52 protein-coding genes and 1 tRNA gene (1 of these 53 only partly in view) are annotated in these 54972 nt (G+C 68.1%); 26 read left to right on the plus strand and 27 right to left on the minus strand.

What is annotated here, in order from left to right; translation table 11 throughout:
* Window positions 1-82 precede the first annotated feature (82 nt).
* From Q8N10_RS21110 to Q8N10_RS19965, 4 genes are all read right to left on the minus strand, one after another.
* A complete protein-coding gene (locus tag Q8N10_RS21110; RefSeq protein ID WP_370690151.1) occupies window positions 83-475 on the minus strand; it encodes a carboxylesterase family protein in 393 nt (130 codons plus the stop codon).
* Between the two features lie 194 nt (window positions 476-669).
* On the minus strand, window positions 670-3978 hold the full coding sequence (locus tag Q8N10_RS19955; RefSeq protein WP_304774303.1) for a TonB-dependent receptor: 3309 nt from the start codon (window positions 3976-3978) through the stop codon (window positions 670-672).
* Window positions 3979-4104: 126 nt separating this feature from the next.
* On the minus strand, window positions 4105-5067 hold the full coding sequence (locus tag Q8N10_RS19960) for a FecR family protein (RefSeq protein ID WP_304774305.1): 963 nt from the start codon (window positions 5065-5067) through the stop codon (window positions 4105-4107).
* Window positions 5036-5410, minus strand: a complete 375-nt coding sequence (locus tag Q8N10_RS19965; protein ID WP_304774307.1) for an RNA polymerase sigma factor — start codon at window positions 5408-5410, stop codon at window positions 5036-5038. Before Q8N10_RS19965 ends, Q8N10_RS19960 begins: the two co-directional genes overlap by 32 nt.
* A 782-nt stretch (window positions 5411-6192) precedes the next feature.
* Between Q8N10_RS19965 and Q8N10_RS19970 the strand changes: the two genes are divergently transcribed.
* The 3 genes from Q8N10_RS19970 to gatA all read left to right on the plus strand — a co-directional run bounded on the left by Q8N10_RS19970 (window position 6193) and on the right by gatA (window position 10298).
* Window positions 6193-8454 carry an ATP-binding protein gene (locus Q8N10_RS19970; protein WP_304774308.1) on the plus strand — a complete coding sequence of 754 codons (2262 nt, stop codon included), beginning with the start codon at window positions 6193-6195 and terminating at the stop codon, window positions 8452-8454.
* A 79-nt stretch (window positions 8455-8533) separates the two neighbouring features.
* Window positions 8534-8821, plus strand: coding sequence for an Asp-tRNA(Asn)/Glu-tRNA(Gln) amidotransferase subunit GatC (gene gatC, locus Q8N10_RS19975; RefSeq protein ID WP_304774309.1), 288 nt, complete (start codon window positions 8534-8536; stop codon window positions 8819-8821).
* A gap of 4 nt (window positions 8822-8825) precedes the next feature.
* Window positions 8826-10298 carry an Asp-tRNA(Asn)/Glu-tRNA(Gln) amidotransferase subunit GatA gene (gene gatA / locus Q8N10_RS19980; RefSeq protein ID WP_304774311.1) on the plus strand — a complete coding sequence of 491 codons (1473 nt, stop codon included), beginning with the start codon at window positions 8826-8828 and terminating at the stop codon, window positions 10296-10298.
* 56 nt (window positions 10299-10354) lie between these two features.
* Here gatA and Q8N10_RS19985 read toward each other — a convergent pair whose 3' ends face one another.
* Complete coding sequence (locus Q8N10_RS19985) at window positions 10355-10660, minus strand: hypothetical protein (protein WP_304774313.1); 306 nt, start codon at window positions 10658-10660, stop codon at window positions 10355-10357.
* 109 nt (window positions 10661-10769) lie between these two features.
* Here Q8N10_RS19985 and gatB point away from each other — a divergent pair, with 109 nt between their 5' ends.
* A complete protein-coding gene (gatB, locus tag Q8N10_RS19990) occupies window positions 10770-12266 on the plus strand; it encodes an Asp-tRNA(Asn)/Glu-tRNA(Gln) amidotransferase subunit GatB (RefSeq protein WP_304774315.1) in 1497 nt (498 codons plus the stop codon).
* A 67-nt stretch (window positions 12267-12333) separates the two neighbouring features.
* On the opposite strand, the gene Q8N10_RS19995 is transcribed toward gatB, so the two are convergent.
* Both Q8N10_RS19995 and Q8N10_RS20000 read right to left on the minus strand, forming a co-directional pair.
* Window positions 12334-12765 (minus strand): RcnB family protein, encoded by a 432-nt coding sequence (locus Q8N10_RS19995; protein ID WP_304774317.1) that lies wholly within the window; start codon window positions 12763-12765, stop codon window positions 12334-12336.
* A gap of 120 nt (window positions 12766-12885) precedes the next feature.
* Window positions 12886-13380 carry a hypothetical protein gene (locus tag Q8N10_RS20000; protein ID WP_304774319.1) on the minus strand — a complete coding sequence of 165 codons (495 nt, stop codon included), beginning with the start codon at window positions 13378-13380 and terminating at the stop codon, window positions 12886-12888.
* Window positions 13381-13720: 340 nt separating this feature from the next.
* Between Q8N10_RS20000 and Q8N10_RS20005 the strand changes: the two genes are divergently transcribed.
* Window positions 13721-13990 carry a sel1 repeat family protein gene (locus Q8N10_RS20005; protein WP_304774321.1) on the plus strand — a complete coding sequence of 90 codons (270 nt, stop codon included), beginning with the start codon at window positions 13721-13723 and terminating at the stop codon, window positions 13988-13990.
* Between the two features lie 51 nt (window positions 13991-14041).
* On the opposite strand, the gene Q8N10_RS20010 is transcribed toward Q8N10_RS20005, so the two are convergent.
* Window positions 14042-14749, minus strand: coding sequence for a polysaccharide biosynthesis/export family protein (locus tag Q8N10_RS20010; RefSeq protein ID WP_304774323.1), 708 nt, complete (start codon window positions 14747-14749; stop codon window positions 14042-14044).
* A gap of 294 nt (window positions 14750-15043) precedes the next feature.
* Between Q8N10_RS20010 and Q8N10_RS20015 the strand changes: the two genes are divergently transcribed.
* The 3 genes from Q8N10_RS20015 to Q8N10_RS20025 all read left to right on the plus strand — a co-directional run bounded on the left by Q8N10_RS20015 (window position 15044) and on the right by Q8N10_RS20025 (window position 18466).
* Window positions 15044-16423, plus strand: a complete 1380-nt coding sequence (locus Q8N10_RS20015; RefSeq protein WP_304774325.1) for a lipopolysaccharide biosynthesis protein — start codon at window positions 15044-15046, stop codon at window positions 16421-16423.
* A 79-nt stretch (window positions 16424-16502) separates the two neighbouring features.
* Window positions 16503-17204, plus strand: coding sequence for a sugar kinase (locus Q8N10_RS20020; protein ID WP_304774327.1), 702 nt, complete (start codon window positions 16503-16505; stop codon window positions 17202-17204).
* Window positions 17201-18466: an O-antigen ligase gene (locus Q8N10_RS20025; RefSeq protein WP_304774328.1), complete on the plus strand. Its 1266-nt coding sequence runs from the start codon at window positions 17201-17203 to the stop codon at window positions 18464-18466. The genes Q8N10_RS20020 and Q8N10_RS20025 overlap by 4 nt, the downstream gene beginning before the upstream one ends.
* Here Q8N10_RS20025 and Q8N10_RS20030 read toward each other — a convergent pair.
* From Q8N10_RS20030 to Q8N10_RS20045, 4 genes are all read right to left on the minus strand, one after another.
* Window positions 18463-19227: a polysaccharide deacetylase family protein gene (locus tag Q8N10_RS20030; RefSeq protein WP_304774330.1), complete on the minus strand. Its 765-nt coding sequence runs from the start codon at window positions 19225-19227 to the stop codon at window positions 18463-18465. The two genes, Q8N10_RS20025 and Q8N10_RS20030, sit on opposite strands and share 4 nt — an antisense overlap.
* The gene (locus Q8N10_RS20035) at window positions 19227-20144 is read right to left on the minus strand and encodes a glycosyltransferase family 2 protein (RefSeq protein WP_304774332.1); all 918 of its coding nucleotides are present in this window, start codon (window positions 20142-20144) and stop codon (window positions 19227-19229) included. The genes Q8N10_RS20030 and Q8N10_RS20035 overlap by 1 nt, the downstream gene beginning before the upstream one ends.
* Window positions 20141-21586 (minus strand): lipopolysaccharide biosynthesis protein, encoded by a 1446-nt coding sequence (locus tag Q8N10_RS20040; RefSeq protein ID WP_304774334.1) that lies wholly within the window; start codon window positions 21584-21586, stop codon window positions 20141-20143. The genes Q8N10_RS20035 and Q8N10_RS20040 overlap by 4 nt, the downstream gene beginning before the upstream one ends.
* A gap of 72 nt (window positions 21587-21658) precedes the next feature.
* On the minus strand, window positions 21659-23212 hold the full coding sequence (locus Q8N10_RS20045) for an exopolysaccharide biosynthesis polyprenyl glycosylphosphotransferase (protein WP_304774336.1): 1554 nt from the start codon (window positions 23210-23212) through the stop codon (window positions 21659-21661).
* A 176-nt stretch (window positions 23213-23388) separates the two neighbouring features.
* On the opposite strand from Q8N10_RS20045, the gene Q8N10_RS20050 reads away from it, so the two are divergent.
* Window positions 23389-23478: transfer RNA gene (locus Q8N10_RS20050), tRNA-Ser, on the plus strand.
* A gap of 11 nt (window positions 23479-23489) precedes the next feature.
* Here Q8N10_RS20050 and Q8N10_RS20055 read toward each other — a convergent pair.
* Complete coding sequence (locus tag Q8N10_RS20055; protein ID WP_304774338.1) at window positions 23490-25109, minus strand: peptide ABC transporter substrate-binding protein; 1620 nt, start codon at window positions 25107-25109, stop codon at window positions 23490-23492.
* A 128-nt stretch (window positions 25110-25237) separates the two neighbouring features.
* On the opposite strand from Q8N10_RS20055, the gene Q8N10_RS20060 reads away from it, so the two are divergent.
* Window positions 25238-26101 (plus strand): alpha/beta fold hydrolase, encoded by an 864-nt coding sequence (locus Q8N10_RS20060; RefSeq protein ID WP_304774340.1) that lies wholly within the window; start codon window positions 25238-25240, stop codon window positions 26099-26101.
* Between the two features lies 1 nt (window position 26102).
* On the opposite strand, the gene Q8N10_RS20065 is transcribed toward Q8N10_RS20060, so the two are convergent.
* A complete protein-coding gene (locus Q8N10_RS20065) occupies window positions 26103-26642 on the minus strand; it encodes a sigma-70 family RNA polymerase sigma factor (RefSeq protein WP_304774342.1) in 540 nt (179 codons plus the stop codon).
* Window positions 26643-26861: 219 nt separating this feature from the next.
* Between Q8N10_RS20065 and egtB the strand changes: the two genes are divergently transcribed.
* Window positions 26862-29084 carry an ergothioneine biosynthesis protein EgtB gene (gene egtB / locus Q8N10_RS20070; protein ID WP_304774343.1) on the plus strand — a complete coding sequence of 741 codons (2223 nt, stop codon included), beginning with the start codon at window positions 26862-26864 and terminating at the stop codon, window positions 29082-29084.
* A 66-nt stretch (window positions 29085-29150) separates the two neighbouring features.
* Here egtB and Q8N10_RS20075 read toward each other — a convergent pair whose 3' ends face one another.
* The 5 genes from Q8N10_RS20075 to Q8N10_RS20095 all read right to left on the minus strand — a co-directional run bounded on the left by Q8N10_RS20075 (window position 29151) and on the right by Q8N10_RS20095 (window position 33994).
* Window positions 29151-29366, minus strand: a complete 216-nt coding sequence (locus Q8N10_RS20075) for a general stress protein (RefSeq protein ID WP_304774345.1) — start codon at window positions 29364-29366, stop codon at window positions 29151-29153.
* Between the two features lie 206 nt (window positions 29367-29572).
* Window positions 29573-30934 carry a cell wall metabolism sensor histidine kinase WalK gene (locus tag Q8N10_RS20080; RefSeq protein WP_304774347.1) on the minus strand — a complete coding sequence of 454 codons (1362 nt, stop codon included), beginning with the start codon at window positions 30932-30934 and terminating at the stop codon, window positions 29573-29575.
* Complete coding sequence (locus tag Q8N10_RS20085) at window positions 30931-31662, minus strand: response regulator (protein ID WP_304774349.1); 732 nt, start codon at window positions 31660-31662, stop codon at window positions 30931-30933. Before Q8N10_RS20085 ends, Q8N10_RS20080 begins: the two co-directional genes overlap by 4 nt.
* A 64-nt stretch (window positions 31663-31726) precedes the next feature.
* Window positions 31727-32398 (minus strand): MBL fold metallo-hydrolase, encoded by a 672-nt coding sequence (locus tag Q8N10_RS20090; RefSeq protein WP_304774351.1) that lies wholly within the window; start codon window positions 32396-32398, stop codon window positions 31727-31729.
* Between the two features lie 69 nt (window positions 32399-32467).
* Window positions 32468-33994: an amino acid permease gene (locus tag Q8N10_RS20095; RefSeq protein ID WP_304774353.1), complete on the minus strand. Its 1527-nt coding sequence runs from the start codon at window positions 33992-33994 to the stop codon at window positions 32468-32470.
* A gap of 126 nt (window positions 33995-34120) precedes the next feature.
* Here Q8N10_RS20095 and hrpB point away from each other — a divergent pair, with 126 nt between their 5' ends.
* The gene (gene hrpB, locus Q8N10_RS20100) at window positions 34121-36556 is read left to right on the plus strand and encodes an ATP-dependent helicase HrpB (RefSeq protein ID WP_304774355.1); all 2436 of its coding nucleotides are present in this window, start codon (window positions 34121-34123) and stop codon (window positions 36554-36556) included.
* A gap of 6 nt (window positions 36557-36562) precedes the next feature.
* On the opposite strand, the gene Q8N10_RS20105 is transcribed toward hrpB, so the two are convergent.
* Window positions 36563-37354 (minus strand): RNA methyltransferase, encoded by a 792-nt coding sequence (locus tag Q8N10_RS20105; RefSeq protein WP_304774357.1) that lies wholly within the window; start codon window positions 37352-37354, stop codon window positions 36563-36565.
* Window positions 37351-38253, minus strand: coding sequence for a class I SAM-dependent methyltransferase (locus Q8N10_RS20110; protein ID WP_304774359.1), 903 nt, complete (start codon window positions 38251-38253; stop codon window positions 37351-37353). Before Q8N10_RS20110 ends, Q8N10_RS20105 begins: the two co-directional genes overlap by 4 nt.
* Window positions 38254-38434: 181 nt before the next feature.
* On the opposite strand from Q8N10_RS20110, the gene Q8N10_RS20115 reads away from it, so the two are divergent.
* Genes Q8N10_RS20115 through Q8N10_RS20135 form a run of 5 tightly spaced genes read left to right on the plus strand, consistent with a single transcriptional unit; the run spans window position 38435 to window position 42096 of the window.
* Window positions 38435-39064, plus strand: coding sequence for a TetR/AcrR family transcriptional regulator (locus tag Q8N10_RS20115; RefSeq protein WP_304774360.1), 630 nt, complete (start codon window positions 38435-38437; stop codon window positions 39062-39064).
* Window positions 39065-39090: 26 nt separating this feature from the next.
* Window positions 39091-39852 carry an ABC transporter substrate-binding protein gene (locus Q8N10_RS20120; protein ID WP_304774362.1) on the plus strand — a complete coding sequence of 254 codons (762 nt, stop codon included), beginning with the start codon at window positions 39091-39093 and terminating at the stop codon, window positions 39850-39852.
* A complete protein-coding gene (locus tag Q8N10_RS20125) occupies window positions 39849-40826 on the plus strand; it encodes an iron ABC transporter permease (protein ID WP_304774364.1) in 978 nt (325 codons plus the stop codon). Before Q8N10_RS20120 ends, Q8N10_RS20125 begins: the two co-directional genes overlap by 4 nt.
* A complete protein-coding gene (locus Q8N10_RS20130) occupies window positions 40823-41584 on the plus strand; it encodes an ABC transporter ATP-binding protein (RefSeq protein ID WP_304774366.1) in 762 nt (253 codons plus the stop codon). Before Q8N10_RS20125 ends, Q8N10_RS20130 begins: the two co-directional genes overlap by 4 nt.
* Window positions 41581-42096: a hypothetical protein gene (locus Q8N10_RS20135; RefSeq protein ID WP_304774367.1), complete on the plus strand. Its 516-nt coding sequence runs from the start codon at window positions 41581-41583 to the stop codon at window positions 42094-42096. The genes Q8N10_RS20130 and Q8N10_RS20135 overlap by 4 nt, the downstream gene beginning before the upstream one ends.
* On the opposite strand, the gene Q8N10_RS20140 is transcribed toward Q8N10_RS20135, so the two are convergent.
* Window positions 42093-44240, minus strand: a complete 2148-nt coding sequence (locus Q8N10_RS20140; protein WP_304774369.1) for a lytic transglycosylase domain-containing protein — start codon at window positions 44238-44240, stop codon at window positions 42093-42095. The two genes, Q8N10_RS20135 and Q8N10_RS20140, sit on opposite strands and share 4 nt — an antisense overlap.
* 129 nt (window positions 44241-44369) lie before the next feature.
* On the opposite strand from Q8N10_RS20140, the gene dapA reads away from it, so the two are divergent.
* Genes dapA through Q8N10_RS20155 form a run of 3 tightly spaced genes read left to right on the plus strand, consistent with a single transcriptional unit; the run spans window position 44370 to window position 46458 of the window.
* Entirely contained in the window at window positions 44370-45254 is an 885-nt protein-coding gene (gene dapA, locus Q8N10_RS20145) for a 4-hydroxy-tetrahydrodipicolinate synthase (RefSeq protein ID WP_304774371.1), read from the plus strand.
* Window positions 45254-45709, plus strand: coding sequence for an SsrA-binding protein SmpB (smpB, locus tag Q8N10_RS20150; protein WP_304774373.1), 456 nt, complete (start codon window positions 45254-45256; stop codon window positions 45707-45709). The genes dapA and smpB overlap by 1 nt, the downstream gene beginning before the upstream one ends.
* Complete coding sequence (locus Q8N10_RS20155) at window positions 45709-46458, plus strand: GNAT family N-acetyltransferase (RefSeq protein ID WP_304774374.1); 750 nt, start codon at window positions 45709-45711, stop codon at window positions 46456-46458. Before smpB ends, Q8N10_RS20155 begins: the two co-directional genes overlap by 1 nt.
* Here the strand turns inward: Q8N10_RS20155 and Q8N10_RS20160 are convergent.
* Together Q8N10_RS20160 and Q8N10_RS20165 are read right to left on the minus strand one after the other, a co-directional pair.
* A complete protein-coding gene (locus Q8N10_RS20160; RefSeq protein ID WP_304774376.1) occupies window positions 46455-47102 on the minus strand; it encodes a uracil-DNA glycosylase in 648 nt (215 codons plus the stop codon). The two genes, Q8N10_RS20155 and Q8N10_RS20160, sit on opposite strands and share 4 nt — an antisense overlap.
* Entirely contained in the window at window positions 47102-47695 is a 594-nt protein-coding gene (locus Q8N10_RS20165) for an NYN domain-containing protein (protein ID WP_304774378.1), read from the minus strand. The genes Q8N10_RS20160 and Q8N10_RS20165 overlap by 1 nt, the downstream gene beginning before the upstream one ends.
* Window positions 47696-47730: 35 nt before the next feature.
* On the opposite strand from Q8N10_RS20165, the gene folK reads away from it, so the two are divergent.
* From folK to Q8N10_RS20180, 3 genes are all read left to right on the plus strand, one after another.
* Window positions 47731-48243, plus strand: coding sequence for a 2-amino-4-hydroxy-6-hydroxymethyldihydropteridine diphosphokinase (gene folK, locus Q8N10_RS20170; protein ID WP_304774380.1), 513 nt, complete (start codon window positions 47731-47733; stop codon window positions 48241-48243).
* 88 nt (window positions 48244-48331) lie between these two features.
* Window positions 48332-48691, plus strand: coding sequence for a DNA-directed RNA polymerase subunit omega (gene rpoZ, locus Q8N10_RS20175; RefSeq protein WP_215340105.1), 360 nt, complete (start codon window positions 48332-48334; stop codon window positions 48689-48691).
* Between the two features lie 95 nt (window positions 48692-48786).
* Complete coding sequence (locus Q8N10_RS20180) at window positions 48787-50955, plus strand: bifunctional (p)ppGpp synthetase/guanosine-3',5'-bis(diphosphate) 3'-pyrophosphohydrolase (RefSeq protein WP_304774382.1); 2169 nt, start codon at window positions 48787-48789, stop codon at window positions 50953-50955.
* Between the two features lie 110 nt (window positions 50956-51065).
* Here Q8N10_RS20180 and Q8N10_RS20185 read toward each other — a convergent pair whose 3' ends face one another.
* Both Q8N10_RS20185 and Q8N10_RS20190 read right to left on the minus strand, forming a co-directional pair.
* Window positions 51066-51767 (minus strand): glutathione S-transferase family protein, encoded by a 702-nt coding sequence (locus Q8N10_RS20185; protein ID WP_304774384.1) that lies wholly within the window; start codon window positions 51765-51767, stop codon window positions 51066-51068.
* On the minus strand, window positions 51764-52636 hold the full coding sequence (locus tag Q8N10_RS20190; protein WP_304774386.1) for a TauD/TfdA family dioxygenase: 873 nt from the start codon (window positions 52634-52636) through the stop codon (window positions 51764-51766). Before Q8N10_RS20190 ends, Q8N10_RS20185 begins: the two co-directional genes overlap by 4 nt.
* A 179-nt stretch (window positions 52637-52815) precedes the next feature.
* Here Q8N10_RS20190 and Q8N10_RS20195 point away from each other — a divergent pair, with 179 nt between their 5' ends.
* Window positions 52816-53712 (plus strand): EamA family transporter, encoded by an 897-nt coding sequence (locus tag Q8N10_RS20195; RefSeq protein ID WP_304774387.1) that lies wholly within the window; start codon window positions 52816-52818, stop codon window positions 53710-53712.
* Here the strand turns inward: Q8N10_RS20195 and Q8N10_RS20200 are convergent.
* Window positions 53700-54224 (minus strand): GNAT family N-acetyltransferase, encoded by a 525-nt coding sequence (locus Q8N10_RS20200; RefSeq protein ID WP_304774389.1) that lies wholly within the window; start codon window positions 54222-54224, stop codon window positions 53700-53702. The two genes, Q8N10_RS20195 and Q8N10_RS20200, sit on opposite strands and share 13 nt — an antisense overlap.
* 77 nt (window positions 54225-54301) lie before the next feature.
* On the opposite strand from Q8N10_RS20200, the gene pyrE reads away from it, so the two are divergent.
* Entirely contained in the window at window positions 54302-54886 is a 585-nt protein-coding gene (pyrE, locus tag Q8N10_RS20205; RefSeq protein WP_304774391.1) for an orotate phosphoribosyltransferase, read from the plus strand.
* On the plus strand, window positions 54883-54972 hold the beginning of the coding sequence (locus Q8N10_RS20210; RefSeq protein WP_304774392.1) for a pyridoxine 5'-phosphate synthase. It continues 669 nt past the right edge of the window; only the first 90 of its 759 coding nucleotides appear in the window; the start codon lies at window positions 54883-54885; its stop codon lies off the right edge, out of view. The genes pyrE and Q8N10_RS20210 overlap by 4 nt, the downstream gene beginning before the upstream one ends.

The raw sequence follows: 54972 nt of genomic DNA on the forward strand, positions 1-54972 counted from the left end.
GCGCCGATCACACGCTCACGAAGATCAACTGACAGCGCCTTGCTCATAGGTGCCAGCCTCCGTCACCAGCACAGAGCTTGAATCAGAATCCGCGGTCCCTGGGAATCCCCAACGATTCAATCAGGTCGCAGAATGCTCTAGCTGCCAAGCTGGGCGGCCCGTTCTGGGAGGCGGCCGGGCCGAAAGCGAAGGCGCTGCGCACACCGCGCCAAGGCGGAGCTGGACGAGGCGGACGGAAGCGCCCGCCGTTGGCGGTCGAGGCTCCATAGGGCACGCCCTTGAACGTCGCCACGCCCTGGTCGATCTGACCTTGCAGTCGTCCCCCCTGAGTTTCGACGATGGGTCCTGGCGCATCGGACTGTGCATGCGCGACACCGCTCCACGAAGCCGATGCTACGCCTAGCAGACCGGAGGCGACCGTCCTTCGATCCCAAAGGGCTGGCAGGGTCCCATTCTCGATTAATCTCCGTGTCACGCTGGTCCTCCAGAAATTCCATCGCGCTCAGCGCCATCGTGGCAGGTGAGGGTCGCTTGCGGTCCGCCAGAAGGGGCCGCCCCGGGCTCATCTGCGGCCTCAAAAGCGAACAGGAGCGGCGGTCGAAGTAACGTCATTCAAAACCCGCCAACGACAAGGAACGGGGGCGCCGCCTCACGCACGCCCCCTCCTCGTCAAAACCCCTTGCTGATGTGCACCGACCAGTAGCGAGGGACCGGATTGTACAGCGACCCAACGAAGGCCCCTGGGGAAACAAAGGGAGGGGCGGAGAATGGGGGGTCCTTGTCGAAGACGTTGCGGACCCCGAGCCTCACCGTTGTGTTCGCCTCAAGGCCAGCGCCCGGGAAGCGGTATTGCAAGTAGACATTGCTTACGTAGTGATTATCGACGCGGAATGGAGCACCTTGAGCGCTGAGAACCGAGGGTTGGTAGGTCTCTCCCGTGTACTGAGTGAACCAGCCAAACGCCCAATTCCCGCGATCCAATGTCGCCGAAATTGAATATTTCCACTCGGGACGACCATCTTTCGCTACCAAGTCTAAGGCGTTTGCAACAGGCACTCCACTATTGATGACTCCAGCAGCCTTGGCCTCAACTAGGCGCTGTTGATCATCCGATGGAGCCTGAAAATACTTTCGGAGATTGGAGGCGTTTGCGGTGACCGAAAGCACGCCCCCGCTGAAAGCTTTGCGATAGGTTGCGGTATAGTCGATGCCGCCGACCTCAAGAGGGAGCAAGTTCTGGAAGCGCGAATCGACGGACGTCACGTCCCCGACCGGCGTCAGGCCAGTGCCTGCGAAGTTACTGACTTGCTGTGCGGTCGGCGCCGCCCGGGTGACCAACGGGTTCGACCCGCCCCCCAGACGGGCGAGATAGTCGAGGTTGATCGCCACGTCCTCAGTGAGCGTACCGACGATGCCTTCCTGCTGGATGTTCCATTTATCGACCGTGAAGGTGATCTCTCCCAGCTCCTCCGGCAGGAACCGCGGCGAGAACACAAGACCATAGGAATAGCTCTCGGACTCCTCCGGCTTTAGGTCGCGGTTCCCCTGGACAAGCCCGGTCACGAAGTAAGCGCGTGTGCACTGGGCGAAATTGGCGATCCGCCCTGCCCGCAGGTCCGCTTCGCACTGGATGAAGTCTCTACGACTGTTGGAACGCTCAAGAACCGCCGTGTTCAGCACCTCAAGGTTTGGCGCCTTGAATCCCTGCGACCAGGACCCGCGTAGCCTTAGGCCGTCGAAGACATCCCACGAGCCCGCAATCTTTGGCTTCGCAACGGACCCGACGTCGCTGTAGTTCTCAAACCGACCCGCAAACTGCAGATTGACGCTTCGCATGAGCGGGATGTTCCAGTCAGGCGAGATAATCGGCAGAGCGAACTCAACGAAGGCTGAGGCTACCTCCCGGCTACCCTTTACGTCTGGCGAGGGGCTGGCGAGCATCAGGTCGCTGCCGTAAAGAATTCCGGTTACACTGTCCCGATAGGTAATTGCACCATCTTGCCGGGGGTCGCGATCATCTTCATAAGTATCGCGTCGGTATTCTACGCCTGCGGCGACTCCAACATCTCCCGACCAAATCGTCAGAAGGTCAGGCCGCGAAACATTAAAATCAATCAGTGCTAGCGTCGTCGTGTTCTTACGCTTCGATTTGACCAGGAAAGTGTCGAGCGTCGAACGAGCATTTGGCGTGCCGTCACCGATTGAAAGATTGGTCGGATTGCCGCCGTTGAACGGATTGTAGGCTGTCGCGTCAGTCCGGTTCAGCGCCTGCTGGAAAAGTGTGTTGCTGACCGCGTCCGAAATATCCGTGACGCTGGCTTCCGTGTAGAGCGCCGCGCTCTCCCATTTCCAGCCCGATGTGCGCCCCCGAAGGCCGACTAGAAAGCGAAGTTGGTCGTTATCGACGTCGACCTTGCGTGGCCCTGTGTCGATCAGGGCGTAGGTCGTCATGCGAATTGGCAGGCCAGCCGCGGGTGTGTTGAGGCCCGGCAGCCGGTTGGGAGAACTGATGGGCCCGAACGGATTCCAAAAGGCGTTCGCCGCGATGGTCATCGGCGCTGAACTCAACGGCGCCGGGGGCGTGATCCTCGAATGGGTTGAGGCTGCGTAGTAGCCAAGTTCAGAGAAAGCCGTGACGTTCTCTGTCAGGTCAAAATTGAGGTAGGCGAACGCATTGATGCGATCAACGCTGGGAAGGATCGTGAGATCCTTAAACGACATCGGCGAGTCGAGCCGCAGCTGAGAGAACTGCGGCGAAGTGATCGCTCCGGGACCGAGGCACACCGGGCCGCCCGTCTGCAGGCAGCCCGCGAACGCGGGCGGCTGGACCAGGAAAGCCCCCGAAGCGTCGGTCACACTGACGCCATTGCTGGTAATGGTTCCCGGGCCGCCCAGCACGGAGAAGGATCCCCAAGCGGTGGCGTTGGAGCGTATGTCAAATGCCGCCGTCGATGCCCACGCAGTGCCGGCGACTAGTGGGCGGAAGTCGCCCGTGCGCGTGAAGCTCTGAGCGTCAGCGTTGACCGCAGTGCGCGTGGCGCCGCTCAGAAACACGGAGAGGTTTCCGCGGTCGCCGGCGAAGTTCGTCCCGAAGGAAATATCTCCAGTCCACTCTTTGAGGTCGGCGCCCGGCGCATAGCCGTACTGGATGCCCATCTCGAGCCCGGTGACGTCCCGCCGCAGGATATTGTTTACGACGCCCGCGACTGCGTCCGACCCGTAAATCGCCGAGGCGCCGTCCTTGAGCACCTCGACCCTGGCGAGACCAGGCACCGGCACCGTGTTGACGTTGTAACCGAAGACTGGTGTCGAGAGGTCCGTCTGCGAAGTCGGATGGACGACCGTACGCCGTCCGTTGATCAAGAGAAGGGTATTGCCTTGGGGCAATCCGCGAAGGCTCACGGTTGAAACGTCGCCACGCGCCAAATTCTGGCTGCCCGCGCCGCCGAACTGGGGTGTAAAGCTGATATCCCCGGCTTCTGGCATCGCCCGGAACAATTCGTCGGCGGACACGGCGCCCGTCGCGAGTATCTTGTCCTGATCCAGGATAGCGACCGGCAGCGCACCTGTAATCTTGGCGCCCGCGATCTGCGAACCGGTTACGACGACTTCCTCCACCTCGGTGGGTTTCGAAGTGCTGGAGATTGGCGCGTCGCTTTGGACATAAGCGGCATTCACGAGTTGAGCGCCCGGTGCAGAGGCTCGAACAAGCGTCCAGGTTTGCGATCCAGTCGGTTGCGCGGTGAGCCCAGTACCAGAGAGCAAGAGCCGAAGGGCCTCAGTCACCGAGAACGCGCCGCGGACATCGTTGGTCCGTCGGCCTTGCGCGTCGGCAGCGGAAATCAAAAGCTGGACATCGGCCTGACGCGCGAAGGCAGCTACGCCTGTGGCTGCGGGTTGCGCCGGAACGTCGAACGACTTTGTCTGAGCCCAAGCGGCGTCTGCGCTAGCGAAAGCAACCATCGCGACCGAGGCCATCAACCCGCCGCGAAAATACGAAACTCCACCACCCATCGTCGCCCCCTAGGTATCTATTGAGCGCTCACCGGCGCTTCATTCAATAGATGGTTGGCAGGGCAGTTTCCTTTTGCGCCGGCGACAGTTTTATCCTGGAGTTGATCCGATGATGATCTGCCCAGGCTCGTCGATACCTACCTGTGCTCCCAGGCTATGTCGTACGGCAATCGCAAACCCAAGCGGATCGTCAGTCCTGAAGAGTCCATAGAAGCGTTGGTTTGCCAGCGCGCGATTCGCGATGACCAATTTCCGTACGTTGTAGCGGTTGAACTCGGCAGCAGCTTCGGCGAGCGTCTCGCCAGCCAAGTCAATCTTGCCAGACCGCCAGGCAAGCTGCCGATCAATCTCCGAGGGGCCTGCAACACGCTCGGCGATCGCCGCGTTTTCAGCGACGAAAACGGACTGGCCGGCAGAGAGCCTGACGCGGTGGCCCTCAGCGCCTTTGACCCAGGTCTCGACCACCCCCTCGCTGACAAGGATCTCAGCGCCATCTTCACGGCGTTTTACCGCAAATGCGGTCCCGACCGCCTGAACGCGTACCGCGCCGGCCTCTACCAGGAAGGGGCGCTCCGGGTTCTTGGCCACCTGAAACCAGGCTTCACCCCGAGCCAGTTTCACAAGTCGGACGTTCGGCTTGAGGTCGACCTCGACCGAGCTCTGGGTGTTGATGGCGGCCGTTGAGCCGTCCTTCAGCGGAATACGCCGAATCTCGCCGACCGCCGTCCGATACTGTTCACGCGGCAATGCGACATAGCCAGCGCCTGCGAGGCACGCAGCAAGCGCCGCGCCCCCTCCAGCCACTAGAGAGCGCCGTGCAACTCCACGCCTCTGAATATGTTCCAGAGGCAGGTCGCCAGCCATTTGGCTGCCACGGTCGAGCATCGCCCAACTTGCTTCTGCAAGCAGGAGCGCGCCCTGCCGACGAGTGTCGCCGGAGAGCCATTCCGCGAGCGCCGCCTCTATCGCCGGCGTGCGCTCCTCACGATCAAGGCGCCACACCCAACGGGCGGCTTCCTCCTCAATCTCGTCTGCGGTTTCGCGCCGGTTCATCACTCACTTTCCTCCGCCCGACAGCCGGGCCTTCGTCCTCCCTCAGCGCCTTCATGATGAGGCGCATGCCTTTCACCCCCTCGTTCTCCACCGTCGCTTCCGTTACTCCCAACATCCGCGCGATCTCGCGCTGCGGGACGCCATGGATCTTCCGAAGCTCGAATATACGTCGGCACCGGTCGGGCAAATTTTCGATCAGTCGTTGGACCTTCGCCAGCTCGCGCCGGGCCGCGGTGATCCGCTCCGGCGACGGCTCTTCCGAATAGACGGACAGCACGTCAATCTCTGCAACTGTCTCGATCCGTACGATGCGAGAGCGGCGGATTTGCGCCGCGAGCAGCATTCGGACCGTCTGGAAGAATTAGGCGCCGGGATTTAAGATGTGATCCACGGATTCTAAGGCCGACAGCTTGCAGTAAGCTTCCTGGATAAGGTCGTCGATATCTTCTTGAGAGACAAAGGAACGTCGGAGCCAGGCTCGAGCACCAGGCTCGGAGGGCATTACATGCGTCCCCACCCAAGCCACGATCCTGCTGCGGTTCTCACTCATCGCTCAGCTGGCGCCACAATGCCCTCCAATAGACGTAAGATGCACGAGGCCGAACGTTCCTTAGGTCGACTGCCTTGGTAAGGCCAACAAGCTTGCGGCTAAGGAACAGCTCAACGGCGATCCCGACGTCGGGACCCGCCAGTAGGCGGACGAGTGGGGCAACAATCTCCGTATAAAGCTCTCCCCATGATGGAGTTCAACCGAGCGTCTCGAATGCCGATATATGCTGCGCGCGAACGCGCTCGCCCATGCGGCGGTAGCCATTCTCAAGTTCGGCTATGGGTCCATTCTGCCCGTTGGCGTCCGGGTCAACAAGCGGACGTTGGCATCCGGTCCCGGGGAGCAGACATTCGGAACGGGCGAGATGAGCCCAACTCAGCCCTTGAGTGGGCCTCGGTCTCGGCTGACTGCCCGTCTCGCTCAGTGTTCCCGTTCGCGCCATCGCCCCCACCCACCCCCACCGCGACGTCCTGCCGCACCCTGTTCGAACAGTGTTCACCCGACCTTAGAACCTCTCGGCTAGTCATCGCTCCACTTCAGGTGGCGTCGGCCACCTCCGGGGATGACCGACGGGAATGCCGAAGCTTCCGAACCTGGCCGGGATGCTCCAGCGCGGCGCCAGCCTGCGCGCGCCCCGGTTCACCCGCCTGCGCACCAAGCTGACCGTGCTCTATGCCGGGCTGTTCGTCGCCATCCTCTTCGTCATCCTCTCGGCGGTCTACGCCGCCGTCGCCCGCAACGCCGAGCGCATCGTCCGCGACGAGCTGGCGGTCAGCGGCCTGGTCTTCGACCGCATCTGGGCCCTGCGCTCCCGCGAGCTGGAGAGCGGCGCCAATGTCCTGGCCCGCGACTTCGGCTTCCGCGCCGCCGTGGCCACCCAGGACGCGGCCACCATCCAGTCGGCCCTGGACAACCTGCGCACCCGGCTGGGCATCGACGCGGCCTTCGTCGTGGGACTGGATGGCCGGGTGCTCACCGCCTCCAGCACGTCGCGGGCCCGTCCCAGGGAAGCCGTGCTGCAAGCCATCGCCGCCCGGGACACCGCCTCGGGGGTCTTCGTCATGGCTGGCGTCCCCTATGAGGCGGTCTCCGCCCCCATCCTGACCCCCATGCTCAGCGGCTGGGTGGTGTTCGCCGTCCGCCTGGACCAGGCCGAGATGAAGGCCCTGGAGCAGCTCTCCGCCATCCCCCTGCAGCCGGTGGTCCTGGTGCGCGGCGTCGACGGCGGCTGGAAGGCCAACACCTGGGCGGTTTCCACCGCCGAGCTGGAGGCGGTGGGCGCCTTCCTCGACGCGCCGAAATCCGAGCGCCAGGCCGCTGTCACCCGCATCGGCCCAGCCGTGGCGGTGATCAAGCCCCTGACCGCCATCGCCCAGGACCGGGTGGTCCTGCTGCTACGCTATCCGCTGGCCCGCGCGCTGGAGCCCTACAACTGGCTGCTGGGCGCCATGCTGCTGTTGGCCTTGCTGGGGGTCGGCGTGATCGCCGCCGGCAGCTGGGCCCTGGCCCGCAACGTCACCCGGCCCCTGCTGGCCCTGCGCGACGCCGCCGAACGGCTGGAGCGCGGGCAGGACGTTCAGGTCGAGGCCGCCGGAACCGACGAGATCGGCTCCCTGGAGCGCAGCTTCAACGCCATGGCCCAGGGAATCCGCGAACGCGAACGCGCCTTGAAGGTCTCGACCGAGAGGGCGCAGGCCGCCAACCGCGCCAAGAGCGAATTCCTCTCCAACATAAGCCACGAGATCCGCACCCCCCTGAACGGCATCCTGGGCATGGCGCAGATCATGGCGCGCGAGCCCGCCGACGCCGCCCACGCCCAGCGCCTGACGGTGATCCGCGAGTCCGGCGAGGCCCTGCTGAAGATCCTCAACAGCGTTCTGGAGATCTCCAAGCCCGACAAGGCCGCCCTGGAGGTCGCCGACTTCGATCTCGCCGCCGTGGTTCGCAAGGCCTGCAAGGCCGAGAGCGCGGCGGCGGCGGCCAAGGGGCTCAGCTTCGACATCGCCGTGGCCGCCGAGAGCCAGGGCCGCTGGCGCGGCGACGCCGGGCGTCTGGCCCAGGTGCTGGCCAACCTGGTCTCCAACGCCGTGAAGTTCACCCCGGCCGGCGGGGTCACCGTCGCCGTGGACCACGCGGAGACGACCGTCCGGTTCCGGGTCGCTGACACCGGTGTCGGCATCCCGGCCAAGTGGATCGAGGAGGTCTTCGAGGCCTTCAGCCAGGTGGACGCCTCGGCCACGCGGGCCACCGGCGGCGCCGGCCTGGGTCTTTCCGTCGCCCGCGAGATGGCCGCCTTGATGGGGGGGCGGATCACCGCCGCCAGCCAGGAGGGCAGGGGCTCTGTCTTCACCCTGGAGGTTCCGCTGGAGAAGCGGGCCGCCGCCACGTCCGCTCGCGAGGCCGCCGCCGACCTGGAGCCCGACGCCGACGCCCCGCCGCTGCGCGTCCTGGCGGCCGAGGACAACAAGACCAACCAGCTGATCCTGACCTCCCTGCTGGAGCCCTTCGGCGTCGATCTCACCATCGCCGAGAACGGGCGCGAGGCCGCCGAGCTGTTCGCGGCCGGCGGTTTCGACCTGGTGCTGATGGATATCCAGATGCCCGAGATGGGCGGAGTCGAGGCCACCCGGGCCATCCGCCAGGGCGAGGCCGAGCGCGGCGTCGCCCCCACCCCGATCGTCGCGGTCACCGCCAACGTCATGGCCGAGCAGGTGGCCGAGTATCTCGCCGTCGGCATGAGCGGCGTCGTGGCCAAGCCCATCGAGGCCGAAAAGCTGTTCGCCGCCATCGAGGCCGCCCTCGACGGCGCCTCCGAGGCCGCGGCCCAGGCCGCCTGAGGCGACTTCCGCACAGGGATCGCTTGTCAAAGGCGGGGCCGCACGGCTAACCCCTGCGTCGAACAATCAGGAGGCCCCCATGGCCATCGACGCGGCGACCGTCCGAAAGGTCGCCAGACTGGCCCGCATCGCCGAGCCCGAAGACCGCATCGAACCGCTGGCCAAGGAGCTCAGCGGCATCCTGGCCTGGATCGAACAGCTGGCCGAGGTCGACACCGACGGCGTGGAGCCGATGACCTCGGCCGTGGCCGTGGCCGCGCCGATGCGCGACGACGTGGTCAGCGACGGCGGCGACTCCGCCCGGGTGCTCTCCAACGCCCCCAGGACCGTGGGCGGCTTCTTCGTCGTCCCCAAGGTGGTCGAGTAAGATCATGTCCAACCTGACCTCCCTGACGCTGAAGGCCGCGCTCGCGGGCCTCGCCGACAAGTCCTTCTCCTCGGTCGAACTGACCCAGGCCCACGTCGACGCCGTGGCCGCCGCCAGGCCGCTGAACGCCTACATCCTCGAGGCGCCCGAGAAGGCCCTCGACATGGCCGCCGCCTCCGACGCCCGCCGGGCCAAGGGGGAGGCCGGCGCCCTGGACGGCGCGCCGCTCGGTATCAAGGACCTGTTCTGCACGGAGGGCGTGCGCACCACGGCTTGCTCCAACATCCTGGGCAACTTCATCCCCACCTACGAATCCACCATCACCAGCCAGTTGTGGCGGGATGGGGCGGTGATGCTGGGCAAGCTCAACCTGGATGAGTTCGCCATGGGCTCCTCCAATGAAACCAGCGCCTTCGGGCCGGTGGTCAATCCCTGGCGCGCCGAGGGATCCAACGCCAAGCTGACCCCCGGCGGCTCGTCGGGCGGATCGGCCACGGCCGTCGCCGCCGACCTCTGCCTGGGGGCCACGGCCACTGACACCGGTGGCAGTATCCGCCAGCCCGCCGCCTTCACCGGCACGGTGGGGATCAAGCCGACCTATGGCCGCTGTTCGCGCTGGGGCGTGGTGGCCTTCGCCTCGTCCCTGGACCAGGCCGGCCCCATCGCCAAGACGGTGGAAGACGCCGCCATCCTGCTGAAGTCCATGTCCGGCCACGACGCCAAGGACTCGACCAGCCTGGACATCGAAGTCCCTGATTTCCCGAGCTTTGTCGGCAAGTCGGTGAAGGGGCTGCGGATCGGTATCCCCAAGGAATACCGGGTCGACGGCATGCCCGCCGAAATCGAAAAGCTCTGGGAACAGGGCATCGCCTGGCTGAAGGACGCCGGCTGCGAGATCGTCGAGGTCTCCTTGCCGCACACCAAATACGCCCTGCCGGCCTATTACATCGTGGCGCCCGCCGAGGCGTCCTCGAACCTCGCCCGCTATGACGGCATGCGCTACGGCCTGCGGGTCGATGGCGCCAACCTCACCGAGACCTATGAAAAGACCCGCGCCGCGGGCTTCGGGACCGAGGTCAAGCGCCGCATCATGATCGGCACCTATGTGCTCTCGGCCGGCTATTACGACGCCTATTACGTCAAGGCGCTCAAGGTGCGGCGCCGCATCGCCGACGACTTCGACCAGGCCTTCCAGAAGGTCGACGCCCTGCTGACGCCAACCGCGCCGTCCGCCGCCTTCGCGCTTGGCGAGAACGCCGACGATCCCGTCGCCATGTACCTCAACGACATCTTCACGGTGACAGTGAACCTGGCGGGCCTGCCCGGCATGAGCATCCCGGCCGGCCTCGACCACAAGGGCCTGCCCCTGGGCCTCCAGCTGATCGGCAAGGCGCTGGACGAGGGAACCCTGTTCTCCCTCGGCGGAGCCCTTGAAAAGGCTGCAGATTTCCGCGCCAAGCCCACCCGCTGGTGGTGACAAAAAAGGCCCCCGCCGTCGCCGGCGGGGGCCCCTGATCTAGTTCAGAAACCTGCCTACTTCGGCAGAGCGTCCAGGTCGGCCTGAACCTTCTTGATGATCTCGTCGGTCACGGCGCCCTGGCTCATCGGCGCGACCTGGGTCAGCGTCATGGCCTTGAACTGCTCATAGGCTTCATGGGTGCTGATGCCCGGGATGTTCTTTTCCAGCACCGCCTTGGCGGCCGGGTTGGCCACCAGGGTTTCGATCGGCGTGGAGTCGGTGGAAAGCGCGGCGGCGGCTTGCGCCATGGCCGGAGCGGCGGCCATCAGGCCGAACGAAAGCGACAGGCCGACGAGGCCGGCGGCGAGGGTCTTCTTCATGGTGGGTTCCCTTCCCCGAGGGGGTGTTTTTACGCTGTCAGCAAAGCTGCAAAATCGCCGCCCGCGCAAGGTGCTTTCGCTGGCGCGTCGCCCGGTTTAGGAAAGCGTCATGACTGACACCTCCAAGCTGATCGTAGGCCGCACAGGCTCGTGGGAAATGGTTCTCGGGCTGGAGATCCACGCCCAGGTGGCCTCCAAGGCCAAGCTGTTCTCCGGCGCGGCGGTCGGCTTCGGCGCCGGCCCCAACGAGCAGGTGAGCCTGGTGGACGCCGCCATGCCGGGCATGCTGCCGGTGATCAACCGCTTCTGCGTCGAGCAGGCGGTGAAGACCGGCCTTGGCCTGAAGGCCCAGATCAATCTGCGCTCCAGCTTCGACCGCAAGAACTACTTCTATCCCGACCTGCCGCAAGGCTATCAGATCAGCCAGTTCAAGGACCCCGTCGTGGGGGAGGGCGAGGTCATCGTCGAGCACGACGACGGCTCCACCTTCACGGTGCGCATCGAGCGCCTGCACCTCGAGCAGGACGCGGGCAAGTCGCTGCACGACCAGGACCCGAACGCCACCTATGTCGACCTGAACCGCGCCGGCACCGCCCTGATGGAGATCGTCTCCAAGCCCGACATGCGCTCGTCGGCCGAGGCCGCGGCCTATGTGAAGAAGGTCCGCACCATCCTGGTCTATCTCGGCACCTGCGACGGCGACATGGAGAAGGGCAACCTGCGCGCCGACGTCAACGTCTCGGTCTGCCGCCCCGGCGCCTACGAGAAGTTCCGCGAGACCGGCGACTTCAGCCACCTGGGCACGCGCTGCGAAATCAAGAACGTCAATTCCTATCGCTACATCCAGCAGGCTATCGAGTACGAGGCCCGCCGCCAGATCGAAATCATCGAGGATGGCGGCAAGGTGGTCCAGGAGACCCGGCTGTTTGATCCCAGCAAGATCGAGACCCGCTCGATGCGTTCGAAGGAAGAGGCGCACGACTATCGCTACTTCCCCGACCCCGATCTCCTTCCCCTGGTTCTCGACCCGGCCTGGGTCAAGCGGATCGAGGACTCCCTGCCGGAACTGCCGGACGCCAAGAAGGCGCGCCTGCAAAGCCAGTACGGCCTTTCGGCCTATGACGCCGGCGTGCTGATCACCGAGCAGGCGCGGGCTGACTTCTTCGAGGAGGCCGCCAAGGGCCGCGACGCCAAGCTGACCTCCAACTGGGTGACCAACGAGCTGGCCGCCCGGCTGACCGGGTCTGGTCAGGACATCGAGGACAGCCCGCTGAAGCCCGCAGACATCGCCGAGCTGGTGGCCCTGATCGAGGAGGGGGTCATCTCCTCCAAGATCGCCAAGGACGTCTTCGACCGTATGTGGGCTGGCGAGGGCGGCGCGCGCGCCATCGTCGAGAAGCAAGGCCTGCAGCAGGTCTCCGACACCGGCGCCCTGGAGAAGATCATCGAAGACCTAATCGCCGCCAATCCGGGCCAGGCGGCCGCGGTGGTCGAAAAGCCCCAGGCCGTTGGCTGGTTCGTGGGCCAGGTGATGAAGGCCACCGGTGGCAAGGCCAATCCGGGCACGGTCAACCAACTGCTGAAGGCGAAGCTCGGCCTCGAATAGCGCCGGCGCATGAGAAAGGCCCCGGAGCCTGAGCTCCGGGGCCTTCTGAGGCCAGGCCGAGGCCGGTCTAATTGTTGTTGATGATCTCGAAGATGATGCCGGTGGCGATGGCCGCCAGCACATAGTCATTGCCGGCGCGGTACCAGGCGTAGCCGCGCGGCGGCTGGCGCAGGCGATGGCGGCCGTAGTCGTACATCGGATAGCCGCGGTAGTAGGCCGGCAGCGGCGCCCCACGCCGCCACTGGCTATAGCCCGGGCGGTAGTAGGGGTTGCCGTAATAGGCCTGGGGCGGCGGACCGTAGTTCCAGCGGTCGCCATAATAGTAGCCGTTGTGACGGCCACGATCCCAGTCGCGGCGGTCGTAGCGGTCAGGACCGCGATAGTCTCTGCGGTCACGATGGTCGCGGTAGTAGCCCTGCGCCTGGGCCGATGTGGCGGTGGCGGCCATGGGGCCCGCAACGGCCGCGACGGCGGCCAGGCTCAAGATCAGACGCTTCACGTCGACGTCTCCTTCACCACGCCCATACGGGCGAACATCCCTCGATATTTACCATGTCGGGATCCGCCTGAACCGGGGCTGAACGCGACCTGCGAGGAACGCCCGCGCGCGGGCCACGGTTCAGGGGAAGGTGACGATCCGCAGGACCTCGCCGGAGGAGGTGCTGGCCAGGATGTATTCGTTGCCGACCCGGTACCAGGCATAGCCCCGCTTGCGGGCCAGTCGGTTGTCGGTGACCATGTAGCCGCGGAAGTAGGGCGGCAGGATCAGGCCGGGCCGGAAGGTGCTGCGGCCCGGCTCGTACTGCTCGAAGTAGCCCATGTTGTTCTGTCCGCCGCCGGCGGGGGCGTAGTAAGCGCCGCCCACAGGCGGTGGCGGAGCGTAACCTTGGCGGTTGTCCTGATGCCCGCCATGATATCCGTGGCTGCGCTCGTCGTGCGGGTAGTTGTCGCGGCGCGCGCCGTAGTCATAGCAATCGCAGTATTCCTCGCGGCTCTGACGGGAATAGCTCGAACTGGAGCGGGAATCCCAGGACTGGGCCTGGGCTGCGGCGGACATCGCCAGGCCACCGGAAATCGCCGCCAGGGCGGTCATGCTCAAACCAAAACGCTTCACGCCGATCTCTCCCGGTCGAACCGCCCCGGGCGCGCAGCCAAGGGATGTGTTCCACAGGGCTACGCAATCTAAGCGCGGCTGTAAGCTCACTTCGCGCGGAGGGCGATGAAGGCTCGCGCCCGGCGGTAACCGGCGGCGAAGGCGCCCAATTTGGGTATACAGCGAACAGTGGAGGTTTCCTCGCGAGTAACGCCTGCGAATGCTGCGTTGATGTGCGGCCGAACAACGCAGTCTTTCAGTTTAACCATATGTTTAGTCGCTATCGACTTCTCTGGTGCCGTGAAGATCGGAGACACGCCCTCAGAACGGGGGATGGCCGGTCAGGAGAGGGAATTTAGTCATGCTTACGAGCGTGGAACCGGAAGGCGGCCTGCCGCTGCCGACCGCCGAAGCCTCCGGGGACGAACTGTTCCGCATGGGCCTGTTGTACTCGACCGGTCAGGGCGGTGCGCCGCTGGACTATGTCTCGGCCCACATGCTGTTCAACCTGGCGGCCATGCGCGGGTCGATGGAAGCCAAGATCTACCGCAAGGAACTGAGCCAGGAGATGGCCTCCGACGAGGTCGCCGAAGCCCAGCGTCAGGCGCGTGAGTGGCTGGCCCACGGCTAGACGCCCTGAGAGCCGTTCGACGCCGGCGCCCGCCGGCGTCGTTGACCGTGACTATTGGCCGGCCGCCTGCGCGCCGAGCGCGTAGCTGAATCCGAACTGGATCGGCGACAGGTCGCGGAAGTACTGCTGAACGAACAGGGCGGCGTTGGCCACGCCGCTGCGCGGCACGTAGACGATGTCGAACCGGCGCAGGGGCGCCAGGTCCGCGTTCGGATTTCGAAGGCCCTTGCCCAGCTTGACCGTCCGCATCATGCCCCGCCCGTCGGGTCCGCGCCGCAGGATGATCACGTCGTCCCGAGCCGCCGTCACCTTGAAGTCGCCGGCCTGGATCACCGCGCGCAGGGCGTCGGCGTCGCCCGCCATGTCGAAGATCCCCGGATTGCCCACCTCGCCGCCGACGAACACCTTCAGGGGCGCGGCCTTGGGGGTCACGTCCACCGCCGGCCGCAGCAGCAGGCTGGCATAGGCCTGTGACAGTGACCCTTGCAGTTCAGGCACGGTCCGGTCCGCGGCCATGACCGCGGGGATCAGGGGCAAGGAGATGCGCCCGTCGGGCTGCACCGTAACGGTCTTGTTCAACTCCGGGGCGGAGGGAAGGGCGACCTCGATCTCGTCGCCCGGATAGAAACGATAGGGCGGCTCGTAGTCGCTCCAGGTCGCATAGGGAATGTTGTTGAAGCCGCCGCCGTCCTCCCGCGCCTCCCGATCCCGGCGCGCCTCGCGGCTCTCTGGCTCGTCGATCCGTCCGAGCAGGTCCATGCGCGGGAGCCGGGCGCTGCAAGCGCTGAGCGCGAGGCTCGCGCAGGCCATCAGGAGGAGGGCGAATTTCGGGCTGGGACGCATGACCGCAAACCTTAACGACAATGGGTAATGGAACGTTAATCGTCCCCCGCCACGGTCCCTCCGTAGGGCTAGAACAGTCGGAATCGCATGGCCGCGCCAGGGGCTTGGACAATCAGACCGCACGATCAGCCGATCCGGACCGACTGGGCCGGGCGGCCGCGCTATGCCGTCTCCGACTTCGGCCCCCTACTGTGGCGGGAACGCTATCTGATGCTCGCCGTGTTCGCGATCATCTTTGTCCTGGGGGCGGCGGCCGCCTTCACGATGAAAACCAGCTATCCGGCCAACGCCAGCGTGCTGGTCCGTCTGGGTCAGGAATATGTCTACGAGCCCTTGTCGGGCGACGCAGCCCGCGGCGCGGTGCCCGAGGCCGACGCCCTGATCCAGTCTGAAACCGAAATCCTCGGGTCAGCGGCCCTCAAGCAGCGGTTGATCGACAGGCTCGGCCTGGCGCGCATCTATCCTAAGATGGCGGTCAAGTACGCCGCGGCCACCGCCTTCGAGAAGAAGATGATCATGGGCTCGGCCCTGCGCGCCCTGGACACCGACACCAAGATCGAGACGGCGCCGGACACTCCGATCATCCGGGTCAGCTTCACCCATGAGAATCCCGACACCGCCGCGCTGGTGCTCAATACGCTCCTCGAGGAGTACCTGATCTACCGCCGCTCGGTGCTCATCGACCCTACCTCGCCGGCCCTGGCGCGGCAGAGGGAGGCTTTCCAGCAGCGCCTGATCCAGGCCGATACGGCCTATGAGGCCTTCCTGAACAACAACCGCATCGGCGACTTCGTGGCCGAGAAGGCCTCCCTCGGCCAGCTCCAGCAGCAGATCGAGCAGCAGAAGTACCAGACCGACGCCCAGTTGCAGGACCGCATGGGGCGCCTCGCCATGCTGGATTCCCAGCTCGGCCAGCTGTCACAGGAGGTGGGCCTCTATCGCGACGTCTCCAGCGCGGTGGGCGACAAGCTGGTGACGCTGAAGCTGCAGCGCGAAGACCTGCTGTCGCGCTACAAGAACGACGCGCGGCCCGTACAGGAGCTCGACGCCCAGATCGCCCAGCTGGAGGCCGGTATCGCAGCCGGCCGCACCCAGGCGGACGGCGCCAGGCGGATCGGCATCAATCCGGTCTACCAGACCATCCAGACCGAGAAGATACAGCTCACCGCCGAGGTGGCGGCCCTGAGGCAGTCCCAGGCCGCGCTGGCCGGGCAGGTCAACCAGCTCACCGAGCGTCGTCTGCGCCTGGCCGAGTTGGAACCGAAGTTCCAGGCTCTGTCCCTGGATCGCGATGTCCTGCAGGCCAATGTCCGCGACTTCACCGTCAAGGAAGAACAGAGCCGCGCGGCCAGCGAGATCGCCTCGACCACCAACGACAATATCCGCATCGTCAGTCGCGCCGTGGCGCCAACCAAGGGCAAGAGCCTGAAGAAGCCGGTGATCGTCCTGGCCTTCCTGTTCGCCGCCTTCACCGCGCTCTGCGCCGGGCTGCTTCGGATGCTCCTGCGGCCGGGCCTGCCCACCGCCCAATCGGCCTCCCGGACCCTCGACCTGCCGGTGCTCGCCACCGCGCCGATGAAGGCTCACTAGGAGCGTTACGGAACGGACACCGTCCGTTCGCCTTGAACTGCGGTAGTTTGGAAGCCTTACGCGTGTATCGATTCGAGGGATGGTGGACCTGAACGCCGAGATGGCCGACCTGTGGGCGTCACTGGGCGCGCCGGCCGCAGGCCGCGCGCGGGTGATCCAGGTCGTGGCCGCGCGCCGCGGGGAGGGTACGTCCACGGTGGCGCGCGAACTTGCCTGGTTCGCCGCCAAGCGCGCCGGCCGGTCGGTGTGGCTGGTGGACCTCGACCTTCTGGCCTCGCCGCAATACCTGGCTGTCCGCGACGAGGCTGAGCGCTACGGCGCCCTGGGCGAGCCCGCCGCCGCCAGTCCGGACGGCTCCATCTTCTTTACCGTGCAGCCGGCGGCCCACGGGCCCGACGGCCAGCCCTGGCCTGACGCGCGCTATCTGTCGGCCCACCGGGTCGGGTCCGCCCGGTGGTGGGTGACCCGGTTCCGCCGCGAGGGGCTCAAGGGCCGTCAGGGTGTCCACATCCTGCCCACCGGCGACTACTGGACCGCGCTGCGCCGCTATGCCGACGTGATCATTGTCGACTGCCCTTCCCCGGAGCGGTCCCAGGCGGCGCTGACCGTCGCCCCCTTCATGGACCAGACGGTCCTGGTCGTCGCCGCTGACGAGGCCGATGTCCGCGCCCCGGCCCAGCTTCGCGACGCGATCGCCGCGGCCGGGGGCACGGTGGCGGGCATCTTCTTCAACCGCGTCACGGTGACCCAGCCGGGCTTCCTGAAGGCCATCCTGCCGTGACCCAGGCGACCTGGCCCGGCGCCGAGGTCAGCGGGAGACCGCAGGTGGACCTGTGGCGGCTGGCGATCTTCGCCGCCTGCGTCTTCATCATGCTAATTTTTAGCGAGGGCTGGGTCTTTCCCCTGCGCGGCGACGCGGGCTCCAAGACCTTCGACAGCCTGATCCGACTGGCCTATCTGCCGGCCTATGGGGCGGCCTTGGTCCTGCTGGCCCTCACGCCGCTCAGCGCCGTGAGCGCGGTGATTCGAACCCCCTTCCTGATCATGTTGATGGTGGTCGTCGGATTGTCGGTCTTGTGGTCCACGGCCCCGGACCTGACGGTGCGTCGGGTGGTGGCCGTCTACGCCACGACCCTGGCCGGCGTCGTGATGGCGTCGCGATTCCGCTGGTCGGAACTGGCCGAGGTGTTCGCCACCGCCTTCGCGATCCTGACCGTCGCGGCCTTCCTGATGGCCCTGGCGGTCCCCTCCATCGGGGTGATGCACGAACTGTTTCCGGGGGCCTGGCGCGGACTGTGGGCGGACAAGAACGCGCTCGGCGGTATCATGACCCTGGGCTTCGCCGTCCTGGCGGCCGCGGCCATGCTCAACCCGGACCGGGCCAGGATCTGGTGGCCCTTCGCCGCCCTGGCGGTTTTGCTGGTGGTCATGTCCACCTCCAAGACCTCGCTGGTGTCGGTGATGATGGCCGTCGCGGGGTTGATGTTCGTGGCCCTCGTGCGCCGCGGCCCGGCGATCGGGGTGGCCACCTCGTGGCTGGCCGTCCTGGCCCTGGTGATGGTTATGTCCGTGGCCATCTTCGCCTCCGACGTCCTGTTCAAGGCCCTGGGCAAGGACGCAACCCTCACCGGCCGGACCGAGGTATGGGCCGCCGCCATCCACCAGATCGAGAAGCGCCCTTGGACCGGCTATGGCTACGGCGCGGTCTGGGATGACACCAGCCGCTGGGGGCCGCTGCCAAAGATCGTCAAGGAGGCCGGCTGGAAACCGCACCATTCCCACAACAGCTGGATCGAGCAGTGGCTGAGCATCGGCGTCTTCGGTCTTGCGGCCTGGGCCCTCTGCTTCCTGCAGACCTTCGTGCTGGCGGTGGTGGCGGTGTTCCGGGACAAGGGCGCCTATCTCGCCCTGCCGTTCCTCATCGTCTACGGCGTGACGTCGCTGACCGAGAGTGTCGCGGTGCTCTACAACGACTTCCGCTGGGTGATCTTCGTGGCCTTGGCGGTGAAACTCTGCTGGCCCGACCGCGAGGTCAGGACCTAGATCCCGAGACGCCGGGCGCCCTCGCGGACCGTCACCACGTCGAAGCCGTCGGCGACCGCCTGATCCAGCAGCCGCGCGAGGACCTCGGGCGTGCAGCCCCAGGGGGAGGGGTCGGGCCGGACGTCGTGGGTATAGAGGATGAGCCAGGCGGTCCTGGCCTTGGCCTGGGCCAGCCACTTCCTGGCCACCGTCTCGCCCCCGGGCCCTTCGATCCCCACGGCGGGCAGCTGGTTGAGGTCTGTTCCCTTTTCGACCAGCCCATGATGCAGGGCGCGCAGGGTGGAGAACCGCTTGGCCAGGGCGCCTTTCGCCCCTCCCGCGACGTCGCCGTAGGGATAGGCGAAACTCACCATCTCGCTCACGTTCCAGCTGGCCACGGCCTCGGCGTTGCGGGCCACGTCGGCCAGGGCCGCCGTCCCCGAGGCCTTGCCGCAATCGAGGTGGGAATAGGTGTGGCAGGCGATCTCGTGGCCCGCCCTGGCCAGGCGTTGATAGTCCACCGGATCCGCGCATTCCCCCATGGGAGCCTGGGTCCCAGCCAGTCCCGCCGACACATAATAGGTGCCGGCCAGCCCGCGTGTCTCCAGCAGGGCGGCGCCCGCCACCGCCGAGGTCAGCGGGGCGTCGTCGAAGGTGAAGGACACCATCGGCTTGGCGGGCGCTGTCGCCAGGGGGCGCGTGTTGATCAGCCGCATAAGCCGCCGGCGAAGCTTGCCCTTCAGCGACCTGTCGGCGGAGTAGGCCTCGGCATAGCTTCCCATCAGACGGCCTCGGCGTAGAGGGCCGCACGGTAGAGCCGCATGGCGAAGGCCCGCGATCGGATGGGCGCGGCCTCGGTGAGGGCGTAGGCCTTCAGCATCGGCCGCCAGATCTTGCGCAGCGGGGCGCGCTTGAGAACCCTGGCCACCTTGTAGCTGGGATAGCGGCTGATGGCCGCGTGATGGCTGGCCACGACCCGGGCGAAATTGCCGGCCGACTGCTCGTACTTGTCGGCGAGCGTGCTGGCGGTGTCGAGGCCCAGGTGGGTGGCGGTGTTCTCCACGTGCAGGATCGGCCAGCGGCCGGCGACCCGCATCCCCCACTCCACATCCTCCCAGCCCCAGCCGGCGAAGCCCTCGTCAAAGGACTCGCCGGCGAACACATCGGCCCGGACCAGCAGGTTGGAGGTGAAGATCTTCTCGGGCATCAGGGCCCGCTGGGCGGCCGGCTGGCAGTCGGACTGACCGGCCATGGCCCGGTGCAACGCGTGGTCGGGACGCGGCGGCGCCTGATCCAGGGAGAAGCCCCCGAAGGCGACCGCCGGGTTCTCGGCGGCGATGAGGCTAAGCCAGGTGGCGATAAAGGTCGGGGTGTCGGGCAGCATGTCGCTGTCCAGGAACAGGTAGTGGCTGGCGCGGGCGTGGGACACCAGGCGGTTGCGACCCTTGGAGCGGCCTTCGTTCTTCGCCAACCGGATGAAGCGGGCCGGGAAGGGAAGGGCGGCGACGGCGGTCTCCACCCGCGCCGCCAGCTCAGGGTCATTGCTGCCGTCGTCGAGGATCACCAGTTCGGCGTTCGCCGACTCCCGGGCCAGGGCCGCCAGCAGGGGCGTCGGATCATCGCCCTTGAAGGGGGTCAGGATGGAGAGGGCTGGACGGCCCTTCAACCAGAGGGGGTTGTCGAACAGAGCTTCGGTCATGCGGCGCTCCGGGCGCGGAAGGTGCGAAGGGCGTCACGGCCGCGGCTGCGCAGGGCGCCGGCGTCGATCAGGGCGATCACCGCGACATAGACCGCGGCGCCGGCGGCGGCCTTCAGGGACAGTTCCAGCAGCCCGCCATAAGCAGGGATCCGGCTGACGGCCAAGGCCATGAGCGCGCTGGCGGCGACGGCCTGAAGCAGGGTCAGCCAGGGGATCGGCAGGTTGACGCTCCGACGGCCCAGCAGGGCGGAGGCCAGCAGACCCAGGCCATAGCTCGCCGGAGTTGACCACAGGGCCCCATCGAGGCCAAAGCGCGGGATAAGGATCAGGTTGAGCAGGACATTGGCCGCCGCCGGAACCGCCATCGCGACCAGCAGGAAGCCGGTCTTGCGGCCTAGGGTGAAGGCCTGGTGGAAGTAGTAGGTGGTCAGGCCCGCCAGCAGGCCGGAGAAGGCGATCCAGGGGGTGACGCGCCCTGCGCCGAGGGCGAGGTCCTCGCCGATCATCAGCTGGGCCAGGGGCTGGGCCACCAGGGCCAGGCCCGTGGCCGCGGGCACGGTGAGCAACAGCATGAACTGGGCCTGCTCGCGGGCCGCCTCGGCTAGGGCAGGGCGACCCCCGCGCTCCAGGGCCATGATCAGGGCGGGCCCTCCCGCCGCCCCCAGCCAGATGAAGACGACGTCCAGGCTGCGGTTCGCGAGGCTGTAGCCGGCGTGGTAGACGCCCACCGCGCTCTCATCGAGGAAGGCCGACAGCAGGAATCGGTCGGTGGACGACAATACCAGGGCCAGGATCAGCGAGAGGGCGACCGGCACGCCATAGGCGGCGTAACCGCCGATGCGCTGGCGCTCCACGCGTCCGCCCGCCTGCTGGCGGTGTTCGCTGGCGACAATGAATGGCAGGCAGGCGAGGGACGCCAGGGCCATCCCGACCAGGGGCGCGGCGCCCCCCAGGCCCGCGAGGGCGAAGGCCGCCCCCAGCAGGAAGCCGCCAAGGGTCTGGCCCATGTCCAGCAGGGCGGCGCCCTTCACCTCTCCAGCGGCGCGGCGGCGCTCCTGGGCGATCTTGACGAAGGTGCGCGGCGCCACGGTGGCCAGGCCCGCCAGCACCGCCAGCTTCAGGCCCGGGGTCATCGGCAGGGCAAGGGCGATGAGAGCGGCCACGGGCAGAGCCGCCAGCAGCAGGAGCCAGGCGCGATAGACGGTGGCCGTATGGTCCGCCCCGCCATCGCGCACGGATTCCCCAGCCCAGAAGCGGGCCATGGCCGCTTCGTTCCAGGTGAAGACCGCGGTGTGAACCAGGGCCATGACGGAGAGGCCCAGGGCGTAGTCGCCGAACTGGGCCGGGCTCAGCAGGCGGGTGAAGGCCACGATGGTCAGCAGGCCGACCACGCCTTGCACCACATTGACGGGCAGGTAGCCGATCACCCCGCGCCAGAACATCGCCACAACCTCTTCGACCGATTGGCCCAGTGTGCCCGACCAGGCGGTTTCAAACGGTTAAGCCCGTTGGCCTCAGCGGATGTTTTCGCGATCGCCCAGCAGGCAGGGGAGGGTCATGACGATGATGTAGAGGTCGAGCAGGAGAGACTGGCGCTCGATGTATTCCACATCCAGGGCCACCCGGCGCTTGACCAGCTCGGGGGTGTCCACCGGACCGCGCGAGCCATGGATGGCCGCCCAGCCGGTCATGCCGGGCTTCATGCGGTGGCGGTGGGCGTACTCGGCCACCAGGCGCGCGGATTCGATGTCGCCGGTCATCATGCCCACCGGGTGGGGACGCGGGCCCACCAGAGACATTTCCCCGGTCAGCACGTTGAAGATCTGCGGCAGCTCGTCCAGCGAGGTCTTGCGGATAAAGCGGCCCACCCGGGTGACGCGGTCGTCGTCGGCCTGGGTCTGGCGGACCTTGGTCTGGGGCGCGGCCTGGACCCGCATGGAGCGGAACTTCCAGACCACGATCTCCTCGTTGTTGAAGCCGTGGCGGCGCTGGCGGAACAGGGCCGGGCCGGGGCTATCCAGCTTGATGGCCATGGCCACCAGCAGCATGACGGGGGCGGCGACGGTCAGGGCCGCCAGACCGATCAGCAGGTCCTGGGCGCGCTTGACGATCGCCCGGCGCTCGTCCATCGGCGCGCCGGAGATGTGGGCCAGCGGCACATCGGCGATCCGGCTGATGGCGGCCGCTTCGTGGGCGGCGTCCTCGCCGTCCAGCAGCAGGCTCACCTCGTTGGGCAGGACGCCCAGGCGCTCGATCATCTGGCCGACGCGCGCGCGGGCCTGGGACGGCACCGTGATCACGATCCGGTCCACATAGGGCATGATCCGGTGGGCCAGCAGGGCGTTGGTGTCACCCAGCACCGGCACGCCTCGGATGCCTGCGGGGCTGCGGGCGGCGCGGTCGTCGAAGACGCCGAGGATATTGGCCTCGCGGCTCAACAGGGTGGCGACGATCAGGCGCTCGGCGGCGCCCGTGGCGCCCACCACGACGATGTTGGGGGTCAGGCGGCCGCTGGCCCGCCAACGGCGCACGCAGAGCCACCAGACGATGTGCAGCGCATAGGTCGCCGCGAAGGCCGCAGGGGCCCAAATGGCCATGGCGTGGCCCAGCGCCGCCATGGGCACGAAGGGCAGCAGCAGGGCGAAGGCGGCCCCCGCGCCCACCGCGAAGGCCCCGGTCACGCGGGTCAGGTGGAAGGCAAGTTCTTCGCGGCTGTTAAAGCCATAGGCGCGGAAGATCGACAGGCTGAGCAGGACGGTGAGCGCGCCGGCGCAGGCTGCCGACAGGCCGGCCACCCCTACCGCGCCGATGGCGTGGGCGATCACGCCGGTCGCCACCAGCATGACGACGTCGCCGGCTTGGAACATGCGCGCCACCACGCGGCCCTGCAGGCGGGCGCGGGTGGGGATCAGGGCCTGGGGCCGGAAGGGACCCCGCCGGTCCTCGGTCGCACCGCGCTCGGCGTGCGGCAGGTCTGACGCCATCACCCGGGGTTCGGCCTCGCGCGCTGGCGACTCAGGGCCGGGGGTCTGGCTTTCCTTGCGCTGAAACTGGACGACGGAAGACATGGGAGGAGGCGCCGCGGACACACAGATGGGAAGCTGCAATGTGCCGCAGGGGTCTGATCGTCGGGTTAACGGGGTGGCGCGTTCCCCGAACCGCGTGCTTTCGGCGCTGCCCGGACGAAACCTTTCGACCTTGATTGCCAGCCGCATTCGAAACAGCTATCGGTCCCGGCCTTGATGGTGACGTGGCCGAGTGGCTTAAGGCAACGGTTTGCTAAATCGTCATACGTGAAAGCGTATCCAGGGTTCGAATCCCTGCGTCACCGCCAAGCCCCTCGCCCTACTTCTTGAGGCACAGCCAGCGCGCCCGGTGGAAGTTGCCGACATTGTCCACCCAACCGGTGATCTTCGGGCTCACCAGGTTGCGGTTCACGACGTAGTAGATGGGGATCAGGGCTTCGTCGTTCAGCGCCGCCTGCTCGGCCCGCCGCAGGATGTCGGCCCGTTTGACGGCGTCCGGCTCGCGGTCGGCGGCGTCCAACAGGGCGTCATAGGTCGGGTTCTTGTAGTCCCCGTAGTTCTGCCCGCCGGTGTCGGATTTCAGCAGGCCCAGGAAGGTGACCGGGTCGTTGAAGTCGGCGTACCAGCTCATGGCTCCGATCCCGAAGTCGCGGTTGCGATAGGCGGCGAAGGCGATCTGACCCTCGTTCTGCACGATCCGGGCGTCCACCCCGATGGCGGCCCAATCGGCCTGGACAGCGCTGGCCAGCAGGATGGTGTCGGGGCTGTTGGCGATCTTCAGTTCAAAGCTGAGGGGGTTGTCCGGCCCGTGGCCGGCGGCCTTGAGCAACTGCCTGGCCTCGGCCTGGCGCGCCGCCAGCGGCTTGCCCGCCCAGGCAGTTCTGGCCCCTTGGGCGTAGCCGGCGGTTCCTGGCGGGACGAAGCCATAGGCGGGCAACTGCCCGGCCCGCATCAGCTTGCCGGTGATGAACTCCCGGTCGACGGATTGCGACAGGGCGCGGCGCACGCGGATATCGCGGAAGGCCGGGATGTCGCGGGTGTTGAAGGACAGGTAGGCGGTGGCCAGCGAGTTCTTGGCCCGCACGAAGTCGGGCATGGTCTCCTTCAGGCGGGTGAAGCGGTTGGACTGGAACGAGGTGTTCACATCCAGCTCGCCGCGCTGGACACGGCGTTCGGCCATCACGGAGTCAGGGGTCGGGAAATAGTGGATGCGATCCACGCAGACGTTCGCCGCGTCGTAGAAGTGCGGATTCTTCACCACCTCGATGTGGTCGCCCAGCGCCCAGCGCGTCAGCCTGTAGGGGCCGTTGCTGACATACCGGCCGGGCTTCACCCAGCCGTCGCCCCACTGTTCCACCGCATGCTTGGGCACGGGGAAGAAGCTCTGGTGCTTCAGCAGTTCGGGTAGGTAGGGGGCCGGATGCTCCAGGGTCAGTTCGAGCGTCCGGGCGTCGAGGGCCCGCGCGCCGACAGCGCTCAGCGGCGCCGTGCCCTCGTTCACCGCCTGACCGTTCTTCAGCAGGTAGATCAGGTAGGCGTAGATCGAGGCGGTCTTCGGATCGAGGATGCGGCGATAGGCGAAGACGAAGTCGTCAGCGGTGACCGGGACTCCGTCCGACCACTTGGCGTCGCGCAGATGGAAGGTCCAGGTCAGGCCGTCGGGGCTGGTCTCCCAAGAGGTGGCCATGGCCGGGATCGGGGTTCCCTCCGGCGAGTCGGTGGTCAGGCCGAAGATCAGGTCGGCGATGATGGTGAACTCGTCCACCAGGTTTGAGGTCTGCGGGTCCAGGGACCCCGGCTCCTGGCTGCTGCCATAGGCCAGGCAGACCTCACCCGCCGGGCAGGGGGGGCGGCTCACCTTGGCCTGGCATCCGGCTAGGACGAACGCCGCGGCGCCGAGGCCGGCGAGCAGGACGGGACTTAGACTCTTGAACGCCATGGCCTAGTCGTCCCACCGCCCGTCCGCCCTGTCGAGGCTTGGCCGCGCGGCCGATAAAAACCGCGTGCATCGCTACCGCCGCGCGCTATGTCGGACCCATCGCGCCGCCAGAGCGTACGGAGGGGATCATGAGCTATTCCGAAAAGCAGTTCCGGTTTAACGGCGCGGACGGCGCCTCCATCGCCGGCTTTCGCTGGGCCGACGAGACGGTCGCGCCGCGCGCGGTCCTGCAGATCGCCCATGGCATGGGCGAGCACGCCCGCCGCTACCCCGAGCCCCTGATCCCGATCATGGCCGACGGCTTCGTCCTCTATGCCGATGATCATCGCGGCCACGGCTACACCGCGCCCTCCAAGGAGGCGCTGGGCGACTTCGGCGAGAACGGCGCGGAACTGGTGGTGGAGGATCTAGCGCGCCTGACCGATCTGGCCCGCGCCGAGAATCCCGGCCTGCCGCTGATCCTGCTGGGACACAGCCTGGGTTCGTTCTTCTCCCAGGCCTACGCCTTCGACCATGCCGGCAAGCTGGACGGCATGGTGCTGTCAGGCACCGCCGCCTTTGGTGACCGCACGGGCCCGGCGAAGAAACTGGACGAGATGAACGCTGACGGCCCCAAACCGCGCACGCCCTATGACTGGCTGTCGCGCGACGATGCCGAGGTGGACAAGTACATCGCCGACCCGCTGTGCGGCTTCTCCCGCCAGCCCAGCGCCGCCGACAGCTTCGCCCGGGTCGGCGCTCGCCTGCGCGACCCCGCCGAGATCGCCAAGATCCCCAAGGACCTGCCGCTCTACATCTTCGTAGGGGACAAGGACCCCATCAACCGGGACCTCGAACTGCTGCATCCCCTCGTGAACCGCTACCGCGAGGCAGGCCTCACCCGCCTGGAGGTGAAGGTCTATGAGGGCGGGCGCCACGAGATGCTGAACGAGACCAACCGGGACGAGGTGGTGGCCGACCTGCTGGCGTGGCTGCGCAAGACGGTGGGCTGATCTAGGCCCGGTTGGCCGCCACCATGGTCTCATGGGCCATGACGTCGGAGGGATCCGCGGCGTCCATGATCTTCAGCAGCCGGGCCCGGGCGCGGTTCACCCGGCTCTTGATCGTGCCCACCGCGCAGCCACAGATCTCGGCGGCCTCTTCGTAGGAAAGGCCGGCGGCGCCCACCAGGATAAGGGCCTCGCGGTGTTCGGCGGGCAAGTGCTGCAAGGCGTCCTGCATGGCGTGCATGGCCACGCTCCAGTCCTGCGTCGGCGGCGTTTTCAAGGCCCCGGCATATTCGCCCAGCTCATCGCGCACCTCCCGCCGACGGCGGATGACCTGGGTGTAGTACGTGTTGCGCAGGATCGTGAACAGCCAGGCCCTCAGATTGGTGCCGGGCTCGAACTTGTCGCGATTGGACCAGGCCTTGATCAGGGTGTCCTGCACCAGATCATCTGCGTCTGACCCGTTGTGGCAAAGGGACCATCCAAAGGCCCGGAGCGCCGGGATCATGCGCACGACATCGTCGCGCCAATCATCATCGCCGGTCATGGGTTCCTCGTCCGCCCACCGCGTTTCGATGACGACCGCAGCCGTCATTCGTTGGTGATCCAACGCCGGCATAGTCCATCTGTTCCCACTTGCGGTTGCAGGCTCGAGACCCAATTTATGGAACGAAGAACGGCGTTGGGCGTTTCTGCGACTTAGGCCCGAGTTTCGCCGTGGCGTCGCCTTGCCTGTCGGGCGCCTCACAGTTTCCAGGAGTATCCGATGGCGCATTCCGACGACGCAGGGCCTGTGCCCGCACCGCTTCGCAGCGCCTTGGGCCAGCCCGCGGCCCGCTATCATCGTATCCGCCAGGCCACCGAGGATCTCGTGCGGCACCTGTCGCCGGAGGACATGGCCGCCCAGTCGATGCCAGACGCCAGTCCCGCCAAGTGGCACCTGGCCCATACCAGCTGGTTTTTCGAGACCTTCCTGTTGAAGCCGAACCTGCCGGGCTACCGCGCCTTCGACGAGCGTTACGCCTACCTGTTCAACTCCTATTACGAGGCGCTGGGGCCCCGTCAGCCGCGACCCGAGCGCGGCCTGCTGACGAGGCCTTCGCGCGATGAGGTCCTGGCCTATCGCGCCCATGTGGACGAGGCCATGCACCACCTGCTGTCCTCGGGCGTCGAGGGTCTCGCCGATCTGCTGGACCTGGGCCTGGCCCACGAGGAGCAGCATCAGGAGCTGATCCTGATGGATATCCTGCATCTCTTCGCCCAGTCGCCGCTGAAGCCCGCCTATTCCCCCACCACGGCCCTGCCGGTGAGCGCCGATCCGGGGCCCGCCAGCGTGGTCGCCTTTGACGGCGGCCTGGTGGAAATCGGTCACTCAGGGCCTGGCTTCGCCTTCGACAACGAGGGGCCGCGTCACCAGGTCTTCGTCGCCCCCTTCAAGCTGGCGGACCGGCTGGTGACCAATGGCGAGTGGTTGGCCTTCATGGCCGACGGTGGTTACGCCAAGCCCGAACTGTGGCTCGCCGAGGGCTGGGCGCAGGTCAGGGAGGCCGGCTGGAACGCGCCGCTCTACTGGCAAAAGGGCGACCATGGCTGGCTGGCCATGACCCTGCAGGGCCTCCGCGCCATCGCGCCCCACGCGCCCGTCACCCACATCAGCTTTTACGAGGCCGACGCTTACGCCACCTGGGCCGGTGCGCGCCTGCCCACCGAAGCCGAGTGGGAGCACGCCGCCGCGGACCTGCCGGTGACCGGCAACTTCATGGGCTCGGGGCAGCTTGGCCCCGCCGCGGCCACCGGCGCCGAAGGTCTGCGCCAGATGTTCGGCGATGTCTGGGAATGGACCCGCAGCGCCTATTGTCCCTATCCCGGCTTCAGCCCGGCGGCCGGCGCGGTGGGGGAGTACAACGGCAAGTTCATGAGCGGTCAGATGGTGCTGCGCGGCGGCTGTCACGCGACGCCGGCGGCCCATGCCCGGGCCACCTACCGCAACTTCTTCCACCCCGATAAACGCTGGATGTTCTCGGGGCTGCGCCTGGCCTGGGACGGCGCGCCGCGCGCCCGCGCCGAGGTCGACAGCAGCTTCGCCGCCGATGTCCTGGCGGGTCTCGCACGGCCGCAGAAGACCATTCCGGCCAAGTATTTTTACGATGCCGAGGGGTCGCGCCTGTTCGAGGAGATCTGCGACCTGCCGGAATACTATCCGACCCGCACGGAGGCCGCCCTGCTGCGCGAGAAGGCCGGCGAGATGGCGACCGCCATTCCGCCCGGCGCGGCCCTGGTGGAGTTCGGCAGCGGCGCCAGCACCAAGACCCGGCTGTTGCTCGACGCCGCCCCGCAGCTGGCCGCCTACGTTCCCATCGACATCAGCAAGTCAGCCCTGGACGACGCCGCCCAGGCGATCGGCCGCGACTACCCGGGCCTGCGGGTGGCGCCCCTGGTGGACGACTTCACCACGGCGCTCAGCCTCCCGGCGCAGGTCAGCGGCCTGACCAGCGTGGGCTTCTTCCCCGGCTCCACCATTGGCAACTTCCGCCCGGACGAGGCGGTGACCTTCCTCGCCAGCGCCAGGCGGCTGCTGGGCCACGGCTCGGCCTTCCTGGTGGGGATGGACATCGTGAAGGACGAGGCCGTTCTGGTGGCGGCCTATGACGACGCCCAGGGCGTGACGGCCGCTTTCAATCTCAACCTGCTCACCCGCATCAACCGGGAGCTCGGCGGCGACTTCGACCTTGCCGCCTTCCAGCACCGCGCGGTGTGGAATGCGGTGGAGAGCCGGATGGAGATGCACCTGATCAGCAAGCGCGATCAGGCCGTGCGCGTCGCTGGCCGCCCGTTCCACTTCGCGGCCGGCGAGAGCCTGCACACCGAGAATTCCTACAAGTTCACGGTGGAAGGTTTCGGCAAGCTGGCGGCGGCGGCCGGCTGGCGCCTGGAGCGCCAGTGGGAGAGCGCCGAGCCCGCCTTCGCCATGGTGCTGCTCCGCGCCTAGCAGCACACAAGCAAACGGCCCCGAAGAGATCGGGGCCGTGGCTTAGCTCGTCGAATCGCCGGGCGCTCAGTCTTCGAGCGGTCCGCGAGTCCGACCGCCGCCGCGGGAGGATTCTCCGCCCTTGCGGCCGGCCGAGGCCGCGAGGTCGCGGTCCTTGGCGAAGCTGCGCTTTTCGCCCGGCACGCTGGCGCCGCCCTTCCGGGCGATCTCGCGCCGACGCTCGGGGTTCATGGCGGCGAATCCGCGACGGGACTTCGGCTTGGCGTTGGGATCGAGGTCCATGGGGTTGCTCCTACTATGCGTGCCTTGACGAGATGCGGGGGGCTGCATCAACTACGGTTACGCTCAGACAACCCTCAAGGCGCAGGAGAGGTTGCGCGGAAAGTTGTCCGCCGGTCGTATTCTTCCAAACGAATCAGATTGCTAGGCCGCGGGAGGCCCAGGCGACGGGGCGCGCGGGCCGGCGGACGCTCGGCGACGCACATCGATTAAAGCGGCAGTTGCACCCGCGCCGTCAGTCCGCCCCCATCGCGGTTGAGCATCACCACATCGCCGCCATGGCCGCGGGCGACGGAGCGCACCACCGCCAGGCCCAGCCCGATTCCCCCCGTCTGCCGGCTGCGGGAAGGTTCGCGGCGATAGAAGGGCTCGAACACCCGCTCGGCGTCCTCGACGGGAATACCGGGGCCGTCGTCCTCGATCTCCACATAGGCGCTGGTCGCATCGCGATAGACCCGCGCGCGGGCCCGGCCGCCGAACTTCACCGCGTTCTCCAGCAGGTTGGTGAACAGGCGGCGCAGGGCGACCGGGTCGCCTTCGATGATCACCTTGTCGCCACGCGCCACCTGGGTGTCGCTGCCGGTCTCGGCCATCTCGTCGCAGACGCTCTCCAGCAGGGAGGACAGTTCCAGGGGCGTGCGCTCTGCGGGGCCGCTGGCGTCGCGAACGAAGGTCAGGGCCGCGGAGATCATCTCCTCCATCTGGTCCAGATCACCCGCCATCTTGGCGCGGCTCTCCTCGGGTACGTTCTCGATCCGGAAGCGAAGGCGGGTGAGGGGGGTGCGCAGGTCGTGGGCGATGGCGCCCACCATGGCGGTGCGGTCCTCCACATAGCGGCGCAGCCGATCCTGCATGTCATTGAAGGCGGTGACCGCGACATTGATCTCGGCTGTTCCCTTGAGGGAGACAGGCAGGCGGGCGCCTCTCGGGTCGCGGCCCAGCTGCTCGGCGGCCTCCGCGAACAACTGGAAGGGGTGGGCCAGCCGCCGCGCGAAGATGTAGGCCACCGGCGCCAGCAGAACGCCCGACAGGAGAAGCCACAGCACGATGCGAATTTGCCAGGGGTCGAGCCCCAGCCCCAGGCGGGGCGCCGGGCGGACCATGTCCCAACGGCCATCGGCCCGTTGCACCGTGACCTCGAACGGCGCGATCAGGAAGTGATCCTCCTGCTCGCCGCCATCGCGGGCGATGCGGTCGCGGATGATGCGGAAGACGCGGCGGTCGGAGACGGGGAGGCGCGACGGGGCGGCGAAGACCACCTGGCTGGTGGCGACTCCCAGCTCGCGGGCGAGTTCGGCCCGCATCTTGGGCACCATGCGGCCTTCCATGGTGGGGGAGGAGGCGCGGTCGACGATCTTCAGTTCCAGCGGCCGCCGCTCGATCAGGCCGGGGGGGCGGCCCTTGAAGGTCTGAGCCACTTCGCTCAGCCGATAGAAGTCGGGAGCCGGCGGCGGCAGGATGAAGATCATCGCCAGGATGATCGCCTGCGAGGCCACCAGGGTGATGCCGATCAGGGTCAGCAGGCGGGCGAACAGCGAGGCGGTCGGCCGGCCCGACCAGGGCGGGGTCATACCCGCTTCACCTTGGCGGTGAACATATAGCCTTCGTTGCGGATCGTTCGGATCAGGTCGGTGCCCCCGCCACCGTCGTCGAGCTTGCGGCGCAGGCGGCTGATCTGCACGTCGATGGCGCGGTCGAAGGCGTCGGAAGCGGGGCCTCGGGCGAAATCGAGCAGCTGGTCGCGGGTCAGCACCCGCTGCGGCCGCTCCACAAAGGCGCGCAGCAGGGAGAACTCGCCCGAGGACAGGTTCACCACCACGCCCGGCGGCGAACGCAGCTCGCGCCGCACCAGATCGAGCCGCCAGCCCGCGAATTCGCAGCCCGCGCCGATGCTGTTGGCCTGGCCGCGCTGTTCGGCCCGGCGCAGCACGGCGCGGACCCGGGCCAGGAGTTCCCGAGGATTGCAGGGCTTGGCCAGGTAGTCGTCGGCGCCCAGCTCCAGGCCCACAATGCGGTCGGTGTCCTCGCCCATCGCCGACAGCATGATGATGGGGGGACCCTCGCCGCTGAGCCGCCGGGCGATGGACAGCCCGTCCTCGCCGGGCAGCATGACGTCGAGCACGATCAGGTCGACAGGGCCGCGTTCCAGCGCCTGCTCCATCTCGCGAGCGTCCCCGGCCGTCTCGACGAGGTAGCCGTGCTTGCCCAGGAAATCGGAGACGACGTCGAGGATGCCCGGATCGTCATCGACCATCAGGATTCGGGCCGTCGCGGGGACCTGTTCGGTGCTGGGTTCCATTCGCGCCATTTTCAGCCCTTCCCGTAACGTACAGATTTCACGGCTGAAACTGCATCAACCAGCCTCAATTCGCGGCCAGGACATCGTCGGCGACATAGCCATTGGTCTTCCGCTCGACGCCAAACCGCGACATCGGCCCGTGGCCTGAAACGAAGGCCACGTCGTCGCCGAGCGGCCAGAGCTTGCCGGTGATCGAGGCGATCAGTTGCTGAAAATCGCCGCGCGGAAAGTCGGTGCGGCCGATCGAGCCCTGGAACAGCACATCGCCCACCTGGGCGAAGCGCGCCTCGCGGTGGAAGAACACGACGTGGCCCGGCGTGTGGCCCGGACAGTGATAGACCTCGAAACTCGTCTCCCCGAGCGTGACGGTGTCGCCATCCTCCAGCCAGCGGTCCGGCGTGAAGCCCTTGGCCTCGGGCATGCCCCACTTGGCCCCGCTGGCCTCCATCTGCTCGATCCAGAAGGCGTCGTCCCGGTGCGGCCCCTCAATGGGGACACCGGTGATCGCCTTGAGGGCCGCCGTGCCGCCGGCGTGGTCGAGGTGGCCGTGGGTGATCCAGATCTTCTCGAGGGTCAGGTCATGAGCCTGCAGCGCCGCCAGCAGACGCGGCACCTCGCCGCCCGGATCGATGATCGCGGCCTTCCTGGTCTTCACGCACCACACGATGGTGCAGTTCTGCGCCAGCGGGGTGACCGGGGCGATGATCGCGCGGATTGGGGAGGCCTGCTCGGACATGGCCCCAGCATCGGCGTTTGGGCCGGATATGAAAAGGCCCGGGATGCGATCCCGGGCCTCTCCTTGTCGCTACTGCGCGCCGGGCATCGGGGGCACCGAGTCGGGCGGCGCGTCAGCCGCCAGTTCAGGCACGTCAATGATCCCGCGGCCCAGATGGCTGTTGCGGAAGCCGTAGGCGAAATAGACCACTAGCCCGATCGCCGCCCAGATCAGGAACATCAGCTTGGTGTCCGTCCCGAGGCTGAAGAACAGGAAGGCGCATCCGAGGATCGCGACGGGCGCCACAATCCAGACCAAGGGTGTGCGGAACGGACGCTTCCGTCCGGGATCGGTCTTGCGCAGCACCATCACCGCGATCGCCACCATGGCGAAGGCGAACAGGGTGCCGGAGTTGGAGATGTCGGCCAGCACCCCGACCGGGAAGAAGGCCGCGAAGGCCGAGACGCAGACCCCGGTGATGATGGTGATCACGTGGGGGGTATGGAACTTCGGGTGAATCTTGGACAGGCCCGAAGGCAGCAGTCCGTCACGGCTCATCACGAAGAAGATGCGGGTCTGACCGAACATCATCATCAGGATCACCGAGGGCAGGGCCAGGCCGGCGGCGAGGCCGAGCAGGTTCCCGATCTGGACCCAGCCGATCTCCCTCAGGGTCCAGGCGAGCGCCTCCTTGGAGCACACCACGTGGGTGTCAGCCAGCGACTGGCAGGCCGCGGTCAGCTCGGGGCTACCGGGGCGCAGGCCGACGCCGGCGGCGTCCATCACCGGTTGGGCGCCCACCGTGCCGATCACGCCCGACGCCACCAGGATGTAGAAGAGGGTGCAGACCGCAAGCGAGCCGATGAGGCCGATGGGCATGTTGCGCTGGGGGTTCTTGGTTTCCTCGGCGGCCGTGGAGACCGCGTCGAAGCCCACATAGGCGAAGAAGATCGAGGCCGCCGCCGCCGCCACCCCGGAGAACCCCAGAGGGGCGAAGGGGGTGAAGTTTTCCATCTTCATCACCGGCAGGGCCAGGACGCAGAAGAGGGTCAGGGCGGAGACCTTCACCAGCACCAGGACGGCGTTTACGGCCGCCGATTCCCGGGTGCCGATCACCAGCAGCCAGGTCACCAGCAGGGCGACGCCGGCGGCGGGCAGGTTGACGATCCCGCCATCCATCGGTCCCAGCACCAGGGCGTTGGGGATGTCGATCGCGAAGGCGTTCTCGATCAGGCCGACCACATAGCCCGACCAGCCCACCGAGACCGCGCCGGCGGCGACGGCGTATTCCAGGATCAACGCCCAGCCGACCATCCACGCCATCATCTCGCCCATGACGGCGTAGCTGTAGGTGTAGGCGGAGCCTGAGACCGGCACCATGGCCGACATCTCGGAGTAGCAGAGGGCGGCCACCGCGCAGACAAAGCCTGCGATGATGAAGGCCGCGATCATGCCGGGGCCCGCCTTCTGGGCGGCCTCGGCGGTGAGGACGAAGATGCCGGTGCCGATGATGGCCCCGATGCCCAGCATGGTCAGCTGGAACGCCCCCAGGGAGCGATGCAGTGATTTCTTCTCAGCGGTCGCCAGGATCGCGTCGAGCGGCTTTACACGCCACATGTTCCCTCCCAATCGCGGCGGGCCCCCCGCCGCGCGAATTAAGCTTGCGCGGAACCTGCGGTCTGCTCACCCGGCGGTCAAGCGGCAAGGCTTGGCGCGGCCCCTGGGCGCGGATAGACCCCCTGCATGCTGCCTGTTGAGGAAATCCTGCCTGCCTTGCAGGCGGCGCTGGTGGAAAACACCTCGGCCGTCCTGGTGGCGCCGCCCGGGGCGGGCAAGACGACGCTGGTCCCCCTGCGCCTGCTGGACGCGCCCTGGCTGGCAGGCGCCAAGATCATCATGCTGGAGCCCCGCCGCCTGGCCGCCCGCGCCGCCGCCGATCGCATGGCCAAGACCCTGGGCGAGCGTGTCGGCGAGACCGTCGGCTACCGGGTGCGCATGCAGTCGCGGGTCTCGGCCCGGACCCGCATCGAGGTGGTCACCGAGGGGGTGTTCAGCCGAATGATTCTCGGGGATCCTACGCTGGAGGGCGTGGGCCTGGTCATCTTCGACGAGTTCCACGAGCGCAGCCTGGACGCTGACCTGGGCCTGGCCCTGGCCCGCGACGCCCAGGGCCTGCTGCGCGACGACCTGCGGCTGCTGGTGATGTCGGCGACCCTGGACGGCGCGGCGGTCGCTCGCCTGCTGGACGCCCCCGTGGTGGAGAGCCAGGGTCGGGCCTATCCCGTCGACACCCGCTATCTCGGCCGCGACGACCGCCAGCGCCTTGAAGACCGCGCGGTCCGCGCGGTCGAGCGGGCGCTCGCCGAGGAAACCGGTAGCATCCTGGTCTTCCTGCCAGGCCAGGGCGAGATCCGCCGGACCGCCGACCTGCTGACCGAGCGGGTCCGCAGGCCCGACGTGCTGATCGCCCCGCTCTATGGCGCCCTCGATCCCGCCGAGCAGGACCGCGCCATTTCCCCGGCGCCGTCGGGCGTGCGCAAGGTCGTCCTGGCGACCTCCATCGCCGAGACCAGCCTGACCATCGAGGGGGTCCGCGTGGTGATCGACTCTGGCGTCGCCCGCGTGCCGCGTTTTGACCCGGCCAGCGGCCTGACCCGCCTGGCGACAGTCCGCGTCAGCCGCGCCGCCGCCGACCAGCGCCGGGGCCGCGCCGGCCGCACTGAGCCCGGCGTCGCCTACCGCCTCTGGGACGAGGCCGAGACCCGCGCCTTGCCGGCCTTCGCCGATCCGGAGATCCTGGACGCCGACCTCTCGGGCCTGGCGCTCGACCTCGCCCGCTGGGGGGCCAAGGACGTGGGGGCCATGGCCTTCTTGGACGCCCCGCCCGCCGCCGCGTTCTCAGAGGCCCGCACCCTGCTGCGCCGCCTGGAAGCCCTGACCGAGGAGGGCGTCCTGACACCGCACGGCGAGGCTCTGAGCGGCATGCCGCTGGCCCCGCGTCTGGCCCACATGATCCTCAAGGCCGCGCAGACCGGCCAGGCGCCCCGAGCCGCACGCATCGCCGCCCTGGTCACCGAGCGCAACCTCGGCGGCCGCGACGCAGACCTGCGCCACCGGCTCGACGGCCTTGACCGCGACCGATCCCCCCGCGCCCGGGACGCCAAGGCCCTCGCCGATCGCTGGGCCGGGATGGCCGGCAAGGCGGGGAGGGGCGAGCCCCTCGAGGACGGCCTGCTCCTGGCCTTCGCCTACCCGGAGCGCATCGCCAAGGCGCGAGGCCCCACCGGCGAGTTCCAGCTGGTCAGCGGCCGCGGGGCCTTTGTCGAGCCCACGGACGCCCTGGCCAGGGAGAAGTGGCTGGCCATAGCCGAACTGGGGGGCGGCGACCGGCGCGACCGCATCCTGCTGGCCGCCCCGTTGGACGAGGTCGAGCTGATCGCGGCCTTCGCCGACCACCTCATCGTCGAGAGCCGGCTGGAGGAGAGCGGGGCGGGGCGCCTGCGCGCCAAGCAGATCACCCGCCTCGGCCGCCTGACCCTGCGCGAACAGATCGACGAGAATCCGGACCCGAAACTGATCGCCGCGGCCTTGGCCGACCGGGTGCGCAACGAAGGTTTGAGCGTCCTCACCTGGGGCTCGGCCGCCGAGGCCCTCAGGGCGCGCGTCGGCTTCCTGCGAGCGGGCGGCGGCGAATGGCCCGACCTCTCGGACGCCGCGCTCCTCGACAGGCTGGACGACTGGCTCACGCCGCTGCTGCCGGGTCTCCGCTCCCTGGCCGCCCTGAAGCCCGACGCCCTCGACGGGGCCTTACGATCCTTGATTCCCTGGGACCAGCAGCGCCGCCTCGACGCCGCCGCGCCCCTGCGCTGGACGGCGCCGACCGGCAACGCCTTCACCATCGACTACACCGCAGAGGGCGGCCCCCGCGTGGATGTTCGGGTCCAGGAGGTGTTTGGCCTGACACAGCATCCCAGCGTCGCCGGCGGCGTCCCGCTCACCCTGTCCCTGCTATCCCCCGGCCATCGCCCGGTCCAGACCACCAAGGACTTGCCCGGCTTCTGGAAAGGCTCGTGGAAGGATGTGCGCTCCGACATGCGCGGTCGCTATCCCAAGCATGTCTGGCCTGAGGATCCCGCCAACACCGCGCCGACCGCCCGGGCCAAGCCCCGCGGGACCTGACCGCGGCTAGGCCGTGGCCGCGTAGATCATAACCCCGGTGGCCACCGACAGGTTCAGGCTGTCGGCCCGGCCGCGCATGGGGATCTTGACGTTGACGTCGCACAGGGCGGCCATCTCCGGCGTCAGGCCCTGTTGCTCGTTGCCCATGAAGACCAGGGCCGGCTTGGCGTAGGTCGCCTCGTGGTGGGCGACGGTGGCGGTCAGCAGGGTGCCGATCACCGAGCCGGGCCACTTGGCGCGCCAGTCGGTGAAGGCGTCTTCGGTGGCCCGCACGATCGGCACGGCGAAGATGGAGCCCATGGTGGCCCGCACGGCCTCCACCGAGAACGGATCGCAGCACTCGCCCACCAGGATCACCGCCCCGCAGCCCGCCGCGTCGGCGGTGCGCACGATGGTCCCCAGGTTGCCCGGGTCGCGCACCCGGTGCAGGGCGACGAAGCAGGGCGCGGACGAAGGGGCGAGCGCCTCTAGCGGCATGAACACCTGATGGAACACGCCGACCACCGCCTGCGGATTGTCGCGGCGCGACACCTTGGCGAGGATTTCCGTTGTGACTTCGATGACCTCACCGCCGCCAGCCCGAGTGGCGCTGATGGCCTGGCGCAGCAGGGGATGGCCGCCCGCCTCGGCGCCGTACATCAGGATCGCCGGGGCGTGGCCGGTTTCCACGGCTTCGGTGACGATCTTCAGCCCCTCGGCCACGAAGAGGCCGGTCTCGTCGCGCGCCTTTCGCAGGTGCAGCGCGCGGACCGCCTTGACCGTCGGATTTGTCAGGGAGGTGACGGTGCGGTCGCTCACGGCGCCCACCGGGCGTAGAAGGACATGCCGATCTGCCGCGCGCCGTCCTGCTGCACCAGGGCCAGTTCGCCCCACTCGATGGCGCCGCCGCGATCCTTCAGCTTCTCCGAGAGCAGCCCGGCGAGGGCCGCGCCGGAGATCCGCTCTGCATAGGCGTTCAGCAGCAAGAACTCGGCCTTATCTGAAAGAAGTTCAGCACATAGGGTCGAAAGCTCAGGCAAGTTCTCAAACAGTTTCCAGACCTCGCCGTCCGGCCCGCGACCGTATTTCGGCGGGTCGAGGATGATGCCCTCGTATTTCGAGCCGCGCCGCACCTCGCGTTGAACGTAGCGGCGGGCGTCCTCGCAGATCCAGCGGATCGGCTTGTCCGCGAGGCCCGAGGCCTCGGCGTTCTCGCGCGCCCAGCCGATGGCCTTCTTCGAGGCGTCGACATGGGTCACCGCCGCGCCGGCCGCCGCGCAGACCAGGCTGGCGACACCGGTATAACCGAACAGGTTCAACACCTTGGGCTGCCCTTCTGCGGCGCGCACCTTCTCGTCCAGCCACGCCCAGTTTGCGGCCTGCTCGGGGAAGAAGGCCAGGTGGCGGAAGGCGGTGAAGCGGGCCTTGAAGCTGACCTCCCGCCAGGACAGCGGCCAGGTGTCCTTCGGCTGCTCGCGGAACCGCCAGCGGCCGGCGTCCTCCTCGTCGGTCGGATCAAACACCGCGTCGGCGTTGGCCCAGACATCCTCGCCGAGCGAAGGCGTCCACAGGCACTGCGGCTCGGGCCGGACAACAGAATAGCGCCCGTAGCGCTCCAGCTTTCGCCCATTGCCTGAGTCCAGCAGGGCGTAGTCGGCCCAGCCGGTGGTGCGCATGACGCCGGGGGCTTCGGCCACGGTGGGGACAGGCTTGCTCATGCCTTGGCCTTACCCGTTCCGGCCTCGCGGCGTCCAGTCGGGCGGTGGCCTGTTGGGGTCCGCGGTATGGAAGGCTCGGTATGGCGCACGAGGCCGTGATGCCGCATTGTTACAGGTCTGACTTGCGCGGGGTGGGCTTTTGCTTTCCGCTGCAAGCTGTTCGGATGACGAAAGGATTCCCGTGACGACGGCAGTGACCACGAGGCGCTCGGCGCGCAAGCCCAAGGGCGATGGCCACCTTCGCAGGGCGGAAATCCTCGAGGCCGCGGAACGTATCTTCGTGGCTCAGGGCTATGAGGGCGCCACCATCCGCAAGATCGCCGACGAGGTCGGGGTCTCGTCCACCGCGCTCTATATGCACTTCCCCGACAAGGGCGCGATTCTGCTGGAGATCTGCGAGCGGACCATCATCCAGCTCCTGGAACGCAACGCCGCTATCGCCTCCAAGCCGCTGGACGCCGTCACCCGCGTCAAGCAGATGCTGGATTCCTATATGCGCTGGGGTTTCGAGCACCCGAACGCCTATCTGCTTGTGTTCGCCGGGGTTCACCCCGTATCGACCATCTGGCACGAAGGCACGGCGGACATGAGCGCGCGATGCTACGAAATCTTCAGCGGCGCGGTGCGCGAGATCGCGGCCGAGGGACGGCTGCGGACCGGCACCGGCGACAGCGCGGCCCAGGCGCTCTGGGCCGCCTGCCATGGCGTGGTGGCCCTGATGATCGGCCGCCCGAACTTCGACTGGGCGCCGGTGGACGAGGTGATCCAGGTCACCCTGGACGGTCTTATGCACGGTCTCGTCATCGACTGATCGCCGCACTCGTCGCGGCCCTGGGCTTGGCGGGCGCAGCTCAGGCCGCGCCTCGGGTCCTCTCCCTGGATCAATGCGCCGACCAGTACGTCCTGGCGCTCAGCCCACGTGCCGCCATCGTCGGGCTCTCCACTCGGGCCGACGACCCGGATTCCCGTCTGCGGGACCTGGCCCGCGGCCTCCCGCAGCGCCGCACGACCCTGGAATCAGCCCTCTCGGCCAAACCCGATCTCGTGGTCCGCTACTGGGGCGGTGATCCCCGCTTCCTGGCCCAGCTTGAGAAGCGCGGCGCCCGCGTGGTGACGATCAATGACGCCTCGGACTTTGGCGGGGTGCGGGCCAATGTCCGCCGGGTGGCCGCCGCCATGGACCGCAGGGCCCAGGGCGAGGCCGTGATCGCTCGCATGGACGCCCGGTTGGACCGTTCCGCCGGCGCCTGGCGCGGGGCCACGGCGCTCTATGTCACCCCGGGCGGCTTCACCGGCGGGGAGGGGACCCTGGTGCATCAGATCCTGAAGTCCGCCGGCCTGACACCGGTCCCTCCAGGCCCGGGCTTCCAGCCGATCTCCCTGGAACAGTTGGCGCTGAGTCCGCCGCGCGCCTTGGTGCTGGGGTTCTTCGACGACTTCATGCTGGCCAACAACCGCTGGGGTCTGGGCCGTCATGGGGTGATGCGCAGGGTCGCCGCGGGACGCACCATCGCCAGTCTTCCCGGCTCGATGCTGGGGTGCCCCGACCCTTCGGCCGCGGAGGCGGTGGAGATCCTGGCCGCCAGGGCGCCGCGATGAGGCTGAACCTGGTTCTGGTCGCTGCGCTGCTGGTCCTGCTCGCCCTGGGCCTGCTGCTGGGAGAGACGTCCCTCAGCGGCCTCCAGTACGCCCAGGCCTTCCGCGACCCGGCTTCCGGCCCTGGCGAAATCCTCTGGGCCATCCGCGCGCCCCGGGTCGTGGCCGCCGCCGTGGTCGGCGGGGCGCTGGGCCTGGCCGGCGCGGTCATGCAGGGCCTGCTGCGCAATCCCCTGGCCGATCCCGGGGTGCTGGGGGTCTCGGCCGGGGCGGGGCTTGGCGCGTCGCTCGCCATCGCCCTCGGCCTCGCCGCCATTCCTGGCGGGACGGAAGCCGCAGCCCTGGTCGCCGCTCTCGCCACCGGCCTGCTGCTCACCGCCCTGGCCGCGCGCTTTCGTGAGCCGGAGACCTTGATCCTGTTCGGTGTGGCGCTCTCGGCCTTCGCCGGCGCGCTCACCTCGCTGATCTTCAACCTGTCGCCGTCACCGGTCACAACGGCCGAGATCCTGTCGTGGCTCATGGGGTCGGTGGCCAACCGCAGCTGGGGCGACATCGGCTGGGAACTCGCGCCCATGACCCTGGGCGCCGCGCTGTGCGTCTACGCGGCTCGGGGCCTGGTGATGCTGACCCTGGGGGAGGAGACCGCCGCCATGTCGGGCCTGCCGATGGCCCGCCTGCGCGCCGCCGCCGTCGCCGGCGCCTCGCTGCTGACTGGCGCCGCCGTGGCCATGGCGGGCATCATCGGCTTCGTGGGGCTGGCCGCGCCGCACCTGGTCCGCGCCGGGGCCGGCGCCGATCCCGGCAAGGCCCTGGCGCCCTCGGCCCTGGCCGGCGCGATCCTGCTCACCGCCGCCGACATCGCCGCGCGCCTGATCCCCACCGACCAGGAACTCAAGCTCGGCGTCGTCACCGCCCTGTTCGGCGCGCCGCTGTTCGCCCTGATCGCCTGGCGCGCCGCCCGGAGCTGGCGCGCGTGAGCCCGGTGCTTTCCCTGCATGACGCCGCCGTGCGGCGCGGCCAGACCCCCGTGCTCACCGGCGCCAGCCTCAGCGTCCGGGCCGGCGAGGTGGTGGGCGTCATAGGCCCCAATGGCGCCGGCAAGACCACCCTGCTGCGCGCCGCCCTCGGCCTGGCCAGGCTGGCCTCGGGGCGTGCTGAACTGGCCGGGCGCGATGTGACCAGCCTGGATGACGCCACCCGCGCGGCCCTGGCCGGCTACCTGCCCCAGGAGCGCCGCGTCGGCTGGAACCTGCCGGCCTGGCGCATCGCCAGCCTGGGGGCGGCGCTGAAGCCGCCGGCCCTGGCGCGCACAGCGGCCCTGGAAGCCCTGGCCCGGGTCGGCCTCTCGTCGCTGGCCGAGCGCGGCGTGCTTGATCTCTCGGGCGGCGAGCGGGCGAGGGTGCTCCTGGCCCGGCTGCTGGCCACCGCCGCGCCCCTGCTGGTGGCCGACGAGCCTGCCGCGGGCCTCGACCCCGATGCACAGCTGCTGTCTCTCGATCTCTTCCGCGAGGAGGCCGCGCGGGGCGCCGCCGTGGTCCTGACCCTGCACGACCTGGGCCTCGCCGCTCGGGCCTGCGACCGGCTGGTGGTGGTGGGGCAGGGCCGCATCGTCGCCGATGGCCCACCCCGCGACGCCCTGACGCCCCAAGTCCTGCGCGAGGTCTTCGGGCTGGACGGCGGATTGGAAGAAACCTCGGCAGGCCTGACCCTCGCCGCGCGGAGACATCGGTCATGAAGGTGCTCGGACTGCCCGGCCGCAAGCCGGAGACCCTGGGCCAGATGCAGGCCCTGATCGACCGCCTGGAGATCGGCCAGACGGAGGCCGTTGTGCGGCCCCATAGCTTCTGGGACCGTGCCGACGTCAGCAATCCCGATATCTCGCCGGACGCTCAGGCGGTGAGCGAAAGCGGCGCGGACCTGATCATCTCCAAGTCGATCGGAAACCTGATCGTCATGCTGGCGGGCGATCGGCATGGCTTCGCGCCCCAGGCCTGCGTCTTCCTGGCGACCCCGCTGGCGCGGTTCATTCCGGAGGGATGGATCCCTCTGCTGGAAGCCCACTGCGCAGCGGTGCCCACGCTCTTCATCCAGCAGACCGCGGACTACAATGGCGCCTATCGCGACCTCGCCGCTATTGTGGCCAGGCATCCCCTCTGCACTGCCCGGGAAATCCCCGGCGATGATCATCGCTACGAGGACGTCGAGCTCGTCGCGCCCCTGATCGAAGCCTGGGTCAATGAGCCCTAGTTGGGGATCGGCTGCATTCCGCCGCCGGCCTGGGTCGGGACGGCGTACTGGGTCTGTACCGCGCCTGAGGGCGTATAGCCCATCCCGTATCCGCCGCGCTTGAGGTCCGCTGACAGGGTGATGGGGGTGACGCCGCCATTGAGGCGCGCCCGGTAGACCATCATGCCCTCCATCACCCGCATCACATAGTTGCGGGTCTCGGAGAACGGGATGCACTCGATGAAGTCTATGGGATCAGTGGTCGCGCCACGCGGGTCGCCGCAGAAGGCCGTCCAGCTGGCGGGCCGTCCGGGCCCGGCGTTGTAGGCGGCGATAGCCATGGGGTAGGAGCCTGAGAAGTTGTCCACCATCTGGCCCAGATAGGTCGTGCCCAGACGCATGTTGTAGTCGGGGTCGTCCAGCATCCCCAGCGAGTAGCCGACGCCCAGGCGTCGGGCGGTGGCGGAGGCGGTGGCCGGCATCAGCTGCATCATGCCCCGCGCCCCGGCGCCCGATCGGATCAGCGGATCAAAGCCGCTCTCCTGGCGGGTGATGCCGAGGATGAGGGCCGGTTCAGGGGCGTTGGCGAGGCTCGGGGTGGAGCGCATGGGATAGCCGCGCTCGGGCAGGATGAAGCCGCGCTGGGCGGCGGCCCGCACCACCTTCATGCCGGTGTCGATGTCGCCATAGCCGCGGACCATGTCCACCAGCAACGCCTCTTCCTCGGCGGTCGGCAGCACGTCGTCCAGGGTCAGGACGAAGGTCTTGAACAGGTCCTTGTTGCCGATCTCGTAAAGCATGCGCGCGGCGCGCACGGCGTCGCGGCCCTCGAAGCGGTTGCGGTCGGACTGGGTGATGGTGGGGTCGCGACCCAGGTTCAGCCTGTGGCCGCCGACCTTCTCCCCGGCCAGCTGGCCGTAGAAGGTCGTATTGTGCTTGGCCGCCGCGCCGTAGAACCCATGGGCGCGGTCCTGCTGGCCGCTGGCCTCCGCCGCCCGGCCACGCCAGTAGAGGGCCCTGGCCCGCGTGATGGGCGACGAGCCGATCTTCTCGATGGCGGCGAAGTGCCGGTCGGCGTCCTGGGGACGTTTGAGACGGGTCAGGGCGATCCAGCCGGCGTAGAACTCCGCCTCGGCGGCGTCGGCGCCCTCGGTCAGGCCAGTGTTGGCGGCGGCCAGGTAGGCGCCCTGGGAGTCGCCGTTGCGCAGCGAGGTGATCACCAGCTGGTAGCGCTCGTCCCAGATGCGCGCGCCCATCTCGGGGAAGGCGATCTGGGTGGGGAAATTGCGCACCAGGCCCAGGGCCACCTGGTCCATGCCCCGACGCCGCATATAGGCGGCTCGCTCGAAGGCCAGGCCCGAGGAGTTGGAAACGCTGGCCGGCAGGCTGTTCACCAGGGCGTTGGCGTTGGCGGAATTCTGACGCAGCGCCATGCGCGCCTGGGCCAGCTGCGCCTGATCGGCGGGCAGCAGGGGGATCATGTCCCGGGCCGCCGGTCCCTGGCTGCCGAACAGGATGACGTCGGCGCGACGGATGTGGTCGTCGGAGGTCAGGACGTCTCCGAACCGCGCCAGCATCGACCGCTGCGGGTCGGCCTCGAACAGGTCGTTGCGCCAGGTCTTGCGGATGAGGTCGGCGGCCTCCCTGTTCCGTCCCGTGGCGCGATAGGCCGAGGCCAGGGCCATGGCGCCCTCGGCGGTGGTGGGGGGCGCGCCGCCGAACCAGTCGATGACCCGCTGCGGGCTGAGGCCGCCAGTCTCCAGCAGCTTCTCGGCCGCCACCTGGCGGCGCGACGTGCGCGGCCAGCCGGCCAGGTCACGGCGCGCCTGGTCCACCTCGAAGAAGCTCAGGGAGTCCGCGGCGGAGTCGGCCAACGCCCAGATGGCGATCTTCTTGGCGATCGGGTCGCTGATCATCGCGATCGCGGTGCGCGCGCCGGTCACGTCGGCCCGCTTGGCGCTGTCGAGCGCGCTGCGCAGCGCCGTGCCGTCAGCGTCCGACAGTCCGCGGCGGTAGGCTGTCGGCTGGGTCTGGGTCAGCTCAATGGGCGGCGGCGGCCCCTCATAGGGAGCGGGCCCCTGCGTCGGCTGTTGCGCCTCGGCCACGCCGGTCAGCAGAACAGCGGCGGCTGCGGTGAAGAGTGCCTTGCGGGCCTTTGACGCCAAAACGAATATCTCCGGATCCATCGAAATACGGAACAAGTCTGGTTGCGGCTTAGGGCCTGCCCGCCATATTGTCCGGCCAAATCTTGAGGCCGCAACATCTGGCCTCGCTTTCACGGCTTTTTGCAGACCATGTCCGAACCTTTGTTCAAGGGCGTCATGCCGGCCCTCGTGACGCCGTTCCGCGACGGTGCAGTCGATGAGCAGGCCTTTGTCGCCCTTGTCGAGCGCCAGATCGCGGGCGGTGTCCACGGGCTGGTGCCCGTTGGCACCACAGGCGAAACCGCCACCCTGAGCCACGACGAACACCGTCGGGTTGTAGAACTGTGCGTCGCCACCGCCGCCGGTCGCGTGCCGATTATCGCCGGCGCGGGCTCCAATTCGACGGCCGAGGCCATCGAACTGGTTCACCACGCCAAGACGGTCGGGGCCCATGCCGCCCTGGTGGTGACTCCCTACTACAATCGTCCGAGCCAGGAGGGCCTCTATGCCCACTACGCGGCGATCAACGAGGCGGTGCAGCTTCCGATCCTGGTCTACAACGTGCCCGGCCGCACCAGCATCGACATCGCCGACGCCACCCTGGGCCGGCTCTCCAAGCTGCCCAATATCGTCGGGGTCAAGGACGCCACCGGCGACATGACCCGGGCCACCATGCAGCGCCTGTTGTGCGGCCCCGACTGGGTGATGCTGTCAGGTGATGACCCCACGGCCCTGGGCTACATGGCCCACGGCGGCCACGGCTGCATCTCGGTGACCTCCAACGTTGCGCCCGACCTCTGCGCGGCCTTCTACAACGCCGCGATGGCCGAGGACTGGAAGACCGCCCTGTACTGGCAGGACCGCCTTCTGCTGTTGCACAAGTCGCTGTTTTCCGACGCCTCGCCGGCCCCCACCAAGTTCGCCATGGCGCATCTGGGCCTCTGTCAGGAAGACGTCCGCCTGCCGATTACCGCCTGTTCGGACGCCGCCCGCCACGAGGTTCTCGCAGCGCTGCGGGAAACCGGACTGATCTGATGGCCGGCAAGCTGATCGCCGAGAACCGCCGCGCGCGATACGACTACTTCCTGGAAGAGACCTTCGAGGCGGGCATCATGCTGACCGGCACCGAGGTGAAGTCCCTGCGCGTGGGCCGCGCCAATATCGCGGAGTCCTACGCCTCGGTCGAAGGCCGGGACATCGTGCTGATCAACGCCGACATTCCGCCCTACGGCCAGGCCAACCGCTTCAACCACGAGCCCCGCCGCCACCGGAAGCTGCTGCTGCACAAGAAGCAGATCGAGAAGCTGATCGGCGCCGTGCAGCGCGAGGGCCGCACCCTGATTCCGATGAAGCTCTATTGGAACGAGAAGGGCCTCGCCAAGCTCGAGATCGCGCTCGCCAAGGGCAAGCAGAACCACGACAAGCGCCAGGCCACCGCTGACCGCGACTGGCAGCGGGACAAGGCGCGCCTGCTGCGCGACCGGGGCTGATGGTCGGGGCCGATCAGGTCGAAACTATCGAACGCGCAACCCTGGCCGCCGTCGCGCCAGAGGAAGTGCTGGAGATCGAAGGCTGGCTGGTGGGCCTCGATCCTGGCTCCATCCGCCGCGCGGCCAGCGCCGTACCCCTGCGCCACGACCTGCCGGCCGACAGCGCCGTCTTCGACCGTATCGAGCAAGCCTATGCCGGGCGCGGCCTGAAGCCGGCTTTCCGTGTCGCCGACGGCCCGGGCCTGGAACAGATTCGCGCCGAACTGATCCGCCGTGGCTACGCCTGCGAGCAGCCGACCCTGGTGAAGATCTCGGCGACCGCCGCCGTCACCGCCGTTACCGATCGCCCCCCGGCCGAGATCGCCGAACGCCCTGACGAGGCCTGGGCGGCCGTCTTCCTGGGGGAGGGGTTTGATCCCGTCGACGGCGCCTATCGGGTCAAGGCGCTGAGCCGTGCGCCCGGCGGGCGGTTCGGCATGGTGCGGGACGGGGAGAGGACCGTTGCGGTCGGCTGCGGCTCCTTCGGCCACGGCTGGGTCAGCTTCCATGGCATGCGCACAGACTTGAGCCGTCGCGGGGAGGGCTTGGCCGGGCGTGTTCTGGCGGGCCTGGCGGCTGAGGCCCTGGCCCGCGGAATCGACCGCGCCTTCCTGCAGGTGGAAGAGAAGAACACGCCCGCCCGGGCGCTGTATCGCCGGGCCGGCTTCGAGCAGGCCTGGCGCTATCTCTACTGGAGCCGGCCCGCCTAGCTGTCGATCAGCTCGCGGGCGCGCCGGAACACCGCCTCGAACATCTCGCCGGTCAGCCGCCCCGTGTTCGTGTTCAGCCGTGAGCAGTGATAGCTGTTGAGGATCACATAGGGCCCGGCCCGGAACTCGGTCCCATGGCCCGGCGGGCCGGCGGACGCCTTGAGTCCAACCGCCTTCAGCACATTGCGCCGCGAGACGTCCCCCAGGGTGATGATCACCTTCAGGCGGGGCAGGGCGTCCAGCCGGGCGGTCAGGAACCGGCGGCAGGTGTTCTCCTCGCTGGTCTCGGGCTTGTTCAGCGGCGGGGCGCAGCGGACTGCATTGGTGATCATGCAGTCGACGAGCTCGAGGCCGTCGTCGGGCCGCGCCTGATAGACCCCCTTCGCGAACCCGGTCTTCAACAGGGTCTCGTACAGCATCACCCCGGCGCCATCGCCGGTGAACGGGCGGCCCGTACGGTTGGCGCCGGTGCGGCCGGGCGCCAGGCCCGCCACCAGCAGGCGCGCGTTCTCGTCGCCGAAGGAGGGGGCGGGCCCGTTCCACCAGTCGGGATGCTCGGCGCCGTTGGCCATCCGATAGGCCACCAGGCGCGGACAGAGCGGGCAGTCCCGTGGCGGTTCGGCCACGGCGGTCGCAATGGGCATCAGGCCTCGGCGTCCGCCTCGCGGTCAGCCCCGGTCCGGCTTTCCTGGATGAAGCGCGGCAGGCGCAAGGGCCGGCCGATGATGTCGGCCAGGTCGGACAGGTCGATGAAGTGGTCAGCCTGGCGGCGCAGGTCGTCGCTGGCCATCGGCGGCTGGGACTTCACGGTGGAGACTACGGTGACGCGGGCGCCCTTGCGCTGCACAGCCTCCACCAGGCAACGGAAGTCGCCATCGCCGGAGAACAGCACCAGGTGGTCGGCGTGGGCGGCCATTTCCAGCATGTCGACGGCGATCTCGACATCCATGTCGCCGCGCCAGCGCTTGCGTCCCTGGGCGTCGGTGTATTCCCGGGCCGGCTTCGTCACCAGGCGGAAGCCGTTATAGTCCAGCCAGTCCACCAGCGGGCGGATCGGCGAATACTCCTGATCCTCCACCAGGGCGGTGTAGTAGTAGGCGCGCACCAGCACGCCGCGCGTGCGGAACTCTTCCAGCAGCTTGCGATAGTCGATATCGAAGCCGAGCCCCTTGGCGGCCGAATAGAGGTTCGCGCCGTCGATGAAGAGCGCCAGCCTGTCCGTGGGGTAAAATGTCATTGGGATCGGAAATCCAAAAAGGGGGCGGGGGGCGCATGGACCTGGACGGGGCCGTCATCGTCGCGCTGGGCGGTAATATGGCCGGCGACTATGGTTCGTCCGAAGCTCTTCTTGAGGCGGCGCTCGCTCGTTTCGCCCAGGCGGGATTGCCTGTGGTCGCCCGGTCGTCCTGGTGGAACTCTGCCGCCTGGCCGGACCCGACCGCCAACGAGTATCGCAACGGCGTCGCGCTTGTCGAGACGAAGCTGGCGCCGCTGCAAGCTCTGCATACCCTTTTTTCAATCGAGGCCGAGTTTGGTCGCGTGCGGAGCGAGAAGAACGCACCTCGCACCCTGGATCTCGACCTGATCGCCTACGGCAGGGCTGTGGTGGCGGCGGATGATCTTGTGCTGCCCCATCCCCGCGCCCATGAGCGGCTTTTCGTCATGGGGCCGCTGGCCGAGATCGCGCCGGGGTGGCGCCATCCGACCCTTGGAAAGACCGCGCGGGACCTGGCGGCGGCCGCCACGGTGGGCCTGGATGCGCGCCCGGCCCCTAAAAAGGCGTGAAACCAGCCGATCTGACGCGGCATGCGGCGTTGCACAATGAACTCAAACCCTCTATTTTGTTCGGTTCTACTCGCGACTTGAGGATTCCATGGCCCGCGTCACCGTCGAAGATTGCATCGAACGAGTTCCGAACCGCTTCAGCCTCGTGCTGCTGGCGGCCCACCGGGCCCGCGCCATTTCGGCCGGCTCGGCCATCCTGGTCGATCGCGACAACGACAAGAACCCCGTCGTCTCCCTGCGTGAGATCGCCGATGACGTGGTGGACGCCGAGGAACTGCGCGAGACCCTGATCGGGACCCTGCAGCGCGTCGACGAGCGCTCGGAAGCCGAGGAAGAGGCCGAAACCCTCGCCCTGCTGGCCGATCCGACCCACATGCAGATGAGCGAACTGGAACTGGTTCGCGCCCTGCAGAGCGACCGCGATGGTGGTCAGGAGGAGCGGTACTGAGCCCGGAAGGCGCAGAACCCCTCACGCTTACGGCGGCGCCTGACCCCGCCGTCGACCAGAAGATTGCGCCGCCGAGTCCGACTCGGCCCCCGCGCATGCTCCGCCAGTACGAGCTGATCGAGAAGGTCCGCTCCTACGATCCGACCGCCGACGAGGCGATCCTGAACCGCGCCTATGTCTACGCCATGCGCATGCATGGCTCGCAGAAGCGCGCCTCCGGCGACCCCTATTTCGCCCACCCCATCGAGGTGGCGGGCATCCTCACCGACTACCGGCTGGACACCGCGACCATCGTCACGGCCCTGCTGCACGACGTGATCGAGGACACGCCGGTCAGCGCCCAGGACATCACCGACCTGTTCGGGGCCGAGATCAGCGAGCTGGTGGAGGGGGTCACCAAGCTCACCAAGCTGGAGCTCAACAGCGAGCACACCAAACAGGCCGAGAACCTGCGCAAGTTCATCCTGGCCATTTCCAAGGACGTCCGCGTCCTGATGGTCAAGCTGGCCGACCGCCTGCACAACATGCGGACGCTGCACTACATCAAGAGCCCGGCCAAGCGTGAGCGGATCGCCCGCGAGACCCTGGACATCTACGCCCCGCTCGCCCGCTCCATCGGCTGTCACCGCATCTGTTCGGAGCTGGAGGAGCTGGCCTTCGAGCACCTGAACCCGGTGGCCCGCGACGCCATCGGCCGCCGGTTGGAGGCGCTGCGCATCGAGCAGGGCGGGGCCGTCGCCGTGGTCTCGGCCGAAATCGCCGCCAAGCTGGAAGCCGGCGGCCTGGCCGCCCGGGTCTTCGGCCGCGAGAAGAACCCCTATTCCATCTGGCGAAAGCTGCAGCGCAAGTCGATTGGCTTCTCCCAGCTCTCCGACATCTACGCCTTCCGGGTGATCGTGGACTCCGAGGAGGACTGCTACCGCGCCCTCGGCGTCATCCACCGCGCCTGGCCCAGCGTGCCCGAGCGGTTCAAGGACTTCATCTCCACGCCGAAGCGCAACAACTACCGCTCGATCCACACCACCGTGGTGGGGCCGCGGGGGATGCGCATCGAGATGCAGATCCGCACCGAGGCCATGGACCGGGTGGCGGAGGAGGGCGTGGCCGCCCACTGGCGATACAAGGACAAGTCCTACGGCTTCGACGCCGAGGCCCAGGCCGACGCCGGCGGCCGCGATCCGCTGCTCAACCTGCGCCATCTGGTCCAGGTGCTGGAGCACGGCGGCGACGTCGAGGAGCTGGTGGAGCACGCCAAGCTCGAGATGTATCTCGACCAGGCCTTTGTCTTCACGCCGAAGGGCAAGCTGGTCAGCCTGCCCCGCGGCGCGATGCCGCTCGATTTCGCCTATGCCGTCCACACCGACGTGGGCGACACCTGCATCGGCGTGAAGATCAACGGTGAACTCAAGCCCTTACGGACGACTCTTCAGAACGGAGATGTGGTCGAGGTGATCCGCGGGGCCAAGCCCGTCGTGCCCCCCGACTGGCGCTCCCTGACGGTCACCGGTCGGGCCCGCTCGGCCATCCGCCGCCATATCCGCCAGACGGAGAAGGAAGAGTTCACCCGCCTGGGCCGCGCCACCGTGGACCAGACCTTCGAGCGCGCCGGCAAGGCCCGCAAGGACGTCTCCCTGAAGCCCGCCCTGGAACGCTTCGCCGTCGCCATCGAGGACGACCTGTTCGAGATCGTCGGCCGCGGGCGCATCTCGCCGACCCAGGTGCTGGACGTGATCTTCCCGGGCCTGAAAGCGTCGGACCGCGAGGCGGCCACCGCCGTGCGCCGGATCGAGGGTGGCAAGGCCGCCCGCCTCTACGTGCGTGGCGGCGGCCTGACCGCCGGCGTCTCCCTGCACTTTGGCCAGTGCTGCACCCCGGTGCCCGGCGACCGCATCGTCGGCATCATCGAGCCGGACGGCGGGGGCCTGACGGTTCACACCATCGATTGCGCCAAGCTGGCGGAATACGAGGACAAGGAAGACCTCTGGCGCGACCTGCAATGGACGCCCGAGGCCGAGCGCAACACCGTCACCCTGTCGCGCCTCACCGCCACCATCCGCAATGCGCCGGGCGTGCTGGGCCAGGCCTGCACGGTGATCGGCGAAGCGGGCGGCAACATCGTCAACCTGCGCATGCACCGCCGCCACGCCGACTTCTTCGACGTCGATTTCGATGTCGAGGTGAAGGACGCTCGCCACCTCACCCACATCGGCGCCGCCCTGCGCGCCAACCCCGCCGTCGAGACGGTGGAGCGGGCGAAGGGCTAGACCCTTTCCGGATCAGGTTGAATCAACCTGATCGGATAAAATGGGTCTATCTTCTTGAATCTAGAGCATGTCCGGGCGGCGAACCGGTGCCCACTTGCGCCTGACATGCTCTAGGTCGCGGCTCGCGCCGCGCTTGCCTGCGCCTTGGCTGAGGCCTGCTCGTGGGCGATGGCGTCCCGGGTTTCTCTGATCAGGCGCGAGGCGATCGGGTCGGTCTGGATCGCCCGCCAATAGGCCGAGAGCTTGGGCAGATCCTCAAGCGGGTCCGGCGTGCCGAACAGGCCGGGGATCCACTCGCAGGCCAGGACGAGCTGCGGCGTGATCGCGCCGTCCGCCTGGGTCAGGCTCTGGCCGACCGCATAACCGTCGGTTCCAATGTACGGCTCCAGGAACCCCAGCGCCTCGGCCACCTTGTCGGTCGCCGCGCGGATCGCGACGGGGTCCCAGTGCTTGCGCGAACGGGCTGAGAAGCTGAACAGCGGGACCATGGCCATGACCACATAGACGTCGCAAATGCGCGACAGCAGCCGCATCTGGGCCCGGCCCCAGGCGTCGGCCGGCTGGGTGGCCGGCTGCGGATAGGTATCCTCCAGATACTCGCAGATCACCTCCGACTCCGGCAGGGCCCGGCCGTCCTCCAGCACCAGGGCCGGAACCCGGCCGATGGGGTTGATGTTGAGATAATCGCCCTTGGACTCCGCCGAGGAATGGAATCCCGGCGGCTCGATGATCGTCACCTCCAGCCCCTTGGCGTAGATCATCAATCGCACGCGGGTCGGGAAGGGTGAGGAGTAGGTCTGGAACAACTTCACGAGGCGCGCGCCAGGCGCGGGGCGCCCACGTAGCGGGCCGGGTCGGCGTCCACCGTCACCCGTCGCATGTGGCGGCGCTGGCCGGGATAGTCGTTGAGGGCGTAGTGCCAGACCGAACGGTTGTCCCAGAAGGCCACCGAGCCCGGCCGCCAGACGAAGCGGGTGGTGAATCGCTCGCTTCGGCAATGCTCGAACAGGAAATCCAGCAGCGGCTTGGACTCCCGGGTGCTCCAGCCGTCGATCTTCATCGTGAAGGCAGGGTTCACATAGAGCGCCTTGCGCCCGCTCTCCGGGTGGGTGAGCACCACGGGATGGATGAACTCCCCGGTCGCCCCCTCGGCCTCGGCGACGTTCATGGACGAGCGCTTCTGGGCCGAGTGGCCGCTGGACGAATACTCCCGGCCGGCGGAGTGGACGGCGTTCAGGGTCTCCAGCGTCGCCCGCAGGCCCGGCGTCAGCGCCTCATAGGCCGCCGCCTGGCTCGAAAACAGCGTGTCGCCGCCATAGTCGGGCAGCTCCACCGCGTAGAGGATGGAGGCGATGGAGGGGTGCTCCAGGAAGCTCATGTCGGAGTGCCAGCCGCCGCCGAAGTTTACCTTGTCCTGCGGCTCCTTGATCACCTCCATCACCTCGGGGTGTCCCGCCATGCCGGCCACATAGGGATGGATGTTCAGCGGGCCGAACCGGCGGCCGAACGCCAACTGCTGCTCGGGGGACAGCGCCTGGTCGCGGAAGAAGATCACCTGGTGCTCGACGAAGGCCGCACGGATCTCCGCGATGGTCGCGTCCTCCAGGTCGCTGGAGAGATCGACCCCCGAAATCTCCGCCCCCAGGGCTCCGGCCGTACGGCGAACGCGCAGATTCGGCATGGTCTTGTCCTCCCGCCACCTGAACGGTGATCACGAGGGGGATTTCGTCATGTCCGGCGGCGGCGTTCAATCCCCGGCGCGCGCAGTTTTTCTGCCGCCGGGCTCAGGCGCCCCCGACTAGCTTTCCGGCGCGCGCGCGCCTAAGCCCGGCCGCAAGGCCCCCTTCCAAGGATCCCGCCATGACCTCCAACGCCCTGACCTGGCGCGCCGCCTTGCTGGCGCTGGCGGTGGTGGCGGTGTGGGGGACCAATTTCGTGGTGATCAAGGTGGCGCTGGCCGACCTGCCGCCGCTGCTGTTCGCCACCCTGCGCTTCACCTTCGCCTTGCTGCCGGCGGTCCTCTTCCTCAGGAAGCCCGACGTCCCGTGGCGCAACCTGGCGGCCTATGGCGTGCTGATCGGCCTGGGACAGTTCGGCATGCTCTACATCGCCATGCAGCACGACATCTCGCCGGGCCTGGCCTCCCTGGTGGTCCAGGTCCAGGTGTTCTTCACCATCGGCCTGTCCATGTGGTTGACCCGGGAGCGGGTGAAGCGGTTCCAGGTCGCCGCCCTGGTCCTGGCCACGGCCGGCCTGGCGATCATCCTCCTGCACACCGACGGTTCGACGACCCCGCTTGGCCTGGGCCTCGTGCTCATCGCGGCGGCCAGCTGGGCCGGCGGCAACATGGTCCAGCGGGCGACGCCGGGGGTGAATTCGCTGGCCTATGTCGTCTGGGCCAGCCTGTTCTCGATCCCGCCGCTGCTGATCCTGTCCCTGGTGTTCGAGGGGCCGCAGCGGATGCTGTTGGGGGTCCAGAACGCCGACCTGGCCACCTGGGGCGCGGTCCTCTGGCAGTCGGTGGGCAACACCCTGTTCGGCTACGCCGCCTGGGGCTGGCTGCTGGCCCGGTATCCGGCCGCCACCATCTCGCCGCTCGCCTTCTTCGTGCCGGTGTTCGGCATGGCGGCCTCCGCGGTTCTGCTGAACGAGCCGATGCAGGACTGGAAGCTGACGGCGGCCGGCCTGGTGCTGGGCGGTCTGGCGCTCAACATGTTCTGGCCCATGCTGCGCCGCCGGGCGCCTCAGGCCTCGTAGACGTACATGTGATAGGGCACCTCGGCGTCCTGGGGTTTGGAGTATTTCGTGGTCGCCGCCTGGAAGTGGAAGCCCTGCCGCTTGAGGATCGCGCCGGAGGCCGGATTCTCCGCATTGTGCCCGGCGACAATCCGCTTCAGGCCCACCGTCCGGATCGCGAAGTCCATCAGGGCGGCGGCGGCCTCGCGGGCGAAGCCCTGACCCCAATAGGGCTCGTCGAACCAGTAGCCGATCTCGCCCGAGGTCCCGTCGATGTCGTCGATGTCCGCCGTGCCGATCATCACCCCGTCCAGCAGCACCGCGAACCGGTAGGCGGTCCCGGCCGCCCACTCCTTGCCGTGCAGATCAGCCCAGTCGGCCATGGCCGCTTCAGTGGCCGGCCAGGGCGCCAGGCGCAGCATCCGCGTGACGTTCCAGTTGGACTGGATCTGCGCCATGCGCGCGGCGTCGCCGGGTTCGGTGGGACGCAACACCAGACGGGGCGTCGTCAAACGAATGTCGCGGCTCAGCATGGATATCGACTCTTCCTCCACCATCCCGGATGACAGCCTGACGTGGCTTCGCTATGCCGCGTCAAGGAGACGCCATTATGAACACCGAACAGGTCCTGGACGAATTCCGCGCGTCGGGCGCCCTGCGCGAGGGACACTTCGTGCTCTCCAGCGGCCTGCATTCCGGCACTTTCCTGCAGAAGAACCTGGTCTTCCAGTACCCCGACCGCACCGAGCGGCTGTGCAAGGCGCTGGCGGCCAAGATCCTCGAGGAGGTCGGCCCGGTCGATCTGTGCATTTCCCCGGCGGTGGGTGGCATCATTCCAGGCTACGAGACCGCCCGCGCCCTCGGCGTGCCGTCGATGTACGTGGAGCGGGAAGGGGGCGCCTTCAAGCTGCGCCGCGCCTTCTCCATCCCGCCGGGCGCCCGGATCGCCATGGTGGAGGACATCGTCTCCACCGGCCTGTCGTCCCGCGAATGCGTCGAGGCCATCAAGGCGGCCGGCGGCAATGTCGTGGTGGCCGCCGCCATCGTGGATCGCTCCGGCGGCAGGGCCGATCCCGGCGCCCCCTTCGTGGCCCTGGCCCGCCTCGACGTCCCAGCCTATCCCGCCGACCAGCTGCCGCCCGAACTGGCGGCGATCCCCGTCGAAGACCCGGGCAGCCGGAGGCTGCACGGATGAGCCGCCTGCGCCTGGGAGTGAACATCGACCACGTGGCGACGATCCGGAACGCCCGGGGCGCCACCTATCCCGATCCCGTTCGGGCC

The sequence above is a fragment of the Phenylobacterium sp. genome (assembly GCF_030693625.1).
GTDB lineage: Bacteria > Pseudomonadota > Alphaproteobacteria > Caulobacterales > Caulobacteraceae > Phenylobacterium > Phenylobacterium ferrooxidans.

What these genes read in the sequence shown, in the direction of transcription:
- gatC (WP_304774309.1), top strand. Translation starts at nt 8,534, where the DNA reads ATGGCCATCGACGCGGCGACCGTCCGAAAGGTCGCCAGACTGGCCCGC.
- Q8N10_RS20200 (WP_304774389.1), bottom strand. Translation starts at nt 54,224, where the DNA reads ATGCTGAGCCGCGACATTCGTTTGACGACGCCCCGTCTGGTGTTGCGT.
- hrpB (WP_304774355.1), top strand. Translation starts at nt 34,121, where the DNA reads ATGCTGCCTGTTGAGGAAATCCTGCCTGCCTTGCAGGCGGCGCTGGTG.
- Q8N10_RS20180 (WP_304774382.1), top strand. Translation starts at nt 48,787, where the DNA reads ATGCTCCGCCAGTACGAGCTGATCGAGAAGGTCCGCTCCTACGATCCG.
- Q8N10_RS20195 (WP_304774387.1), top strand. Translation starts at nt 52,816, where the DNA reads ATGACCTCCAACGCCCTGACCTGGCGCGCCGCCTTGCTGGCGCTGGCG.
- Q8N10_RS20035 (WP_304774332.1), bottom strand. Translation starts at nt 20,144, where the DNA reads ATGACCGAAGCTCTGTTCGACAACCCCCTCTGGTTGAAGGGCCGTCCA.
- Q8N10_RS19955 (WP_304774303.1), bottom strand. Translation starts at nt 3,978, where the DNA reads ATGGCCTCGGTCGCGATGGTTGCTTTCGCTAGCGCAGACGCCGCTTGG.
- folK (WP_304774380.1), top strand. Translation starts at nt 47,731, where the DNA reads ATGGACCTGGACGGGGCCGTCATCGTCGCGCTGGGCGGTAATATGGCC.
- dapA (WP_304774371.1), top strand. Translation starts at nt 44,370, where the DNA reads ATGTCCGAACCTTTGTTCAAGGGCGTCATGCCGGCCCTCGTGACGCCG.
- Q8N10_RS20015 (WP_304774325.1), top strand. Translation starts at nt 15,044, where the DNA reads ATGCTCGCCGTGTTCGCGATCATCTTTGTCCTGGGGGCGGCGGCCGCC.
- Q8N10_RS20005 (WP_304774321.1), top strand. Translation starts at nt 13,721, where the DNA reads ATGCTTACGAGCGTGGAACCGGAAGGCGGCCTGCCGCTGCCGACCGCC.
- Q8N10_RS19965 (WP_304774307.1), bottom strand. Translation starts at nt 5,410, where the DNA reads ATGCTGCTCGCGGCGCAAATCCGCCGCTCTCGCATCGTACGGATCGAG.
- rpoZ (WP_215340105.1), top strand. Translation starts at nt 48,332, where the DNA reads ATGGCCCGCGTCACCGTCGAAGATTGCATCGAACGAGTTCCGAACCGC.
- pyrE (WP_304774391.1), top strand. Translation starts at nt 54,302, where the DNA reads ATGAACACCGAACAGGTCCTGGACGAATTCCGCGCGTCGGGCGCCCTG.
- Q8N10_RS20085 (WP_304774349.1), bottom strand. Translation starts at nt 31,662, where the DNA reads ATGGAACCCAGCACCGAACAGGTCCCCGCGACGGCCCGAATCCTGATG.
- gatB (WP_304774315.1), top strand. Translation starts at nt 10,770, where the DNA reads ATGACTGACACCTCCAAGCTGATCGTAGGCCGCACAGGCTCGTGGGAA.
- Q8N10_RS19960 (WP_304774305.1), bottom strand. Translation starts at nt 5,067, where the DNA reads ATGAACCGGCGCGAAACCGCAGACGAGATTGAGGAGGAAGCCGCCCGT.
- Q8N10_RS19970 (WP_304774308.1), top strand. Translation starts at nt 6,193, where the DNA reads ATGCCGAAGCTTCCGAACCTGGCCGGGATGCTCCAGCGCGGCGCCAGC.
- Q8N10_RS20095 (WP_304774353.1), bottom strand. Translation starts at nt 33,994, where the DNA reads ATGTGGCGTGTAAAGCCGCTCGACGCGATCCTGGCGACCGCTGAGAAG.
- gatA (WP_304774311.1), top strand. Translation starts at nt 8,826, where the DNA reads ATGTCCAACCTGACCTCCCTGACGCTGAAGGCCGCGCTCGCGGGCCTC.
- smpB (WP_304774373.1), top strand. Translation starts at nt 45,254, where the DNA reads ATGGCCGGCAAGCTGATCGCCGAGAACCGCCGCGCGCGATACGACTAC.
- Q8N10_RS20135 (WP_304774367.1), top strand. Translation starts at nt 41,581, where the DNA reads ATGAAGGTGCTCGGACTGCCCGGCCGCAAGCCGGAGACCCTGGGCCAG.
- Q8N10_RS20080 (WP_304774347.1), bottom strand. Translation starts at nt 30,934, where the DNA reads ATGACCCCGCCCTGGTCGGGCCGGCCGACCGCCTCGCTGTTCGCCCGC.
- Q8N10_RS20075 (WP_304774345.1), bottom strand. Translation starts at nt 29,366, where the DNA reads ATGGACCTCGATCCCAACGCCAAGCCGAAGTCCCGTCGCGGATTCGCC.
- Q8N10_RS20190 (WP_304774386.1), bottom strand. Translation starts at nt 52,636, where the DNA reads ATGCCGAATCTGCGCGTTCGCCGTACGGCCGGAGCCCTGGGGGCGGAG.
- Q8N10_RS20165 (WP_304774378.1), bottom strand. Translation starts at nt 47,695, where the DNA reads ATGACATTTTACCCCACGGACAGGCTGGCGCTCTTCATCGACGGCGCG.
- egtB (WP_304774343.1), top strand. Translation starts at nt 26,862, where the DNA reads ATGGCGCATTCCGACGACGCAGGGCCTGTGCCCGCACCGCTTCGCAGC.
- Q8N10_RS20065 (WP_304774342.1), bottom strand. Translation starts at nt 26,642, where the DNA reads ATGACCGGCGATGATGATTGGCGCGACGATGTCGTGCGCATGATCCCG.
- Q8N10_RS20160 (WP_304774376.1), bottom strand. Translation starts at nt 47,102, where the DNA reads ATGCCCATTGCGACCGCCGTGGCCGAACCGCCACGGGACTGCCCGCTC.
- Q8N10_RS20090 (WP_304774351.1), bottom strand. Translation starts at nt 32,398, where the DNA reads ATGTCCGAGCAGGCCTCCCCAATCCGCGCGATCATCGCCCCGGTCACC.
- Q8N10_RS20010 (WP_304774323.1), bottom strand. Translation starts at nt 14,749, where the DNA reads ATGGACCTGCTCGGACGGATCGACGAGCCAGAGAGCCGCGAGGCGCGC.
- Q8N10_RS20030 (WP_304774330.1), bottom strand. Translation starts at nt 19,227, where the DNA reads ATGGGAAGCTATGCCGAGGCCTACTCCGCCGACAGGTCGCTGAAGGGC.
- Q8N10_RS20045 (WP_304774336.1), bottom strand. Translation starts at nt 23,212, where the DNA reads ATGTCTTCCGTCGTCCAGTTTCAGCGCAAGGAAAGCCAGACCCCCGGC.
- Q8N10_RS20155 (WP_304774374.1), top strand. Translation starts at nt 45,709, where the DNA reads ATGGTCGGGGCCGATCAGGTCGAAACTATCGAACGCGCAACCCTGGCC.
- Q8N10_RS20020 (WP_304774327.1), top strand. Translation starts at nt 16,503, where the DNA reads ATGGTGGACCTGAACGCCGAGATGGCCGACCTGTGGGCGTCACTGGGC.
- Q8N10_RS20125 (WP_304774364.1), top strand. Translation starts at nt 39,849, where the DNA reads ATGAGGCTGAACCTGGTTCTGGTCGCTGCGCTGCTGGTCCTGCTCGCC.
- Q8N10_RS19985 (WP_304774313.1), bottom strand. Translation starts at nt 10,660, where the DNA reads ATGAAGAAGACCCTCGCCGCCGGCCTCGTCGGCCTGTCGCTTTCGTTC.
- Q8N10_RS20110 (WP_304774359.1), bottom strand. Translation starts at nt 38,253, where the DNA reads ATGAGCAAGCCTGTCCCCACCGTGGCCGAAGCCCCCGGCGTCATGCGC.
- Q8N10_RS20055 (WP_304774338.1), bottom strand. Translation starts at nt 25,109, where the DNA reads ATGGCGTTCAAGAGTCTAAGTCCCGTCCTGCTCGCCGGCCTCGGCGCC.
- Q8N10_RS20060 (WP_304774340.1), top strand. Translation starts at nt 25,238, where the DNA reads ATGAGCTATTCCGAAAAGCAGTTCCGGTTTAACGGCGCGGACGGCGCC.
- Q8N10_RS20040 (WP_304774334.1), bottom strand. Translation starts at nt 21,586, where the DNA reads ATGTTCTGGCGCGGGGTGATCGGCTACCTGCCCGTCAATGTGGTGCAA.